45 protein-coding genes, 2 tRNA genes and 5 rRNA genes (2 of these 52 running past the window's edge) are annotated in these 57,671 nt (G+C 42.1%); 17 read left to right on the top strand and 35 right to left on the bottom strand.

Annotated features, from left to right (window positions below):
- A protein-coding gene (locus SJY38_RS00265; protein ID WP_024032427.1) for a YicC/YloC family endoribonuclease crosses the window boundary here: on the top strand, nucleotides 1-322 show its 3' portion. Its footprint begins 539 nt before the window's first position; 322 of the gene's 861 nt are visible here — the last part of the coding sequence; its start codon lies beyond the left edge, outside the window; the stop codon is at nucleotides 320-322.
- 69 nt (nucleotides 323-391) lie between these two features.
- Here SJY38_RS00265 and SJY38_RS00260 read toward each other — a convergent pair whose 3' ends face one another.
- The 7 genes from SJY38_RS00260 to SJY38_RS00230 form a co-directional block, all read right to left on the bottom strand.
- Nucleotides 392-2,854 carry a S8 family serine peptidase gene (locus tag SJY38_RS00260; RefSeq protein WP_286740626.1) on the bottom strand — a complete coding sequence of 821 codons (2,463 nt, stop codon included), beginning with the start codon at nucleotides 2,852-2,854 and terminating at the stop codon, nucleotides 392-394.
- Between the two features lie 101 nt (nucleotides 2,855-2,955).
- Nucleotides 2,956-3,594: a response regulator transcription factor gene (locus SJY38_RS00255; RefSeq protein ID WP_024032425.1), complete on the bottom strand. Its 639-nt coding sequence runs from the start codon at nucleotides 3,592-3,594 to the stop codon at nucleotides 2,956-2,958.
- Nucleotides 3,591-4,319, bottom strand: coding sequence for a sensor histidine kinase (locus SJY38_RS00250; protein ID WP_286740627.1), 729 nt, complete (start codon nucleotides 4,317-4,319; stop codon nucleotides 3,591-3,593). The genes SJY38_RS00255 and SJY38_RS00250 overlap by 4 nt, the downstream gene beginning before the upstream one ends.
- Nucleotides 4,312-7,551 (bottom strand): serine/threonine-protein kinase, encoded by a 3,240-nt coding sequence (locus SJY38_RS00245; RefSeq protein ID WP_286740629.1) that lies wholly within the window; start codon nucleotides 7,549-7,551, stop codon nucleotides 4,312-4,314. Before SJY38_RS00245 ends, SJY38_RS00250 begins: the two co-directional genes overlap by 8 nt.
- Nucleotides 7,552-7,646: 95 nt before the next feature.
- Nucleotides 7,647-8,540 (bottom strand): FHA domain-containing protein, encoded by an 894-nt coding sequence (locus tag SJY38_RS00240; protein WP_286740630.1) that lies wholly within the window; start codon nucleotides 8,538-8,540, stop codon nucleotides 7,647-7,649.
- A 33-nt stretch (nucleotides 8,541-8,573) separates the two neighbouring features.
- Nucleotides 8,574-9,410, bottom strand: coding sequence for a DUF6689 family protein (locus SJY38_RS00235; protein ID WP_024032421.1), 837 nt, complete (start codon nucleotides 9,408-9,410; stop codon nucleotides 8,574-8,576).
- A 147-nt stretch (nucleotides 9,411-9,557) separates the two neighbouring features.
- Nucleotides 9,558-12,026, bottom strand: coding sequence for a S8 family serine peptidase (locus SJY38_RS00230; protein WP_286740631.1), 2,469 nt, complete (start codon nucleotides 12,024-12,026; stop codon nucleotides 9,558-9,560).
- A gap of 262 nt (nucleotides 12,027-12,288) precedes the next feature.
- Here SJY38_RS00230 and gmk point away from each other — a divergent pair, with 262 nt between their 5' ends.
- From gmk to SJY38_RS00205, 5 genes are all read left to right on the top strand, one after another.
- Nucleotides 12,289-12,909 carry a guanylate kinase gene (gene gmk / locus SJY38_RS00225; protein WP_064384893.1) on the top strand — a complete coding sequence of 207 codons (621 nt, stop codon included), beginning with the start codon at nucleotides 12,289-12,291 and terminating at the stop codon, nucleotides 12,907-12,909.
- Between the two features lie 114 nt (nucleotides 12,910-13,023).
- Nucleotides 13,024-13,299, top strand: a complete 276-nt coding sequence (rpoZ, locus tag SJY38_RS00220) for a DNA-directed RNA polymerase subunit omega (protein ID WP_004588253.1) — start codon at nucleotides 13,024-13,026, stop codon at nucleotides 13,297-13,299.
- Nucleotides 13,300-13,426: 127 nt separating this feature from the next.
- Nucleotides 13,427-15,532, top strand: a complete 2,106-nt coding sequence (gene spoT, locus SJY38_RS00215) for a bifunctional GTP diphosphokinase/guanosine-3',5'-bis pyrophosphate 3'-pyrophosphohydrolase (protein WP_004588254.1) — start codon at nucleotides 13,427-13,429, stop codon at nucleotides 15,530-15,532.
- Between the two features lie 12 nt (nucleotides 15,533-15,544).
- Nucleotides 15,545-15,937 (top strand): RidA family protein, encoded by a 393-nt coding sequence (locus SJY38_RS00210; RefSeq protein ID WP_004588255.1) that lies wholly within the window; start codon nucleotides 15,545-15,547, stop codon nucleotides 15,935-15,937.
- A gap of 151 nt (nucleotides 15,938-16,088) precedes the next feature.
- Nucleotides 16,089-17,696 carry a DUF342 domain-containing protein gene (locus SJY38_RS00205; RefSeq protein ID WP_286740634.1) on the top strand — a complete coding sequence of 536 codons (1,608 nt, stop codon included), beginning with the start codon at nucleotides 16,089-16,091 and terminating at the stop codon, nucleotides 17,694-17,696.
- A gap of 24 nt (nucleotides 17,697-17,720) precedes the next feature.
- Here SJY38_RS00205 and asnA read toward each other — a convergent pair whose 3' ends face one another.
- Nucleotides 17,721-18,716, bottom strand: coding sequence for an aspartate--ammonia ligase (asnA, locus tag SJY38_RS00200; protein ID WP_029773162.1), 996 nt, complete (start codon nucleotides 18,714-18,716; stop codon nucleotides 17,721-17,723).
- 196 nt (nucleotides 18,717-18,912) lie between these two features.
- On the opposite strand from asnA, the gene asnC reads away from it, so the two are divergent.
- From asnC to recG, 3 genes are read left to right on the top strand one after another with little or no spacing between them, the layout of a single operon-like run.
- A complete protein-coding gene (gene asnC / locus SJY38_RS00195; protein WP_004588258.1) occupies nucleotides 18,913-19,371 on the top strand; it encodes a transcriptional regulator AsnC in 459 nt (152 codons plus the stop codon).
- A gap of 40 nt (nucleotides 19,372-19,411) precedes the next feature.
- Nucleotides 19,412-20,098 carry a tRNA (guanosine(18)-2'-O)-methyltransferase TrmH gene (gene trmH, locus SJY38_RS00190; RefSeq protein WP_024032415.1) on the top strand — a complete coding sequence of 229 codons (687 nt, stop codon included), beginning with the start codon at nucleotides 19,412-19,414 and terminating at the stop codon, nucleotides 20,096-20,098.
- A gap of 60 nt (nucleotides 20,099-20,158) precedes the next feature.
- Nucleotides 20,159-22,240, top strand: coding sequence for an ATP-dependent DNA helicase RecG (gene recG, locus SJY38_RS00185; RefSeq protein ID WP_286740638.1), 2,082 nt, complete (start codon nucleotides 20,159-20,161; stop codon nucleotides 22,238-22,240).
- Between the two features lie 497 nt (nucleotides 22,241-22,737).
- Here recG and rrf (SJY38_RS00180) read toward each other — a convergent pair.
- From rrf (SJY38_RS00180) to SJY38_RS00160, 5 genes are all read right to left on the bottom strand, one after another.
- Nucleotides 22,738-22,852: ribosomal RNA gene (gene rrf, locus SJY38_RS00180) — 5S ribosomal RNA — on the bottom strand.
- Nucleotides 22,853-23,054: 202 nt separating this feature from the next.
- A 23S ribosomal RNA gene (locus SJY38_RS00175) occupies nucleotides 23,055-25,941 on the bottom strand.
- Nucleotides 25,942-26,238: 297 nt separating this feature from the next.
- Nucleotides 26,239-26,314: transfer RNA gene (locus SJY38_RS00170), tRNA-Ala, on the bottom strand.
- Nucleotides 26,315-26,381: 67 nt separating this feature from the next.
- Nucleotides 26,382-26,458 (bottom strand) — tRNA-Ile (locus SJY38_RS00165).
- Between the two features lie 76 nt (nucleotides 26,459-26,534).
- Nucleotides 26,535-28,070 (bottom strand): 16S ribosomal RNA (locus SJY38_RS00160).
- The 16S, 23S and 5S rRNA genes sit together here with 2 tRNA genes alongside, the layout of an rRNA operon.
- A gap of 622 nt (nucleotides 28,071-28,692) precedes the next feature.
- On the opposite strand from SJY38_RS00160, the gene SJY38_RS00155 reads away from it, so the two are divergent.
- Nucleotides 28,693-29,172: a hypothetical protein gene (locus SJY38_RS00155; protein ID WP_004588429.1), complete on the top strand. Its 480-nt coding sequence runs from the start codon at nucleotides 28,693-28,695 to the stop codon at nucleotides 29,170-29,172.
- Here the strand turns inward: SJY38_RS00155 and murI are convergent.
- Together murI and SJY38_RS00145 are read right to left on the bottom strand one after the other, a co-directional pair.
- Nucleotides 29,135-29,932: a glutamate racemase gene (murI, locus tag SJY38_RS00150; RefSeq protein ID WP_286741423.1), complete on the bottom strand. Its 798-nt coding sequence runs from the start codon at nucleotides 29,930-29,932 to the stop codon at nucleotides 29,135-29,137. The genes SJY38_RS00155 and murI overlap by 38 nt on opposite strands.
- Before the next feature lie 65 nt (nucleotides 29,933-29,997).
- Nucleotides 29,998-31,137 (bottom strand): DUF5610 domain-containing protein, encoded by a 1,140-nt coding sequence (locus SJY38_RS00145; RefSeq protein ID WP_286741422.1) that lies wholly within the window; start codon nucleotides 31,135-31,137, stop codon nucleotides 29,998-30,000.
- A gap of 165 nt (nucleotides 31,138-31,302) precedes the next feature.
- Here SJY38_RS00145 and trmA point away from each other — a divergent pair, with 165 nt between their 5' ends.
- Nucleotides 31,303-32,400 (top strand): tRNA (uridine(54)-C5)-methyltransferase TrmA, encoded by a 1,098-nt coding sequence (gene trmA / locus SJY38_RS00140; RefSeq protein ID WP_286741420.1) that lies wholly within the window; start codon nucleotides 31,303-31,305, stop codon nucleotides 32,398-32,400.
- Between the two features lie 10 nt (nucleotides 32,401-32,410).
- Here trmA and SJY38_RS00135 read toward each other — a convergent pair whose 3' ends face one another.
- The 5 genes from SJY38_RS00135 to ccoG are packed head-to-tail and all read right to left on the bottom strand — an operon-like array spanning nucleotide 32,411 to nucleotide 36,684.
- Nucleotides 32,411-32,863, bottom strand: coding sequence for a DUF523 domain-containing protein (locus SJY38_RS00135; RefSeq protein ID WP_138542501.1), 453 nt, complete (start codon nucleotides 32,861-32,863; stop codon nucleotides 32,411-32,413).
- Between the two features lie 57 nt (nucleotides 32,864-32,920).
- Nucleotides 32,921-33,559, bottom strand: coding sequence for a thiol:disulfide interchange protein DsbA/DsbL (locus tag SJY38_RS00130; RefSeq protein ID WP_004588433.1), 639 nt, complete (start codon nucleotides 33,557-33,559; stop codon nucleotides 32,921-32,923).
- Between the two features lie 18 nt (nucleotides 33,560-33,577).
- Nucleotides 33,578-34,201, bottom strand: a complete 624-nt coding sequence (locus SJY38_RS00125) for a thiol:disulfide interchange protein DsbA/DsbL (RefSeq protein ID WP_024032543.1) — start codon at nucleotides 34,199-34,201, stop codon at nucleotides 33,578-33,580.
- Between the two features lie 30 nt (nucleotides 34,202-34,231).
- Nucleotides 34,232-35,206, bottom strand: coding sequence for a serine/threonine protein kinase (locus SJY38_RS00120; RefSeq protein ID WP_286741417.1), 975 nt, complete (start codon nucleotides 35,204-35,206; stop codon nucleotides 34,232-34,234).
- A gap of 47 nt (nucleotides 35,207-35,253) precedes the next feature.
- Entirely contained in the window at nucleotides 35,254-36,684 is a 1,431-nt protein-coding gene (gene ccoG / locus SJY38_RS00115; RefSeq protein ID WP_029773308.1) for a cytochrome c oxidase accessory protein CcoG, read from the bottom strand.
- 288 nt (nucleotides 36,685-36,972) lie between these two features.
- Here ccoG and SJY38_RS00110 point away from each other — a divergent pair, with 288 nt between their 5' ends.
- Nucleotides 36,973-37,332, top strand: a complete 360-nt coding sequence (locus tag SJY38_RS00110) for a hypothetical protein (RefSeq protein ID WP_004588437.1) — start codon at nucleotides 36,973-36,975, stop codon at nucleotides 37,330-37,332.
- The gene (locus SJY38_RS00105; protein WP_004588438.1) at nucleotides 37,332-37,538 is read left to right on the top strand and encodes a hypothetical protein; all 207 of its coding nucleotides are present in this window, start codon (nucleotides 37,332-37,334) and stop codon (nucleotides 37,536-37,538) included. The genes SJY38_RS00110 and SJY38_RS00105 overlap by 1 nt, the downstream gene beginning before the upstream one ends.
- A 32-nt stretch (nucleotides 37,539-37,570) precedes the next feature.
- Here the strand turns inward: SJY38_RS00105 and SJY38_RS00100 are convergent, their stop codons facing one another.
- The 13 genes from SJY38_RS00100 to gspC form a co-directional block, all read right to left on the bottom strand.
- Nucleotides 37,571-38,158: a UPF0149 family protein gene (locus tag SJY38_RS00100; RefSeq protein WP_286741415.1), complete on the bottom strand. Its 588-nt coding sequence runs from the start codon at nucleotides 38,156-38,158 to the stop codon at nucleotides 37,571-37,573.
- Between the two features lie 18 nt (nucleotides 38,159-38,176).
- Nucleotides 38,177-38,935: a type II secretion system protein N gene (locus SJY38_RS00095; RefSeq protein ID WP_286741413.1), complete on the bottom strand. Its 759-nt coding sequence runs from the start codon at nucleotides 38,933-38,935 to the stop codon at nucleotides 38,177-38,179.
- A gap of 3 nt (nucleotides 38,936-38,938) precedes the next feature.
- Nucleotides 38,939-39,412, bottom strand: a complete 474-nt coding sequence (gspM, locus tag SJY38_RS00090) for a type II secretion system protein GspM (protein ID WP_138578558.1) — start codon at nucleotides 39,410-39,412, stop codon at nucleotides 38,939-38,941.
- Nucleotides 39,409-40,617, bottom strand: coding sequence for a type II secretion system protein GspL (gene gspL / locus SJY38_RS00085; RefSeq protein ID WP_286741411.1), 1,209 nt, complete (start codon nucleotides 40,615-40,617; stop codon nucleotides 39,409-39,411). Before gspL ends, gspM begins: the two co-directional genes overlap by 4 nt.
- Complete coding sequence (gene gspK, locus SJY38_RS00080; protein WP_024032552.1) at nucleotides 40,614-41,600, bottom strand: type II secretion system minor pseudopilin GspK; 987 nt, start codon at nucleotides 41,598-41,600, stop codon at nucleotides 40,614-40,616. Before gspK ends, gspL begins: the two co-directional genes overlap by 4 nt.
- The gene (gspJ, locus tag SJY38_RS00075) at nucleotides 41,600-42,220 is read right to left on the bottom strand and encodes a type II secretion system minor pseudopilin GspJ (protein WP_004588444.1); all 621 of its coding nucleotides are present in this window, start codon (nucleotides 42,218-42,220) and stop codon (nucleotides 41,600-41,602) included. Before gspJ ends, gspK begins: the two co-directional genes overlap by 1 nt.
- Nucleotides 42,221-42,223: 3 nt before the next feature.
- Entirely contained in the window at nucleotides 42,224-42,595 is a 372-nt protein-coding gene (gene gspI, locus SJY38_RS00070) for a type II secretion system minor pseudopilin GspI (RefSeq protein WP_286741409.1), read from the bottom strand.
- A gap of 2 nt (nucleotides 42,596-42,597) precedes the next feature.
- Nucleotides 42,598-43,182: a Tfp pilus assembly protein FimT/FimU gene (locus tag SJY38_RS00065; protein WP_054983937.1), complete on the bottom strand. Its 585-nt coding sequence runs from the start codon at nucleotides 43,180-43,182 to the stop codon at nucleotides 42,598-42,600.
- 50 nt (nucleotides 43,183-43,232) lie between these two features.
- Nucleotides 43,233-43,655, bottom strand: coding sequence for a type II secretion system major pseudopilin GspG (gene gspG, locus SJY38_RS00060; protein ID WP_004588447.1), 423 nt, complete (start codon nucleotides 43,653-43,655; stop codon nucleotides 43,233-43,235).
- A 79-nt stretch (nucleotides 43,656-43,734) separates the two neighbouring features.
- Entirely contained in the window at nucleotides 43,735-44,970 is a 1,236-nt protein-coding gene (gene gspF, locus SJY38_RS00055; RefSeq protein ID WP_004588448.1) for a type II secretion system inner membrane protein GspF, read from the bottom strand.
- Between the two features lie 2 nt (nucleotides 44,971-44,972).
- Nucleotides 44,973-46,541, bottom strand: a complete 1,569-nt coding sequence (gene gspE, locus SJY38_RS00050; protein ID WP_064387296.1) for a type II secretion system ATPase GspE — start codon at nucleotides 46,539-46,541, stop codon at nucleotides 44,973-44,975.
- Nucleotides 46,534-48,603, bottom strand: coding sequence for a type II secretion system secretin GspD (gene gspD, locus SJY38_RS00045; protein ID WP_024032557.1), 2,070 nt, complete (start codon nucleotides 48,601-48,603; stop codon nucleotides 46,534-46,536). The genes gspE and gspD overlap by 8 nt, the downstream gene beginning before the upstream one ends.
- A 23-nt stretch (nucleotides 48,604-48,626) precedes the next feature.
- Nucleotides 48,627-49,568: a type II secretion system protein GspC gene (gene gspC / locus SJY38_RS00040; RefSeq protein WP_377109038.1), complete on the bottom strand. Its 942-nt coding sequence runs from the start codon at nucleotides 49,566-49,568 to the stop codon at nucleotides 48,627-48,629.
- A gap of 213 nt (nucleotides 49,569-49,781) precedes the next feature.
- On the opposite strand from gspC, the gene hslR reads away from it, so the two are divergent.
- The 4 genes from hslR to SJY38_RS00020 all read left to right on the top strand — a co-directional run bounded on the left by hslR (nucleotide 49,782) and on the right by SJY38_RS00020 (nucleotide 54,136).
- Complete coding sequence (hslR, locus tag SJY38_RS00035; protein ID WP_024032559.1) at nucleotides 49,782-50,204, top strand: ribosome-associated heat shock protein Hsp15; 423 nt, start codon at nucleotides 49,782-49,784, stop codon at nucleotides 50,202-50,204.
- Nucleotides 50,205-50,216: 12 nt separating this feature from the next.
- Complete coding sequence (hslO, locus tag SJY38_RS00030; protein WP_377109035.1) at nucleotides 50,217-51,062, top strand: Hsp33 family molecular chaperone HslO; 846 nt, start codon at nucleotides 50,217-50,219, stop codon at nucleotides 51,060-51,062.
- A gap of 261 nt (nucleotides 51,063-51,323) precedes the next feature.
- Nucleotides 51,324-52,862 (top strand): phosphoenolpyruvate carboxykinase, encoded by a 1,539-nt coding sequence (locus SJY38_RS00025; protein WP_004588454.1) that lies wholly within the window; start codon nucleotides 51,324-51,326, stop codon nucleotides 52,860-52,862.
- Between the two features lie 161 nt (nucleotides 52,863-53,023).
- Complete coding sequence (locus tag SJY38_RS00020) at nucleotides 53,024-54,136, top strand: PepSY-associated TM helix domain-containing protein (protein WP_377109033.1); 1,113 nt, start codon at nucleotides 53,024-53,026, stop codon at nucleotides 54,134-54,136.
- A 575-nt stretch (nucleotides 54,137-54,711) separates the two neighbouring features.
- Here the strand turns inward: SJY38_RS00020 and rrf (SJY38_RS00015) are convergent.
- Nucleotides 54,712-54,826, bottom strand: a 5S ribosomal RNA gene (gene rrf, locus SJY38_RS00015).
- Nucleotides 54,827-55,030: 204 nt separating this feature from the next.
- Nucleotides 55,031-57,671: ribosomal RNA gene (locus SJY38_RS00010) — 23S ribosomal RNA — on the bottom strand; it runs 246 nt beyond the window's last position.

The following is a 57,671-nucleotide window of genomic DNA, read 5'->3' as shown; positions in this document are numbered from 1 at the left end:
GCGTGAAAAGCTTAATCAAAAGCTTGAAGACTTAAAAACCGACATTGACGAATCTCGCCTTGAACAAGAGCTTATTTACCTTGCGCAAAAGCAAGATGTTGCCGAAGAACTCGACCGCTTAAAATCGCATGTAAAAGAAACTAAAAAAATTCTTAATAAAGGTGGCGCATGTGGTCGCCGTTTAGATTTTATGATGCAAGAGTTTAACCGCGAAGCAAACACCCTAGCCTCTAAGTCTATTAATAGCGATATTACTAATGCAGCTGTAGAGCTAAAAGTGCTCATTGAGCAGATGCGAGAGCAAATTCAGAATATTGAATAACTATTAGTCCATATAAAAAAGCACCACAATACATGTTGGTAAAGTGGTGCTTAATACTTCATCGGAGGGTTAGTTTTTGTGAAGCCTTGTGATTGCTACCGCGTAATCGGCTCGTGTAATTAACTTATCACCATTAAACGATGCTGATATTGTGGGCTCTAAATCATAAGCATTTTGGCTAATATTGTAATAAGCATTCATTACCCCTAAGTCTAAAGCAAGTTGCACATAACCTTTTAGCTCACTTGGGATTGCCTCTTGGTCTGCTAAAGCTATTCGTTGCTCACCATAAACTACTGTTACATCACCTTCAAAGCTCAGAGCTTGTTTCTCCAATGCCAAAGATTGCATTAGTGAATACGCGAGCTCATTTCGGCTAACTGGCTCAAGAGGGCTAAATAAGCTTGCATCGGATTGCATAACTGCTGCTTGATCTTGCTCTGTATTTCTAAGTGCAGCCCCTTTTTGAGTCACACTATTAATAGCCGCAGTAAAGTCGTTTGATACATCATTGAACTGACTATTTTTAGCTAAGTTCGACTGTCTAATTCCTCCTCCTAACATAAGAAAGTCAGCTAACTCTTGGCGTAAAAGATAGTCATTCGGATGAAAACCTGTTCTTTTAGCATCAACTAGCTGCTCACTAACGGCATATTCAATAAATGACTTTGCAGGATGATCGCTAATATCTCTGAGGCCTTTATACCCATCGGTCTTAACTATTTTAATATTTGCAGTGATTTCACTAGGTAGCCCGTAACCATTTGTAAGGCCAGCGGGGTCTACATCAACACCAGACACTCCCCCAATACCATGCGCTTTTAAGGTCCAATTACCAAATTCAGCCGGAGCAGTAACTGCGATATTTTGTCCTAAAACGGGTAATGCAATACTTGAACTATACGTTTTACCTGAAGGACTAACGAGTGATAAGCCAACCGTATTATCGTCAACATTAGCGTTAACCATTACCATGGAAGCATTCACATTTACGGGAATTAAAATACCGTCGTTTTCACCCACTGGGCTAAAGGGTACTGATTCACTATAGTCTGCTTGTATTGATGTTAACGCGTAAGCATTAAATTCACGTTGTAGTTTAGTCGTTTCACCAAATGCAAGCTGTGTGTTTACAACCGACTGTACTGCTGCGTAAGCATTTACATAACCTGCGCCAACTTCCCACGCTTCTTTGCCAGGCATATTAGTTGCTGTTTTTTGCAAGATACTTTTAACTTCTCGCCAAGTTAAATTTGGATTAGCTTCAAGCATTAATGCAACAACACCTGAAATGTGCGGGGCAGACATCGAGGTACCACTCATAGATGTATAATACGGTACGTGACTGGCTTCCATCACTTCGCTATCATCTGTAATGCTCAGTGCACTTAAACTAGATAAAGAAGCACGTGTAGAAATAACATCAACGCCTGGTGCAGTAATTGTAGGGCGATCTTCCCAAGTAAACGTTTCGCCATCTACACTTACAACGCCTGATTTACCTTTAACGCCGCGAGAACTAAAATCGGCTAACTGCCCATCTTTATCTCCTGCAGCAACCGTTATAACCCAAGGTGCTTTTTTAAAATTACCAGTAATCGTCGATTCACCGCTACCTGAGTTCCCTGCAGAGAACACCACTATTACACCGTTATCTGAAAGCTGCTTTGTTGCCACATTGGTTGGGTGATCTGGGTTGAAGTCGGTGCCTGTATCACTAGTACTACCAAATGAATTAGAGATCACACGAATATTGTAATCGTATTGGTGAGTTAAAGCGTAATCAAAGCCCCCTATCGTATCAAGTATAAATAAACCAGCTCCTGAGCCATAACCAATAATTTTAGCTCCGGGCGCAACCCCTTGATACTTACCACTAGACATGGCGCCATTACCACCAATAATGCCAGCTACGTGCGAACCATGGCCACCAGCAATATCTGTATTTGCCGTGTTTTCTTGATAGGTAATAGGTAGTATTTCAGAAAGAGAGTGCAAATTGGTTTGCGCCAATACGTTTTGTATAACATGGTTTGGATATTTAATATCTGAGTGAGTGCCGTCTACACCTGAGTCGTTAACTACTACCCCAATACCACGGCCCGAAAAAGGCATGCCTTGGTTACGTAGTGATGAATCTTCACGAAGCCTATCTACACCTGTAATTTGTGTTGAGCCGTCATTTTCTAACGTAAGCGGTGAGTTATACCAAACTGAGCGGACCTTATCAGAGGCATAAATTGCATCAATTTGAGCCTTGGTCGCTTTTATTCCCATAATTGGTAGATTATTAAAGGTGATCCCTCCAAGTACACCCGCCGATTCGATAACATTGGTTAGATCGCTTGTTAGCTTTCCTTTACCTTCAAACGTTACGATTACTTCAAAAGCATCTTGATCTGTTGCACTTGTAAGTAGTTGTTGCAGCTGCGGCCCTAATGACTTTGCTGATACGTGCAAGGGCGCTAAGCACATACCCGCACTCATAAGTCCGATCAGTAATTTTTTAGTTTTTAGTGTTGTTTTAAACATGAGCTTACACCTTAATTGTTTTGACCCATTGAGAATGGCAAACAACTAACGTTTAAAACATACGGGAAAACCCCTAGGGTGTATTAGTTAAAACACCCGTTTTATAGCAATAGGTTATTTTTAGCTGCATAGCGTACAAGCTCTGCAGCATTAGCAACACTGAGCTTATCGAGCACCTTTCCTCGATGGTTTTCAGCCGTTTTAACGCTAATATCGAGTGAGCGCGCTATGTCTTTTGTTGTTTTACCTTCAATTATTAAATGAAAAACTTCTCTCTCTCTGCTGGTAAGGTTTTTATATGGGTCTTGCCATTGCTCAGCTGGCTTGCACGATAAAGAGGCTAAAACATTAGCTGCGTACTGACTAAAATACGTTTTACCTTGTGAGAGTGCATTAACGGCATCTAATAACTCATCGCTGGCGCTATCTTTTAATAGGTAGCCTGATGCACCAGCACGAACCATATGAATTACATACTCTTGTTCTTCGTGCATGGTCAAAACCAATACTTTAGATTCAGGGAGTTGTTCGTGCAGCCTTTTAACTGCCTCCATACCGTTTAGTTCAGGCATGCTTATATCAATAACAATAACGCATGGCTTTAATGCTAGTGCCTTAGTAACAGCCTGCATACCATCAGCGGCTTCTGCCACTACACAAATATTCTCATCTTTACTAAGTAAGCTTACTAACCCCTGGCGTAAAATTGTATGATCGTCTGCCACCAGCACGCTGATCATAAAACCTCCTTACCTGTTACTAAAACTTTTATTTCGCTGCCTTCACCTGGGGCTGAATTTATAGTTAATTGCCCGCCATAAGCTGCAACTCTATCGTGCATAGCACCTAACCCAAAGCCCTCTTTGTAATTTTGCGGGCTCACCTGAATTCCTACACCATCGTCTTTTATTTTTATCATTAATAAGCTTTCAGTAGCTATTAAATTAATTGTGATTAAAGAAGCATCTGCATGTTTTATCGCGTTGGTAAGCGCCTCTTGAACAACCCTAAAGGCTAAAGTTTGAATCTCATCTTTGAGCGGCGCATCAATTTTATGATGGAGCTTTACTAAAACCTCACAAGGCTCACCCATAACTCTTACCAACCACTCAAGAGCGGGCACTAATCCTAAGTCATCTAAAATACGAGGGCGCATTAACCGAGAAATCACACGTGTGTCTGACAATGCTTGACGAGCCAGCTCTATACTTTGCGTTAATTCATTAGTTGGTGAGTCATTTTGCACTTGTTGTAATTGGTTTATAAGTGCTGTTAATAACTGCCCTACGCCATCGTGTAGCTCTTGCGCTATTTGCTTACGTTCGTTTTCTTGAACACGCCATACCCGCTTTGCCAAACCACGCATTTGCTCATTATTTGTATTGAGCTGCTGGGTAATTAACTGCTGTTTTTGGTTTAATTGCTCAACAAAATAAGCAATATCCGTATCACTATCTTTAGTCATTCGCGCTAAGTTCTCCAAAGCCGTCATTTAATTCAAAATAACTTAAGGTTGATAAAAATGTGTGTTCAGCGTTTTTAGGTAAATTATTGAGCAGATCTGCCACTTTTTTATCTACTTTAGCTGTATACGCCGAAGAGTCGGCCTCATTTGCTAATGCAAGTTGTGCATGCAGTCGGTCAAATTGAAAACTACGCCAATAGCCTCCCATGTTTCTTTGTAATAGCTCAGCCTCTCTAAGTGTTGCTTGAAGTGCTTGCCATTGCTTATTTAAAAACTGTTGTATGGCCAATAGCTCTAAATAGTCAATGTATTGGTACTTTTGTAATTCGTAATCTGCAGCTTTTAACTTGGCTAAATAAGCACTGATGTCCTTTTTACCGGTACGTAGGTGTTCTCGGGCTGCATAAATAAGCTCACGTATATACACTGATTGATGAGCAAAATCAGGTGCAACTAGCGCTTGGCTTTGTAAGTTGTTTAAGTGAAGTTGATCATTAATATAGCGAGATAAAAAGGCGTGTTTATTGTGGTACTCAACATTACCGTTATTCGCGACAGCCAGTTCCACTTTTTCTAAATAGCTAATAGCGTGTTCTTTTAAGCCAAGTTGCATTGACCAATCCGCAAGCCATAAACCAAACTCGGCAATTGCTCTTACGTCATTAAGCGCTTCAGCTTGCTGATAAACACTTTCAAGCTCACTAAAACTCTGTTTAAAACCACCTTGTAAAAAGCCAAGCTTAGCTAAGTAGCTTTTAGCAACTATGGTTTCTTCTACACTATTTAACGCACTAGCATCTTTAAGCGTGTTATTAAAAAGGTGAAAAGCATTACGCCAATTTCCTTTTGATAATTCAATTTGCGCTAAGTTTTGTTGCACATGAATAATGCCTATTGGAAATTGAATACGTTGAAATAGCTGCTCAGCCTGCTGCCAATAAACTAAAGCATGTTCATGATTGAGTAACATGTAATACATAAAGCCAATGTTATTCATGCTCTCAGCCTGTAGCATTTGGTTACTAAGGTTTATTCTGATTGTTAGCGCATCTTGATAATGCTTTAACGCTTTTTGATAAAGTGCCTGTTCTTCAGCAAGTACACCTAGTTCATTATAAGAATTAGAAAGCCCTTGCTGATCGCCTAGCTGGGTATATATATCTAAGCTTTTTTCTAAATAGTCTTCAGCTTGTTTATACTGCGCCTCAGCAAGGTACAAAGAAGCTAAGTTTGTCATGGTTGTAGCTACACCTGCCGAGTCTCCCATGTTTTGACGTACTGTTAATGCTTGTAAGTAATAATCAAACGCCAGTTCGGTATTTCCTTGTTGACCGTAAACAACACCAAATGCATTTAATGCTTCCCCCTCTTTAAGTGGGTTCTTTAACTTTTTAGCTGTAACCAGTGCTTTTACAAAGTAATCATCCACTGCTTTATTTAAATCACCTTGTAAAAAAGCAGCTCGACCAAGCATAAACCAAGCATTAGGGTGGTATGGATCGAGCTTTACAACATCTAACAACAATTGCTCAGCCTTACTATGCTGCTCTATAAAAAAGTAAAACTCTGCTAAGGCAATTTTTAATTCAATATTGTAAGGGAATGCTTTTATGAGCTCTAAATAATCATTTTTAGCCAGCTCTACTTTACCTGCTAAATCATTAAGCCGCGCACTAGCAAATTTAGCGTTGTAAGTTAGAGGTTTAGCGTGCTGTAGCACTTTTGAATACGCCTGTTCTGCCTCTATTATCAAATTATTTTCTAACAAAAGCTCACCTAATACCAACCAACCTTGCGCTAAGCTAGGGTTTTGAGCCAATAACGATTGCAACTTAGTTTTTGCCTCTTCTACATTACCCAATTCAATCTGCTTTTTTATATTAAACAGTGCTTTTGATGGAGGGCTGCTAAGTAACAGTGATTTACCGGCTTGCTCTTTTAGGTTAAGGGCTTGTTTTAAATTTTTTACGGCCTGACTTGCAACGCTATTCCATTTTTTATCATCAAGCGGGGCGTTTAATAATAGAGATTCGTTTGTATTGAAGCCATCGACCTTTATTAGTTTAATTTGAACATCTTGACTATTACCACCTGTGCGAATAACTGTAGGACTAATTAAAGCATCCACCTTAAGTAAGTCAGACAGTAGCTCTACTTTCGCTTTATCTAATGGCGGATTTAAACCTAATTGCTTTAGCAAATTTGTAACACGCGAAGTATCGATAACTCTTAGATTGCTCACATGCGACAATCTGTAATGTATAAAGTCAGTAAACGCATCATCTTCCGTTTCGCTATTCATGACTGTGGGTAAAATAGCAATAGACGAATAGTTTGCTTTATCTGTGTTTGCCGTATTTTCAATTTTTGCTAGCACCCAAATAAACCCAACAAATGCAAAAGCGGCTGCAAATAGCATAACGGGGCGAGTATTACGCTTAGCATTTTTATTAATAAGCGACTCAAATAAGCGTGAGGCGAGGCTTACACTTTCAGGCCGAGACTGAGTATTTGCAGCAAGCATACTGAGCACTAAAGCTTTTAATGACTTTAATCTTGCCTGATAAGGGTTAAATTTAATATTTCCTGAAAGCTTACTATCAATGATTAATTCAAGACTATTCCCCTTAAAAGGCATTGAATGGCAACAAAGCTGATAAATAATTACCCCGAGGGAGTACAAGTCAGTGCTTTTATTAACTTTACCTTGCAGTAGATACTCAGGTGCCGCGTAGTAAGGTGTGCCAATAATACTTTGGCTGTTATCGTTATTTTTTAAAACTGCTAAGCCAAAGTCGGCAATGTAAACCTTGCCTTCAGTATCAATTAAAATATTATCGGGCTTTAAATCTTTATGAACTATACCAACTTCATCTGCGCACGCTAACCCTGCAAAAAGCTGTTTAACAATATCAATTATTTCTTGAGAGGTGAGTTTTTTTTCTGCGATTTTATCTTCTAATGTAAGCCCCTCAATCCAATCCATTGTTATAAAGTGAAGTTGTTGATCGAAGTAATATTCATGCACACGGATTATGTTTGGGTGACTTAGTTGCCTGACTAAAAGTAGCTCGTTTTTAAATGAACTAATTGCCTGCTCACTGTTGTGAAGTGCGCTATTAAGCACCTTAATAGCAACGTAAGTTTGCAGTTGTGTATCAAGTGCTTTATATACACAACCATATTGCCCGCGCCCTTGGGCTGAGACAATTTCAAAACGCCCAACTAACAAACTTCCTGGTTGTAAATCGCTTTGCGGCGATATAAGTTGTGTTTCGTTTAATGAACTTTGATTACGGTCGTCGGAGTTGATATCGCGTTACTCTTTTAATGACATAATTTAAATAAATTATAGTCATTACCGTCAAAAGAAGAGGAATTTATAAGTTGCGACTGTAATAACTCTATAGACTGTTGAAGTAAAATAGCTTGTACTGTGGTCTCTATTTGCAAACTTATACTGGTTAATATTTCAAGATCTAACTCTGTAAGCACCTTTCCAGACATTTTGCTGTCGGTGTAAATAACCCCAATAATTAAACCTTCATAAGTCAGGGGGATACACGCTAAAGCAGATATTTTTTTAAGCTCAATACTTTGTCGACTACTTAAAAGCTGATGGTGCGTTATATCCATGGCAATAATTGGCTCACCTTTTGAGTAACATTGCGATATTGCACCAATGCTCCCTTCAAAATTATTAAGCTTAAAATCTTTGCTCGATAACCCCTGCGTTATACACACACTTAGGCTTTGTAATGTATTGCCTAAAAATACCCCCCCTCGTTGAGTACCGGTAAGCATAATCAGGTTTTGTAATTGTGATAATAAGTTTTGCTTTAAATTAACTGTAATATTTTTTATGCCTGGCTTACTCGCAGATAACCGCCAATTATTGTGGCTCTGAATAGCTTGAATTTGCTGTGTAGATTTAGACTCAAATAAGCAATCTAATTTACCAATAGATATTATGGCATCATCTTCTAAGGTTGAGCTAGAAATAGCCAGCCCATTAACTCGAGTGCCGTTTCGACTTGATTCATCATTAAGCTGCCACACACGATTTAAGTTAACTACGGTCGCATGTTGGCGCGAAACGGTAGGATGCTCAAGTATTAGCTCACATTCTTTAGAGCGACCAATACGATAGTCGCTCTCCTCATATAAAAAACTTTCAACCGCTGGCTGGTTGGTATAACAAACCGTAATTCGCGCAGGCATAGTTTTACTCTTTAAATAGTCTTTTTGTTGACACTAATTAGCTAAACGTAGACTAAAGCGTAAGGTATTCGCATAAGCCATCAGCTCACCCGCCACATTGCTTATATCTCTGCTAGAGCGCCATACATTAGGCACTTTATCGCCACTGTTATCGCTTATTCTTCGATTAAAGGAATTAAGTTTGTTGCTTGCAGCACTGTAATTTTGCAGCAACATAAGCTGATTTACATCTGCTAAATCTTGTAATAAAGCTGAATAAACAGCGGGGTCAATATCTGCTGAAAAGTTGTTTAAAGCAGTTTGCAAATCATTATATTTAGAGTCTATAACCGTTACTTGAGGACGTAAGTCAGCGACAATTATAAATTGAGAGAAACGGCCGGTAGAGCCACGCGCTCTGTAGCTGCCAGCTCCCATGGTCATAGTAATATCTTTAAACTCACCGTTTAATGGCGCTTTGAAAAAGCGCAGCGGCGTGCCCGCGGTATACTCTAAGTTATGAGTATGTATATCAACGGTTGCCAAACCAGAAAAAGAAAAGCCACTCGTTAACTGCGGCTCTATTGTTATCATCATTGGAAAAGCAGCTGCCGGTGCTATATCAGTAATGCTCGGTAATCGCTGTAACAACGCTTGAGATGTAATATCAACTACTTCAGCACTGATACCTAAATTTTGTGCTGTTAACCCTACTGCATTTTCAAACTCTAAGGTTATATCCGCAGAAACTCCACCAGGTAGCTCGATAATAGCTTCGGCAGAATTGCCATGTATATTAACAGATACTATATCCGTAGCTTCTACTTGCGAGCTCATAAACAGTAAACACCCTGTATATGAAGCAATTAGTAATTTTTTTATGTTTAGCATAGTGATCCCCAGAAAACACAACCAATGAACCAACTACAAAATGGTTACTATTTTTTCACCTGTAATTAAAAACTAGCATGATACATGCATTTATTGCAACAAATAAAAGCCAGACAAATATATGACTGGCTTTTGAGTTGCTAGTATTTATTTACGTAAGTAATTATTGAATAAACGAGAAATTATTACCGCATAGTCGCCACGCTTAACCTTGCTTTGAGGTTTAAAGTAAGCAACAACGGTTGGCGATAAATCATAGGGCCCTTGCTCAACTTGATAGGTAACGTTAATCAGTGACATATCAATAGCAGCTTGAACATAGCCTCTAAACTCAGGTGCAACTTGGTCTGTATCTAATACTGGAATACGCTCTGAGTTATATTCAATTGTGATATCACCTGTAAAGGCACGCACTTGCTCCTCTAAACCAAGTCCTTGAACCAGTGAATAGGCCAGCTCTTCTTTTGTTACATTACCTTGAGGTGAAAATGTCCCTTCGCTTGTGAGCATAACTGGTGCTTGGATTTGAGTGCGATCTTTTAACGCAGAACCAACCTCAGTCACAGCTTCAATGAAAGGTGTGTATTGGCCGTTTACATCTGAAAGGGGCATTTTTTCATTGTTTAAAATATCTCTATGCTGCCTAACAGACATACCCATAACAAGATACTTAGCAAGTTCTTTGCGTTTAAGGTTTGCATCTGGGCGATATAAAAGATTGTTTCTGCTATCAACTAGGCGCTCACTGACAGCAAACTCAATTGCATTTTGCGCTGGATGCCCCTCAATATCGTCTAGCCCTTCGTAGCCACCCGATTTTAAAATTGAAATTTCACCACTAATAAATTCAGGTACGCCTGGGCCGTTAGTTAATCCAGTAGGGTCTGCTTGTACGCCGGATAACGATGTCATTCCATATACAGATAATTTCCATTCGCCTTCTTGCGCAGGTGCAGAAACCCGCATAGTTGTATCAAGTACTGGCAGTGTTAAGTTACCCATATACACAGTGCCATCTGGCGCTTCTAACTTTAACTTAGTGGTTGTAGCAAAAACCTCAGAAGAAACATTTATCCAGCTATCCTCTGCATTTACGTTAAACCTGTGCACTTCAGGCTCCCCAACCGGTGAGTATAAGACTTCAAAAGGCTGCGGATCAGCGTCTGCCAATGTAATGGCGTTAGCATTAAAGTCATTTAAGTTGTTAACTGTTACGCTATTTTGATTATCGTAACCTAATGCACCTGCAACAGCTGCATATGCATTTATATGCCCTGCACCAACCTCCCATGCTTCATAGCCTGGCATATTGGTTGCCGTTTCTTGGATGATTTTTTTCACTTCTAAAGGTGTGAGTTCTGGGTTTGCTTCTAGCATAAGTGCAATCACACCAGCCACATGCGGCGTAGCCATTGATGTGCCCGAAATCATAGTGTAATAAGGAAGGTGCTCAGCAGGCATGGCATCAATATCATCTGCTCCGCCATTAGATACAACATTCGTTTTTGCTCTTGTAGAGATAATATCAACACCGGGGGCGACAATACTTACTTCATTTTTATAAGTCCATTCACTGCCGTCTGGCATAGTAAAGTCGCCTACTTCACCATTTTTGCCTCTCGATGAAAAATCAATCAACTCAGCTTGCTTAGTACTCGCGCCAACCGACATCCCCCACGGGATTTGAGCATACGGATTATGTGTATCTTCGCCCGAACCTGAGTTTCCAGCTGCAAAAACCGAGATCATGCCTAGCTTGTACGCCTTATAAGAAGCCAGTGAAATTGGTCCTAATGGGTCAAACTTACCACTTGAGCCCCATGAATTACTCATTACTCGAATTGGCGAATTGAAATCCCAAATATGACTAATCGCATAGTCATAACCACCCAACGCATCTAAAATCGACAAACCAGCTCCAGAGCCATAGCCAATTAAGTCAGCGCCTGGAGCCGCACCTTTATATTCACCATCAGAATGAGAGCCCCAACCCGCTACAGTGCCAGCACAATGAGTGCCGTGGCCTACATTTAAGTCTGTATTTGGTTGGCCCTCTATCCAAACACCATCTATTCCAGTAAGCGAAATTGCTTGTGCATGTGTAACCCCCTGTACGTTTTCAATAACCTTAGAGCCATACTCTAAGTCATCTAATGTGGCATCAATACCCGAGTCATTCACTATTACGGTCACACCCTTGCCCGTAAATTTGATTCCATTGTGGGCTTCAAAATCATCTGATTGAAGCTTATCTACACCCGTTAATTCGCGTGCTTCTTTATTAAAATAAGTAAGTGATCTATTTGCATAAACAGAACGAACACCTGGCACGTTTACTAACTGAGATATTTGTGAAGGTGTAGCCAACAAGCCTATAATTGGCAAAGACTTAAATTGCACACCTTCAACCAAGCCTAAGCTTAATAAGTTTTGTAATTGAGTATTACTTAGTGCGCCTAGTTGATCATAACTGACCACAACCATGGCACTTTCTGTTGCAGACATTGTTTGTAGTTTTTGTTCTAGTTGATTACCTATAACAGCTGCGGCTGCAGCGTTAAGGCTAAATCCTGCAAGAGAAAGACCAGCCAGTATATTCTTAATTGATGACTTCATAATTTACCCACCTACTTAAAAGAATGTTTGCTTAACATTGTTTGGTTAATATTTTGTTTACAAGTACATTTAATAAGCAAAGCGCTTTCTTGCATATCAGGATCACTCCCTATAAGTCATAGGGGAAAACCCCTACATACAAGCAGAGGGGGTGTTAATAAGAGATGGTTGAGTAAAAAGTGTTAAATAAAGTACAATAGCGCAATTAAAGGCTTGGATTATTGATTTAGTCCAAGCCTGTTTATTTTAAGTAGAGAAAAACATGGCTCAAACTCGCGGAAATTTATTTATTTTATCGGCGCCTTCTGGTGCAGGTAAATCTAGCTTAATCACGGCGTTACTAAAAAAACACGCAGATATGAAAGTATCGGTCTCGCATACCACCCGAAGCCCTCGTCCTGGTGAAGAAAATGCGGTGCATTATCACTTTGTAAGCGCCGATGAATTTAAAGCATTAATTGCCAAAGATGATTTTTTTGAATGGGCGCAAGTATTCGATAATTACTACGGTACCTCAAAGCAGGCTATTGAGTCGCAGCTGAATGCCGGTATTGATGTATTTTTAGATATTGACTGGCAAGGCGCGCAGCAAGTGCGCGAAATTATGCCAAGCGTGCAAACAATTTTTATTTTGCCGCCTTCTAAAGCAGAGCTTGAGCAGCGCTTAAATAACCGAGGCCAAGATTCTGCCGAGGTCATCGCTGGGCGTATGGCCAAAGCGCAATCAGAAACATCGCACTACAATGAATATGATTATGTTGTGGTTAACGATGATTTTGAAACCGCCCTTAGCAATATTGAAACTATCGTGTTAGCGCAGCGCTTAACGTTAAAAGCCCAAGCTAGTCGTCATCACGATTTAATTACAAACTTACTTAAATAAGCCATTTATGCCCTTTACAGGGAAAACTGGTAAAAATTAACCACTGGCTATTGGCGAAACAAGCTGCTTGCAGTAAACTACGCCTTTGCTTTTAAATTATTTTGGAGTGCTGAGATGGCTCGCGTAACAGTTGAAGATGCAGTAGATGCAATTGGTAATCGTTTTGACTTAATTTTAGTTGCGGCTCGTCGTGCCCGCCAAATTGCTGTTGGTGGTAAAGACCCACTAGTAGACGCTGAAAATGACAAACCAACCGTTATCGCTCTACGTGAAATCGAAAAAGGTTTAGTTGATAGTTCATCCATGGACGTTATTGACCGTGAAGAACAACAACACCAAGAAGCAGCTGAATTAGCTGCGGTTGCTGCTATTGTTGGCGGTAATCAATAATCAACCACCCGGTTTGATTTAGTCAACGGCTCAGTATTTCTACTCTAGCCGTTGGCAATCCCCTCTTTTCATCGTATATTCTATTACTTACCGTTACTTATTGCTTCACGAGAACATTGGAGTGTGAATGTATCTTTTTGAAGGTCTTAAAAAGAAAATATCTGAATACTTGCCTGCTGCTGAAGTAGAGCTAGTGCAAAAAGCCTACGTGGTAGCCCGAGAGGCTCACGAGGGGCAAACTCGCTCAAGCGGCGAGCCGTACATTACTCACCCTGTTGAAGTAACCCAAATTCTTGCTGGCATGCACCTTGACCATGAAACACTTATGGCCGCGCTAATGCATGACGTTATTGAAGATACCGATTTTAGCCAACAGGACTTAGCCGAAATATTTGGCGATACGGTTGCCGAACTTGTTGAAGGGGTAAGTAAGCTCGATAAGCTCAGCTTTAAAGACAAAAAAGAATTCCAAGCTGAAAACTACCGAAAAATGATCATGGCTATGACCCAAGACATTCGGGTTATTTTAATTAAACTGGCCGATCGTACTCACAATATGCGTACATTAGGTGCTCTACGCCCTGATAAGCGCCGTCGTATTGCCCGTGAAACACTTGAAATTTACGCACCTATTGCAAACCGTTTAGGTATTCACGATATTAAAAATGAGCTAGAAGATTTAGGTTTTCAGGCTTTATACCCTATGCGTCATCGCGCACTTAAATCTGAAGTGGCAAAAGCGCGAGGCAATCGCAAAGAAGTTATTTCTAACATTCAAACCGAAATAGAAGCACGTCTTGAAGAGTCTGGTATTAAGGCGACGGTTTCTGGGCGCGAAAAACACCTTTATAGCATTTATAAAAAAATGCTTAATAAAGAGCTGCTTTTTAATGAGGTAATGGATATTTACGCCTTTAGAATAAACGTAGATGCAATGGATACCTGTTATCGCGTGTTAGGTGTTGCACATAACCTTTATAAACCTATCGAAACGCGTTTTAAAGATTATATAGCCGTACCTAAAACAAATGGTTATCAGTCTTTGCATACGTCATTAGTAGGCCCACACGGTATTCCGGTAGAAATACAAGTGCGTACGCATGACATGGATCACATGGCCGATAAAGGGGTTGCTGCGCACTGGATGTATAAAAAAGCCGGTGATGGCGCGGGTAATACAGCTCAACAGCGTGCGCGTCAATGGATGCAAAGTTTGCTGGAGCTTCAACAAAGTGCCGGCTCATCATTCGAATTTGTCGAGAACGTTAAAACCGAGCTGTTCCCAGAAGAAATATACGTATTTACCCCCGATGGCCGCATAGTAGAGTTGCCAATGGGCGCCACCGCGGTTGATTTTGCTTACGCGGTGCATACTGATGTAGGTAACACTTGTGTAGGTGCAAGGGTAAACCGTAAACCTTACCCGCTAAGCAAAGCCTTAGATACTGGGCAAAGTGTTGAAATTATTACCAGCTCGGGTGCACACCCTAATGCAACGTGGTTAAACTTTATAGTTACAGGTAAAGCCCGTTTAGGGATAAGAAACTACCTTAAGAGCCAGCACCAAGAAGAAGCATTGTTATTAGGCCGACGCTTACTCGATTCTGCCTTAGGTGAAAATAAGCTCGACAGCATTGCCGATGAAAACATAGCCCGCGTACTCGAAGAGCACGAACTATCTACAGTATTAGAATTACTAGTAGAAATAGGCGCAGGTAACTTAATGAGCGTGTTAATCGCCAAACGCTTATTGCAAGAAGAAAGCGACGACTTGTCAGATATTAGCAAACAAGCCAAAGCAACCATTATTGGTACCGAAGGCATGTTGGTTAATTATTCTAAGTGTTGCCGACCTGTACCAGGGGATGCCATCACTGCACATATTAGCCAAGGTAAAGGGCTTACCGTTCACCGCCAAGAATGTAAAAATATTCGCGGCTGGGAAAACGAACGCTCAAAATACTTGGTTGTAAAATGGGATGACAATCCAGAAAAAGAATATATAGCTGCGCTACGGGTGGAAATAATTAATCACCAAGGGGCTTTGGCTAAACTCACAAATGTTGTTGCTACAACCCAAGCCAACATTGTTGAGATCACTACCGACGAAAAAGAAAGTAATTTATATGTGATAGACTTGGGCGTTACCGTTAAAAACCGCGTCCATGTTGCTAATATTATGCGCCGCATTCGCGTGATGCCTGATGTGCAAAGAGTCTATCGTAAAAAGTAAAATAGGAAACTCATGAATAAAGCATTTATTTCTACCGAAAAAGCACCTGCTGCCATCGGCACTTATAGCCAAGCGGTTAAAGTAGGTACTGCCGTTTATTTATCTGGACAAATTCCACTTGTCCCAGAAACAATGGAAATGGTTTCAGAAGACTTTAGCGAGCAGACACATCAAGTATTTAAAAACATTACAGCGGTGTGCGAAGAAGCAGGCGGTAAAATCCAAGATCTTGTTAAAATTAATATTTACCTAACAGACTTATCAAACTTTGCCACTGTTAATGAAGTAATGAGCCAATATTTCAAGCAGCCTTATCCTGCCCGTGCAGCATTAGGTGTACGTGCTCTACCAAAAGGCGCACAAGTTGAAATTGACGGCATAATGGAACTTCCTTCAACTAATTAATAAATATAGAGCTATAAACCCCCTTTATAGCTCTATTTTTCACTGCTAGCCTTTGTTTAACGCCCTTTCTTGACTCACATGTAAATATCTAGCACTCTGTAATCATGCAATAAAATCAATCTTAACTTAAGTAGTGGAAAAGGATTAACTAGTGTTTAAGCTTGCCAATAATGGGAACGTATTACTTGATGTAAGTAAGCACGCTCCACCTAGCGCCGCTTTTATTATTGATGCACTCGAGAAGTCGACGTTTTGCGAATGCAAAATTGACCACGAGGCTATTGATAATTTTTTTAAAGCGCAAAATAATGAGCCAACCTTGGTTGTAGCAAGTAAGCACGATGCATCGCTTGTGGTAACGTTAAGTGAAGATAAAATGCAAGCCATAGGTGAGCTAACCTTAGCTTATGGTGGTAAAGTACTTTCGTTAGAAGAGAGCAAAAAACAACTCATAAAAGCAGGGGTTGTACGTGGTTACAAACAAGCTTTTTTAGAGCAGCTTTTAGATAAACAATTTAACTTACCCCCAGGTACAGTGGCAAAAGGGATTCTAGCCAAAGGCCGCCGGCCAGCCGAAGGCACAGCAACAAAATTTGTAGCTATGGTAGAAACCCTCAAAGATCGCCTAAAAGCACCAAAAATGAAGGAAGATGGCAGTGTTGATATGCGCGACTTTGGTAAACTGGCAAGCGTAGAGCCCGGCACTGTACTGATCCGCCAACAACCTGCAACTCCCGGTAAAGAAGGATTCACTGTAGTAGGTGACATACTACCGGCTAAACCCGGTGAGAATAAAAAGTTAGTGTCAGGCGAAGGCGCCGAAATATCAAAAACAAATCCGCTCGAGCTTGTTTCTACAACAGCGGGAGTCCCCGTAGAAATACCTAACGGTATGCGAGTTGATGATATTTTTACCATCTCTGATGTAGATGTTAAAAGCGGCCATATTGATTTTGAAGGCAGTGTTATTGTGACTAAAAACATTGACCCAGGAATGCGAGTCACGGCAAAAGGCGACATTACTGTTTTTGGCACGGTCGAATCTGGCGAATTATCAGCCGGCGGAAACATCACTGTAAAGCAAGGCATTATTGGCCATAAAAAGCTCGAAGATAAAACTTTGTCTTGCTCTATTAAAAGTGAAGGTGATGTGCATGTATCTCACGCACAATACTGTTATATGCAAGGCAAAAACATTTTTATAGACCGCCAAGCTAGCCACTGTGCGATTAAAGCAAAACACTTATTACAAGTTGGCCAAACAGAGTTACCCAAAGGGAAAATTTTTGGTGGAGAGATTCTTGATGCAACCGTGTTAATAGCTGGCGAAATAGGCAATGAATCAGGCGCAAAAATGGCTATCAATTTAGCCGCATCCGGCGCTGAAATAACGGCCGACACAGATAACTGCTTTAAAGATTTAGCAAAAACCGATGAGCAGCTAGATACCCTTCAAGCAGCACTAGAAAAAGCAGATAAAGTAAAAGATATAGAAAAAAAGAATCTGCTCATTAAAAAAATTGGCGCAACACAGCAGCATTATTGCCAACAAGCAGAGCAGCTAGAGAAAAAGTTATCTAGCCTAGATCATGAACTCCACGACCTACTAAGCGATGCAAATCTCGTCGTTAATACATCATTACACTCAGGGGTAGAGATCCATATTTTTGATAAAGTATTAAAAACTACCCGCAACTACCCACCTTGCAATATAAACCTACAAAACAATAAAGTAGAAATAAACTTTAAAACACATTAGGGCGCATTTAGCGCCCTTCATAATTTACAGTAAGCCACTTACCGTATCGTGCGTTTGCTTTGGCCATACACCTACTTGCACTTGTCCAATATGCTGCTTTTGCAGTAATAACATTGCTAAGCGCGATTGCCCTATTCCGCCACCAATTGTTTGTGGGAAAGCCTCTTCTAATAATGCTTTATGCCAATCGAATGCTAGGCGTTCTTCATCGCCTGTTATGCTCAATTGCGCTTTTAATACATCAGGGCTTACACGAATACCCATAGATGATATTTCAAAGGCATCTTCTAACACAGGGTTCCACACTAAAATATCGCCATTTAATCCTGTGTATCCGTCAATCGTTTGGGTAGACCAATCGTCGTAATCTGGAGCGCGTACATCATGGATTTTGCCATCACCTAATGCCCCCCCAATACCAATTAAAAACACCGCACCGTACTCTTGTGCAATGGCTTTTTCGCGTTGCTTTGCGCTAAATTCAGGGTACATTTTGCGTAATTGCTCACTGTGTATAAACGTGATTTCACTAGGTAAGAATGGGGCTATACCAAAGCTTTCACTTACAAACTGCTCTGTTTGCTTAATGCCAGTATAAATAGCTTTAACAGTGTCTTGTAATGTAGAGAGCGTACGTTCAGTACGTTGGCAAATTACCTTTTCCCAATCCCATTGATCAACATAAACAGAATGTATTGGGCTTAATGAGTCTTCATCTGGGCGCAACGCTTTCATTTGTGTATAAATACCTTCACCTACAGAAAAGCCGTAAGTCGCTAGCGTTTTACGTTTCCATTTAGCAAGCGAATGAACAACTTCATAGCTGCTATCGGTAATTGCTTTTACGTTAACAGCAACTGCATTCTCGTGGCCGCTCAGGTTATCTTGTGTGCCATCACCTACTTTGGCCAAAATAGGAGCCTGAACTTCAACTAACCCTAGTTGCTGCTCTAATTGCTGTGAAAAAAACTGCTTAACTTTACTTATTTGCTGCTGTTGCTGCACATAGTGTGAACTCATAATAATTGGCCTCATTCCCAGTTATTGTTACTTGCTTATTAATGAGAAAACACCCTGTAGGCGTCTTCAATGAGGTTACTGTAACGATTTAAACTTTTAATTCAATAACCCATAATAAAAATAGCTTTAATATGCAAAATCGATTAATTTACACGGTATAAAAATGTAGATTCACTAATTTAAGTAAGCAAAAATAATGGAAAATTATCAAATCGATAATCTCGATAAACAGATACTTCACGCTCTAATGGCCAATGCCCGTACAGCCTACGCAGAATTAGCTAAACGGTTTGCTGTAAGTGCCGGCACAATTCACGTACGCGTAGAAAAAATGAAACAAGCGGGCATCATTACCGGCACCCAATTAAGCATTAGTACAAAGCAACTAGGTTACGATGTATGTTGCTTTATTGGTATTAACTTAAACAACGCTCGCGACTACCCAGAAACACTGATTAAACTAGAAGCATTAGAAGAGGTAGTTGAAGCTTATTACACCACGGGTAACTACAGCATTTTTATAAAGGTAATGGCCAAGTCTATCGACCATCTGCAAGACGTGCTCATTAATAAAATACAAGCTATAGAAGCGATTCAATCAACCGAGACCCTAATCTCTTTGCAAAATCCAATTAGCCGCACAGTAATGCCTTAATAGATAAAATTACGTATAATTATCAAAAAAGAGGATCACCATGCAGCAAAATCGCTACCAACGAATAAAAGACGTGCTCTCACGTCGCCAAACAGACTTAACGGTCTGCCTAGAAGACGTACATAAACATCATAATCTCTCAGCTATTGTAAGAAGTGCTGATGCAGTAGGTTGCCATCATGTGCATGCTGTATGGCCAGAAAACCAAAAATGGCTGACCAATAATACTTCTGGCGGTAGTAAAAACTGGCTAGAAACACACCTGCATAAAAATATTGATGATGCTGCTGCGATGATGCGAAAGCACAACCCAGATGTACAAATACTAGCAACACACTTGAGCGAAGATGCTGTAGATTTTAGAGAAATCGATTACACAAAACCCACAGCTATAATCGTTGGCCAAGAAAAAACGGGAATTTCTGAGCGCGCGCTAAAACACGCCGATCAAAACATTATTATTCCTATGCAAGGCATGGTGCAGTCACTTAATGTATCAGTAGCTGCTGCGCTTATTTTATTTGAAGCACAGCAACAACGAGAAAAAGCAGGGCTATATAAGCGCGATATGCTAAGTGAAGAGATTAAACACCCTATGTATTTTGAAGGGTATCACCCAGTTATTGCTAAACAATGTAGATTAAAAAACCTACCTTACCCACCACTCGATGAAGAAGGTGAAATAGTCGCTAACGAGCAGTTTTGGCAAGCTTTAAAACATGCTTGATGCTTAGCAAACCTGTGAGTACACTTAACTCATTCACAAATAAACAGATTTGAGCCTACATTGTCTAAACCTAGCTTAAGCCAATACCCTATTACAGAACTTAAAGGGGTAGGACCAAAAATGGCCGAACGCCTACAAAAGCTAGGTATAGCTACCGTGCAAGATATGCTCTTTCATTTGCCTTTACGCTATGAAGATCGTACCCGTATTTATGCTATTAACGATGTTACTTTACACAGCCACTGCACTGTTGAGGCAACAATAGAAACAAGCCAAGTGACCTTTGGTAAACGGCGTATGTTAGTGGTGCAAATAAACGATGGTACAGGTAGGCTTACTTTACGGTTTTTTAATTTTACAGCAGCGCAAAAAAACGCATTTAGCAGTGGCAAAATAATCCGTTGCTTTGGTGAAGTAAGACGCGGGCGCGTTGGTTTTGAAATGAGCCACCCAGAATACAGCATTAGCGATACCCCAAACGAGCAACCAACCGCTGCAACACTAACCCCCGTGTATTCAACCACCGAAGGCTTAAAACAATTATCAATTAGAGCCTTAAGTGAACAAGCCATCGATTTATTACATAAGTATTCTGTTGAAGAGCTTATCCCTGAAAAATGGCAACCCTCACATATGCAATTAAGTGACGCTTTATTACTACTTCATCGCCCTGCGAATGATGTTGATATTATCTCGCTTGAACAAGGCATGCACCCGGCACAACAACGCTTAGTATTTGAAGAGCTACTTGCCCAAAACTTAAGCTTATTAAAAGTACGCGAGCAAGGGCAGCAAGTAAGTGCAGTTTCCCTAAGCCCTACAAATACATTAGAGAGCCAATTTTTAGCGCAACTCCCTTTTGCACCGACTAATGCACAAAATAGAGTTGTAGCCGAAATAAAAGGGGATTTACAGCATGCCTACCCCATGATGCGATTAGTACAAGGTGATGTAGGCTCAGGTAAAACACTGGTTGCAGCATTAAGTGCATTAACAGCAATAGCACAAGGTTTTCAAGTTGCCCTAATGGCACCTACAGAAATCCTTTCTGAACAACACGGAATAAATTTCAAGCAATGGTTTGAAAGTCTTGGGATTAACGTTGCCTGGCTAGGCGGTAAAACTAAAGGAAAAGAGCGTACTAATACACTTGAAAAAATCGCCTCAGGGGAAGCGCAAATGATAGTAGGAACGCACGCGCTATTTCAAGACGAGGTAAAATTTAATAACTTAGTATTGATTATCATCGATGAGCAACATCGCTTTGGTGTTCATCAACGCCTCTCACTGCGTGAGAAAGGCAAATTTGGTAATTGTTATCCTCATCAGTTAGTCATGACCGCAACCCCCATTCCGCGTACATTGGCTATGACGGCCTATGCCGATTTAGAAACCTCAGTAATAGATGAGTTACCACCTGGGCGCACACCTATAACCACTGTTGCCATTCCTGATACACGCCGAGACGATATAATAAACCGTGTTAAGCTTGCCTGTAATGAACAAGGCAGACAGGTTTATTGGGTATGTACCCTTATTGACGAATCAGAAGCCCTACAATGCCAAGCAGCTGAAGACAGCGCATTACAATTAAAAGAGGCGTTGCCAGAGCTTAATGTCGGGCTCGTCCATGGCCGTATGAAAGCCGCTGAAAAACAAGCGATCATGAGCGACTTTAAAGCAGGCAATATTCACGTGCTTGTTGCAACAACTGTAATAGAAGTAGGTGTAGACGTACCTAATGCCAGTTTAATTATCATAGAAAATCCTGAGCGCTTAGGATTAGCACAATTACATCAATTACGCGGGCGCGTAGGACGAGGAGCCACCGCTTCGCATTGCGTACTGTTATATCACGCCCCTCTTTCTCACACCGCTCAAAAACGTTTAGGTGTATTAAGAGACAGTAACGATGGCTTTGTCATCGCAGAGCGAGATTTAGAAATACGTGGGCCAGGTGAAGTGCTCGGCACTAAACAAACTGGCTTAGCAGAATTTAAAATAGCGGATCTTACTCGAGATAAACACACGCTAAATCAAGTCAGGCCCATTGCTCAACAAATGCTAAAGCAAAACCCCGACCTTATAGACCCCTTAATTCATCGCTGGCTAGGTAATAAATCTAACTTCGCACAAGCATAATTACGCTAAAGTACTCGTAAAGCTCACTGCTGAAACGCTATATTTACCATACAAAGATGTGCGGCGAGCCTTATCCGCGGGTTTCGTGATACTCAACCCACGCTACGGTGGGGGTGGATACTTTGTGAGCAATATCTGGTAATCCCACTCATGAAATAAGAATACTATAAATCGATGTTTTTTAGCGTCGGGTGTCGCTCCGCTCACTCGACGAAGTAGATGAGTGTGCATTAATTGTCCGCATTTAACTTTTCTGCGGACGTAAAAAAGCCCGGCTCTTGCGAGTCGGGCTTTCTTGTATTTGGAGCCTGGCAATGTCGTAGTGCCCACAGCGGTAGAGAGTCACATAGCAAATGCTACATTATCATTGTGTCGGGTCGGCCTTTCGTAGGGCTCGCCCTCGAGCTGTTTCGTTTTTCTACTGAGTTCGGCTATTTATTAAATCCCAGGCAGCAAAAAACCCGTTACATCGCTGCAACGGGTTTCTCTTATTTGGAGCCTGGCAATGTCCTACTTTCACATAGCAAATGCTACACTATCATCGGCGCTGTTTCGTTTCACTACTGAGTTCGGCATGGGGTCAGGTGGGTCCAAAACGCTATGGTTACCAAGCAAATTAGGTGCAAAGGAGTAATGATAAGCACGTAGTGCTACTATTTCCTTTGCGCAAGGTGCCTCAATGTTAACGCTACGCGCTAAGAGTCACCTCATAAATCTGGAAAACTCTGATAATATTTTTTAAGTCTAAGTATTTATCTACTTTAGCTATTAACTTCTGTCGCTTGTTTCTGTCACAAAACGCGTTTGGCGTTGTATGGTTAAGCCTCACGGGTAATTAGTACAAGTTAGCTTAATGGCTCACACCACTTCCACATCTTGCCTATCAACGTTGTAGTCTTCAACGGCCCTTCAGAGACTTTAAAAGTCTAGTGAGAAATCATCTCGAGGCCTGCTTCGCGCTTAGATGCTTTCAGCGCTTATCAGTTCCGAACGTAGCTACCGGGCAATGCCATTGGCATGACAACCCGAACACCAGCGGTTCGTTCACTCCGGTCCTCTCGTACTAGGAGCAACTCCTCTCAATTCTCAAACGCCCACGGCAGATAGGGACCGAACTGTCTCACGACGTTCTAAACCCAGCTCGCGTACCACTTTAAATGGCGAACAGCCATACCCTTGGGACCGACTTCAGCCCCAGGATGTGATGAGCCGACATCGAGGTGCCAAACACCGCCGTCGATATGAACTCTTGGGCGGTATCAGCCTGTTATCCCCGGAGTACCTTTTATCCGTTGAGCGATGGCCCTTCCATTCAGAACCACCGGATCACTATGACCTACTTTCGTACCTGCTCGACGTGTCTGTCTCGCAGTTAAGCTGGCTTCTACCATTACACTAACCGTACGATGTCCGACCGTACTTAGCCAACCTTCGTGCTCCTCCGTTACTCTTTGGGAGGAGACCGCCCCAGTCAAACTACCCACCAGGCACTGTCCGTAACCCCGATTCAGGGGCCAACGTTAGAACATCAAAACTACAAGGGTGGTATTTCAAGGACGACTCCACAACAACTAGCGTCGCTGCTTCAAAGTCTCCCACCTATCCTACACATGTAGGTTCAATGTTCAGTGCCAAGCTGTAGTAAAGGTTCACGGGGTCTTTCCGTCTAGCCGCGGGTACACAGCATCTTCACTGCGATTTCAATTTCACTGAGTCTCGGGTGGAGACAGCGTGGCCATGGTTACACCATTCGTGCAGGTCGGAACTTACCCGACAAGGAATTTCGCTACCTTAGGACCGTTATAGTTACGGCCGCCGTTTACCGGGGCTTCGATCAAGAGCTTCGTCCGAAAACTAACCCCATCAATTAACCTTCCGGCACCGGGCAGGTGTCACACCGTATACGTCATCTTGCGATTTTGCACAGTGCTGTGTTTTTAATAAACAGTCCCAGCCACCTGGTCACTGCGGCTCCCGTCCGCTTAGAGAGCAAGTCTCATCACAGATAGGAGCGTACCTTCTCCCGAAGTTACGGTACGATTTTGCCTAGTTCCTTCACCCGAGTTCTCTCAAGCGCCTTAGTATTCTCTACCTGACCACCTGTGTCGGTTTGGGGTACGATTCGGTATAATCTGAAGCTTAGAGGCTTTTCCTGGAAGTATGGCATCAGCAACTTCACACCCTTGGGTGCTCGTCTCGTGTCTCAGCCTAACAGCAACCCGGATTTACCTAAGTCGCTAGCCTACTCACTTTCACATGGACAACCATCGCCATGCTTGCTTAGCCTTCTCCGTCCCCCCATCGCAATTATACCAAGTACGGAAATATTAATCCGTTTCCCATCGACTACGCCTTTCGGCCTCGCCTTAGGGGTCGACTTACCCTACCCTGATTAACATGGGATAGGAACCCTTGGTCTTCCGGCGTGCGGGTTTTTCACCCGCATTATCGTTACTCATGTCAGCATTCGCACTTCTGATACGTCCAGCATACCTCCCGGTACACCTTCAACCGCTTACAGAACGCTCCCCTACCACTCATCTTAAGATGAATCCGCAGCTTCGGTGCATAGTTTAGCCCCGTTACATCTTCCGCGCAGACCGACTCGACCAGTGAGCTATTACGCTTTCTTTAAAGGATGGCTGCTTCTAAGCCAACCTCCTGGCTGTCTGGGCCTTTCCACATCGTTTCCCACTTAACTATGACTTTGGGACCTTAGCTGGCGGTCTGGGTTGTTTCCCTCTTCACGACGGACGTTAGCACCCGCCGTGTGTCTCCCGGATATTACTTTACGGTATTCGGAGTTTGCAAAGGGTTGGTAAGTCGGGATGACCCCCTAGCCTTAACAGTGCTCTACCCCCGTAAGTATTCGTCCGAGGCTCTACCTAAATAGATTTCGGGGAGAACCAGCTATCTCCCGGTTTGATTAGCCTTTCACTCCTAGCCACAGGTCATCCCCTAACTTTTCAACGTTAGTGGGTTCGGTCCTCCAGTTGATGTTACTCAACCTTCAACCTGCCCATGGCTAGATCACCGGGTTTCGGGTCTATACCTTGCAACTATTCGCCCAGTTAAGACTCGGTTTCCCTACGGCTACCCTAATCGGTTAACCTCGCTACAAAATATAAGTCGCTGACCCATTATACAAAAGGTACGCAGTCACCTAACAAGTAGGCTCCTACTGCTTGTACGTACACGGTTTCAGGTTCTATTTCACTCCCCTCACAGGGGTTCTTTTCGCCTTTCCCTCACGGTACTGGTTCACTATCGGTCAGTTGGGAGTATTTAGCCTTAGATGATGGTCCACCTATATTCAGTCAAAGTTTCACGTGCTCCGACCTACTCGATTTCACTTAAAATGCGTTTTCATGTACGGGACTATCACCCTGTATCGTGGCACTTTCCAGAGCCTTCCATTAACACATAATAAGCTTAAGGGCTGTTCCGATTTCGCTCGCCGCTACTATCGGAATCTCGGTTGATTTCTTTTCCTACGGGTACTTAGATGTTTCAGTTCTCCGCGTTCGCCTCGTTAACCTATGTATTCAGTTAACGATACCTGCAAGCAGGTGGGTTTCCCCATTCGGAAATCCTAGTCTCAAGCGCTTTTTACTAGCTTGACTAGGCTTATCGCAAGTTAATACGTCCTTCATCGCCTCCAACTGCCAAGGCATCCACCGTGTACGCTTAGTCACTTAACCATACAACCCAAACGGGTCTTTGTTATGTGACAGTTTAACTTCGCCAGAAGTTAATATTGAATACTAAAGTAGATACCAATTAATCATAAATGATTAAATTGGCACTGAATGATACTGCTATCATTCTTTTTTACTTTTGAAAACTCTTGATAAATACAAAGTATCTATCAGAATTTTATTATCAGCTTTTCCAAATTTTTAAAGAGCAGAGAATCAAAAACTTCTCAAAATTAAACACACTCTATTCTCAGGTGATGTTGCTACCCGATAAAGAATATTTATTTTTAAGAAGTAAAGTGGTGGAGCTAAGCAGGATCGAACTGCTGACCTCCTGCGTGCAAGGCAGGCGCTCTCCCAGCTGAGCTATAGCCCCACATATGCTGGTCTTATTGTTTGTTATCCGACTTCATTTTAATCTCAGTGATAAGATTAATAAGAAGTGGTGGGTCTGGGTGGATTTGAACCACCGACCTCACCCTTATCAGGGGTGCGCTCTAACCAACTGAGCTACAGACCCAAACAATAAGTGTTGTTCTCTTTACAATTAACAATCATCTGTGTGGACACTACGAACAAATAAGTTCTAAATCGTATAAGGAGGTGATCCAGCCCCAGGTTCCCCTAGGGCTACCTTGTTACGACTTCACCCCAGTCATGAATCACTCCGTGGTAAACGTCCTCCCGAGGGTTAGACTATCTACTTCTGGAGCAACCCACTCCCATGGTGTGACGGGCGGTGTGTACAAGGCCCGGGAACGTATTCACCGCGTCATTCTGATACGCGATTACTAGCGATTCCGACTTCATGGAGTCGAGTTGCAGACTCCAATCCGGACTACGACGCACTTTAAGTGATTCGCTTACTCTCGCGAGTTCGCAGCACTCTGTATGCGCCATTGTAGCACGTGTGTAGCCCTACACGTAAGGGCCATGATGACTTGACGTCGTCCCCACCTTCCTCCGGTTTATCACCGGCAGTCTCCTTAGAGTTCTCAGCATTACCTGCTAGCAACTAAGGATAGGGGTTGCGCTCGTTGCGGGACTTAACCCAACATCTCACAACACGAGCTGACGACAGCCATGCAGCACCTGTATCAGAGTTCCCGAAGGCACCAATCTATCTCTAGAAAGTTCTCTGTATGTCAAGTGTAGGTAAGGTTCTTCGCGTTGCATCGAATTAAACCACATGCTCCACCGCTTGTGCGGGCCCCCGTCAATTCATTTGAGTTTTAACCTTGCGGCCGTACTCCCCAGGCGGTCTACTTAATGCGTTAGCTTTGAAAAACAGAGCCGAGGCTCCGAGCTTCTAGTAGACATCGTTTACGGCGTGGACTACCAGGGTATCTAATCCTGTTTGCTCCCCACGCTTTCGTACATGAGCGTCAGTGTTGACCCAGGTGGCTGCCTTCGCCATCGGTATTCCTTCAGATCTCTACGCATTTCACCGCTACACCTGAAATTCTACCACCCTCTATCACACTCTAGTTTGCCAGTTCGAAATGCAGTTCCCAGGTTGAGCCCGGGGCTTTCACATCTCGCTTAACAAACCGCCTGCGTACGCTTTACGCCCAGTAATTCCGATTAACGCTCGCACCCTCCGTATTACCGCGGCTGCTGGCACGGAGTTAGCCGGTGCTTCTTCTGTCAGTAACGTCACAGCTAGCAGGTATTAACTACTAACCTTTCCTCCTGACTGAAAGTGCTTTACAACCCGAAGGCCTTCTTCACACACGCGGCATGGCTGCATCAGGCTTGCGCCCATTGTGCAATATTCCCCACTGCTGCCTCCCGTAGGAGTCTGGGCCGTGTCTCAGTCCCAGTGTGGCTGATCATCCTCTCAAACCAGCTAGGGATCGTTGCCTTGGTGAGCCATTACCTCACCAACTAGCTAATCCCACTTGGGCCAATCTAAAGGCGAGAGCCGAAGCCCCCTTTGGTCCGTAGACATTATGCGGTATTAGCAGTCGTTTCCAACTGTTGTCCCCCACCTCAAGGCATGTTCCCAAGCATTACTCACCCGTCCGCCGCTCGTCAGCAAAGTAGCAAGCTACTTTCTGTTACCGCTCGACTTGCATGTGTTAGGCCTGCCGCCAGCGTTCAATCTGAGCCATGATCAAACTCTTCAATTAAAAAGTTTTGTGTCTTTCGACAGCTCAATGAATTCTGAATTTATTTAATATCTTTTGATATTGAATTGACTGTGCTGAATAACTACCTAAGTAATTATTCTGTTGGTCACTCAGTTTCAATTGAGACTCTAAATTTGTTTGCCTCACTACCTAAGTAGCTTGGCTGTTAGAACTCAATCTGTACGAGTGCCCACACAGATGATTGCTTTATATTGTTAAAGAACGTTGCGACGTTGTCGCTAGGGATGCGTATAATACATCCTTTATTTTTCGAGTCAACACTTAATTTTAAACTTTCTTTTTAGAAGATTTAAAACCGAAGTTTTACTTAACTCTGTGAGCAGCTCTGCCTCGCTATGCGTTGGCGTTCCCCGTCTCAGTGGGGTCGCATTATAGGGAGATCCGAAAACAGATCAACCCTTTTTTTAGATCTTTTTACTGTTCGAACAAAAATAGAGCAAAACAGCATAAAACTAGCTAAATCACTGGCTAAGATGATGCTTTTTTATACTGATTTTTATTATTTAATATAAATTTCATTGCTATGTTCGTTTAAGACGTTAAGATAGCAAGTTCACAATGTTAAATTAATGTTTATTTCCTGTTTATTGGTAGATCTAAAATGAAATTACCCGATCAAAAATCTTTTATCTTCTCTGTTATTCTTGCTGTAGTTGGTTTTGTTATTGTTGAGTTTGCTTTAGGCAGCTTAGCTTTAAGCCCAGCATTGCTATTTGGTGCTGGTTTATTAATTGGTGGGATTGCTATTGCTGCAATATCATCGGAAGGTGGTGAAGAAGCTGAAGTTAAAACAAAAACACTTTATGTTGGTAATCTTCCTTATCGTGCAAATGAAGGTGTTGTTCGCGCTTTGTTTGAAGAACAAGGTAAAGTTTTCAACGTGCGCCTATTAAAGGATAAAAATACTGGCAAACGTCGTGGCTTTGGTTTTGTTGAAATGGCACAGGCAGATGCAGACAATGCAATTGCTAAGTTAAACGATAGTGAGTTCCAACAGCGTACTTTAAAAGTACGTGAGGCAAAACAAAAACAAGAAGATGATTCTAGCTCTTTACGTACTGAGACGGATCAATCAGTGTAACGTGCTTTATAGCTAGCTTATTACTCAAAACATCAGCCGTTGCATAATATTGCAGCGGCTTTTTTTTGTCTGTAAATTTATTTCCAAAGTTATGCTGCTCTAGTAGGTAGTTTACTCTGCTAGCAATGGCCGCGCCTGAATCGAGTAATTGCACTGCGTTATTAAAGTACGCTTGTATAGCATCGCTAAGAATTGGGAAATGTGTGCAACCTAGTACAAGTACATCTATATCTGAGTTAATGCGCAAACGCGTAAGCTCTTTATGCAGTTTGAGTGTATCTAGCTGCTGAGTGAAAAATAACTGCTCTGCCAATGCCACCAGCTCAACACTGCTATATAAACTCACTGTTACGTTGCTGGCATGCTCTTTTATTAATGTATGAGTATAGGGGCTTGCAACTGTGGCGGGGGTTGCCAATAAGCCGATGTGCTTTGTGCTAGTTACTTCAGCAGCAGGCTTTATTGCTGGCACTACGCCTACAATAGGTATTGATGTAATTTTGCGTACTTCACTTAAGGCTGATGTAGAGGCTGTATTGCAGGCTATAACAATAAGGTCGACATTAAGCGCGTTTTGCTCAATAAAATAAATGAGTGAGCATAAACGCCCTATAATAGTTTGCTGGGTTTGCGCGCCATAAGGGAGTAACGCATTATCCATAAAGTAGCTGTACTGTGCATCTGGAATACGCTTTTGAATATGCTCAAGCACGGTGGTGCCACCTATACCTGAATCAAATACCATTATGTGGGCTGACAAACTTTGGTTCCTACTGTTTATTAAGAACGGCAGTTTGCCATGAGGTATTTATAAAAGAAAGTAGTTTAGCTTTGCTCAGACTTTAGCCCGTCGAGTGCATCGCCCGCTGAATTTAATTGGTTTAGGTTTTCAAACATTGCCTGTGTGTAATCAACTAGCTGATCGACCGCTGCTTGATCTTGGTTTAGCCACTCTATAATACCGGCAAGCTGATCTTGTAGGCCTAGTTGCGATGCTTTATCAAATGCATTTTTTAGATCGTCATTAAAAGGTGCGATCGCATCGGCTACCTCTTTTGTTGGGTTTGGCTGATATTGCTCATAACTTTTAACGGTAGCGACTGTTTTTGTTTGACGAAGGTCCATTGAAAATGCAACAAGTTGCTCACTGCCTAAGCTCAGTTCTTGTGCTTTTTCAAATGCTTCATCCAAATCACCGCTAAAGAATGTTTTACTTACACCTTGTAGCTCTTCCATCATGGCGTTAATGGCATCTTGCTCTTGCTCGTTTAAATCACCATTAACTGACATTGAAAAAGACAGCTCTCGAGATTGCGACGACGAGCTGGCAAACGATTCGCTGTTATTGCTTTGTTGATACCCGCTCGCTGTTTGAGACTCATATGCATCAGCAAAGCTAATACTGACCTCATCACCTTCGGCCGTTGTAAACTTATACTCGGCATTGCTGCTCATGCTTACATATTGTGCTTGGCTTACGCTAACACTGGCCGCTTGTGGGTTAAATAGGGTTTGCTCAAACTCATCAAGCCCCTCAAAAATGCCTTCTTTTGACTTGTCGATGCCCTCTTGCATTTCTTCGTTAAATACACCGGTGCCTTTTAGTTCATCAACCGCTTCGTCTATACCGGTTTGAACACCTGAGCGCGCATCATCTAACATATTTTTTAATTTATCGTCATCGGCACCATTGGCTTTGGCTTTATTAACTGCGCCAGATACAAAGTCGAGTACATTTTTTACTATTTCATCAAAATCGAATAAAGGTTTATCGGCTTGTTTTTGCTCAACAGGTAAACCTAGCTGCTCTGCCATTTTGTCGCCAAGCACTTTTGCAGCAAGTTCTCTGCCTCGCTGTAATGAACTTTCTTGCGGAGATTGGATTGTTGGCTGCTGTAGCGCCTCTTTATTATTGAATTTGTTTACGTTGTTGTTTGGCGTATAGCCATAATTACCGATTTTCATGATCCACCTCCGTTACGTACTTAGCTTATTATCGGCTAATAGTGACAAAACTAAAGTGCATGTTTAAAAAAACAGCAACTTTATTATCAGCAAAACTAGACAAATACTGCTCGCTCCCTACAATAGCGCCGATAAATAGATCTCATAAATAAGGTAGTAGCATTAATGGCAGTGATTAAAATAGATACCACACAGTACGATACGCAGCTAAATGAAAAAGAGCAGCGTATTACGTCGCAATTTAAGCGATTTGGTGTGCAAGCGTTAGAGGTGTTTAGCTCAGAGCCAATTAACTACCGCCAACGTGCTGAATTTAGAGTATGGCACGATGGGGACGATCTATTTCATATTATGTTTGATCAGGCCACGAAAGAAAAAATTCGCGTCGACACCTTTGACCCTGCCGCGCCATTAGTTGGTGAGGTTATGCAGGTGATGATTGATAATTTAAAGTCGTGTGAAGTATTACGCCGTAAGCTGTTTCAAATCGATTATTTATCGTCATTAAGTGGCGAGATTTTAGTAAGCTTGCTTTATCACAAACCACTCGATGAGCAGTGGCTAACTGAAATAAAAGCCCTGAAAGAAAAACTGAGCAGCAAATACAACATTGACTTTATCGGTCGTGCGCGCAAACAAAAAGAAGTACTAGGCAATGATTTTGTTACTGAGCGTTTAACCATAAACGGCCAGGAGCTTATTTATCAACAAGTAGAAAATAGCTTTACGCAACCTAATGCTAAAGTGAATATAAAAATGCTGGAGTGGGCACAAGACTTATGTAAACCACTGAGTAATGATCTGCTGGAACTTTACTGTGGTAATGGTAATTTCTCTATTGCATTGGCGGGTTCGTTTAATCGCGTATTGGCTACTGAAATATCTAAGTCTTCTGTGCATTCAGCGCAATACAACATTGCTAAAAATAAGGTAGATAACTTAGATATAATTCGTATGTCGAGTGAAGAGTTTACCCAGGCAATGAATGGCGAACGTACCTTTTCGCGTTTAGAGGGGATAGATTTAAAAAGTTACGATTGCCAAACTATTTTAGTCGACCCTCCACGCGCAGGTATGGATACCCTTACCTGTGACTTAGTAGCCAACTACGAGAACATTATTTATATATCGTGCAACCCAGAAACGCTTGAGCGCGATTTAGATCATTTAACCCGTACTCATAATGTTAAGCGCTTTGCGATATTTGATCAGTTCCCTTATACGCATCACATAGAATCGGGTGTTTTCTTACAAAGAAAATAGTGAGTTAATATTATAATGCCAGCACCTTTATAAGTGCTGGTATTTGATTTTCACTAAACACTTCAATTTGATGCTCCATCAGCAACTTAGCAGTCATACCCATGCCCTGTACTTTTACCCCACTATGGCTACCATCGTAAATTGTATTTCTACCACACGAAGGGCTCGACTCTTTAAGTAAAGCAAAACGAATTGCATGCTCATTACATAAGTCTAGGGCTTTAGCTGCACCTGATTTAAATTCTTTAGTTACATCCTCATAAGTGCTCGTTACTACTCTGCCTTGTTTTATCTCTGCTGATGCTCTAGGTGTTGGCAATCCACCAGCCACCTCAGGACAAAACATAACTAACCTATTTTCTTTACGCCATACATTAATTTGCGGGTGTAATAATGCTTGGCTTTTACCATCGTATCGAACAGGTAAGCCAAATAAACAACTCGATATTAATATTTTTTCCATTACTACATCCCTATAAACAAAAAAGCTCCTTACGGAGCTTTTTTGTTTTAGCAAACCTTACTTGTTCGCTAAATAATTAATTAATTTACTAATATCTTCTGGCGCGGTAATACCAGACTCACGGCCTAGGTTTAATTTGTATTTACCATTTACGATAAAGGTTGGTACGCCACGTAGCGCGCCTTTTTCTTTAAAGTAATTTTGGTCACGCTTCATTTTAGAGCTTAATGTACGTACCGAGAAACTTTTGTATAGTTTATCAAACTTATCGCCATCAACACCCTGCGCTACAAATACATCTTTTACATCTGCAAGCTCGTTAAATTTAGCGCGCTTAGTGTGAATGTGATTAAAAATAGCCGCAACAATTTTATCTTTTTGTGGAAGTACTTCCGCAGTGGCCAGCGCTTGGCTCATCATTTGTTGGTTTTCTGGATCGCGAACACCGACAAAATCAACATGGCTCTTTTTAAATTTAACGTCTTTGTCTAGCTTTGGCTTAAACTCACCAATTAACGCTTCCATGTTATTACAAGCAGGGCAATAAAATGAGAAAAACTCTTTTACTTCTGGCTTTTTAGTCGCGCGCTCAGCAACTACATCGTAATGTACGCCTTCTTCATAAGTGGCGGCTACACTGCTCGCAGCCATAGGCAATAGTAATGCAAGTAAACCTGCTTTAACTAATTTGATCATTGTTATTGTTCTCCGAGATTAAAGTGTTAGTAAAAAAGCAACTAACTCATTCAGTTCTTGCTGGTTATTAATGGTGTTAATGTTTATTTTATATTTATCGTTTACAATAAAGGTAGGCACACCAGTTAGCGCACCTAGTTTTGAATATTTGTTTTGTTTATCTTGCATTGCACGCTCAGCTGAAATAATTGGCATGCTGGCAATGTCTTGATCAAACGTTGCACTATCGATACCGTTAACTTCAAGCAGCTTTTTAACGTCTTTCATTTGCGTTAAAGGTGCGCGCTGTACATGAATACTTTTAAAAATTTGGTCGCTGATACTTTGTGCTTGACCGTGCTTTTTACCGATTAAGTAGGCGTAGCTTAAGTTGCTTTGTGCCTGTGGTGATACACCGCCTAAAAAGTTAACGTGATTTTTTATAAATTCAGTGCCCTCAGGTAGGCTTTTTTCAATTGCCTTTGCAACAGGCTCAAATTTAAAACAATGCGGACAGTAAAACGAGAAAAATTCGGTTACTTGCGGCTCTGCGCTTTTTTCTACATCAATAACAGTATACTGGTTATCGGCTTCAAACTGTGCAGCAAGGGCTGCAAATGGTAAACATAAAAGTAGTAGGCTCAGTTTCAATTTTTTAAGCATTGGTATCTCGTGTACTTTTTAAATAAAATTTTATGGCAATAACTTCAGCGGAGCTTCTTGCAGTGCTGCAAACTGCTCTTTAAGCGCTAAAATTTGTTGCTCCCAGTATTTGTCTTCAGCAAACCATGAAAAGTTCCGTACGAACGCAGGATCACTCCATCGTTTAGCTACCCAACCCATATAGTGAATAATACGCATTGCACGAAGCGGTTCAATTAATTTGAGTTGAGTGTGGTCAAAATCACAAAACTCTTCATACGCATTTACAAGGGTGTCTAACTGTAACAGCTGTGTTTGACGATCGCCACTGAGCATCATCCATAAATCTTGAATGGCCGGCCCCTGACGAGCGTCATCTAAATCAACAAACATAAGTGCTTCGCCTGCCCACAAAATGTTACCTGCGTGGCAATCACCATGTAAGCGGATCCCTTGCACATTTTTATACTGTGCTTGCGCTTGTTCAATAACCAAGTCCAATATGGTGTAAAAAGCCGTGCTGATCCCCATAGGTACCAAATTACTTTTTTGCAGATGAACTTTAGCTGTATGCAAATATTCTTCGCAGCTAAAGGTAGGTCTGTGCTCAAATGCTTTGCTTTTAGCCACCTGATGCATACGGCCAATTAAACGACCCATTACATCAAGCTGATCCAGGTTATCAACTTCAAATTGTCGCCCGCCTACACTTGGAAATAACACAAATACATAACCTTGGTGCTCAAATAAGCTTTCTCCGCTGTGCTTAATAGGTGCAACAACGGGTACTTCGGCCTCGGCTAATTCAAATGCAAAGTCGTGCTCTTCTTGTATTTGCGCTTTGCTCCAGCGCTCTGGTCGGTAAAACTTAACAACGTAGCGCAGGCCATCTTCCGCCTTAAATTGGTAGACTCTGTTTTCGTAGCTGTTAAGTGCTAATAAACCTGACTCTGCATATATACCAACGCTTTCTATCGCATCGAGAATTAAGTCGGGCGTTAAATCTTCAAAACTAAATTTACTCATGGGCTTCTTAATGTAAAAAGCGGGTTACCCCGCTTTTGTTAGTGTGTTTATCGCGCTTTAAAAAAGTTACTCGGTTGCGATATGCTTTCATCGGGGTCATTAACCGGTGAAAGTACAAAGTTAAACTCCGTCATTGGCGCTTTTAAATCATACGGGTCCATCACAAGTGACAGTGGCACATTATGCGATTGCCCTGCTTGCACTGTAAATGTTTGCTTGCCAATGTACTTAAAGTTTTCAAGGCCTTGAACATCAATATTAAAGGTTTGCTCGTACTGCGCCTTGTTGATTACTTTTAATGTATAGGTGTTTTCTACCAAGCCATTAAAGTCAACTCGATACAGTTGGTTACGGTCTCGTATTATGTCAAAGTCCATAGGCTTTCTAAATGCAATGTTAGCCACCAGCGCACTGGTAAGCACCACCAGTATGACCGTGTAACCTATGATTTTAGCTCGCAGTGGGTTGGTTTTATTTTCAGGTGTTTCGAGATTACGCTCAGTAGTATAAGAAATAAGACCCCGCGGGTAATCCATTTTATCCATTACACCATCGCAGGCATCAATACATGCGCCACAGTTTATACACTCGGCTTGCAAACCATTACGAATATCTATCCCTGTAGGGCACACCTGTACACACAAGTTACAGTCTATGCAATCGCCCATATCTAAATCTTCGTGGGCAATTTTACGCGAACGTGGGCCCCGGCTTTCGCCGCGTTTTTCATCGTACGTTACGGTGTAAGTGTCTTTATCAAACATAGCTGATTGAAAACGTGAATAGGGGCAAATGTGTAAACACATAATTTCACGCATCCACCCTGCATTAGCGTAAGTACACGCTGCAAAGAAAATAATACTTACCAGCGCGTAACCACCTACATTAAAGGTAACAAAGTCAGGGAGTAATTCACGGATAGGCGTAAAGTATCCGACAAACGAAATAGCCGTATATAAGGCAAATAAAACCCAACTGGTGTGCTTTGCTGTTTTTCGCCAAAACTTATCAAAGTCCATCGGGCGTTGATCTAGCTTTTTACGCTGATTCGCTGTGCCTTCAAACTTTTCTTCAAACCAAATAAATATAAAGGTCCATACAGTTTGCGGGCAGGTATAGCCACACCATACTCGGCCATAAAAGGTAGTAACCAAAAAGAGTGCAAACGCGGCCAACATAAATATAAAGGCTAATATAGTGAAATCTTGCGGCCACAGCGTTAGCCCAAAAATATTGTACTTTTGGCCAACTAAATCAAATAACACAGCTTGCTGGCCATTAAAATTTATCCAAGGCAAAAGCATAAAGGCAAGCATGCCTAAAAAGCCTATACGCTGTCTAAGTAACTGATGAAGCCCTTTTACTGCGCGAACATAAATTCGGTTACGTGGGTTAAACCTGTCGTCTTGACGGCTTAAATCCGGTTGTTGGATTTTAACCTCTGCAGGTATATTCTTTACTTTAATTTGCTTGTCCATCGAAGTTCCTCAACGCCGCTTGGAAATAAAAACGTAGCAATATGTGCGTATTCTATACTGTAACTGTAGTTCGTTAATGGTAAGTGTGATTAGTTTAAATAATCAGCTGTTTGAATACTTTCAGATATTTCAGAAATATCTAACTGCTGTTGGCTATTATAACAATACTGGCTAAAATTACAGGTATAGATTGCTAATAATTTATTCATCTCAGTTACTTGCTTTTAAAGTGCAGTTTATTACACTGCTTGCTAAATTTACCCCATTAAGATCAAGGTTTACGCATTCATGAAAAAGTTTATTATATTGGTCATTCTGATCCTTGCGTTTTTTACTATTGATCACCCATTAGTTAAAGAGCCCCGCGAAAAGCTATTAGGTGAAGGTGTGGGTTTTTTAAGTGATGCGAGCAAAATAAACCGTAGCCCAGCAGCCAATATGGCTAAAAACCGCATTAGCAGTGCGTTAAAGCTCTCTGAGTCTGAACACGAATATATTGAAAAAACCTTTACCACTGATGATTCAGTGCAGTTATTTCATTTACGTTATTGCCGCGAGCGCGACCTAAATTTATATTTTTACGAAGAGCGTTTAAATACAGTGTGTAAAATTGTATCGGATGCATTAGAACAAAAGAGAGCTAAGTAGTGGATTTTTCGCAGTTAAACAAAAAAGCGAGTGACTCTTTTCATAAACAGCGCACAATACTTAAAAAGCTATCGCAAGGAAAAACCTTGCATTGTGAGCAGTGCGGCGAGGTGTTAACACTCGATTTAGCCACCAGCGAGCCGGGTAAAGGCGTTGTTAAGTGTAAAAAAGGCTGCACTGATATTATTTTAGAACTTGGCGCTTAATTATTCTAAGCGCCGTTTAATATACCTAAAGGCTACTCTTCCCACCCTTCATCTGTAATCAGCCCACTGTTTATGGCTACCACCTCAATAAGCTCGGCAAAACCTAATGCAAAGTCGCCCATTGATTCGTACTGATACTGATATAAGGCTTCGAGTGTCATACTATTTTGCTGCGCAATTTGCACTCTTGTTTGCTCATCCACAGCAAAAAAGCTAAGCGTACTTAGCGCACTCTCTAGTGCTTCTTTGTACTGAGGCTCTAAAGCGGGAGCTGTTAATAGAGGTTGTGCGTACTCATGAGTAGCACGTAAAAAACCTTCACTCCACGCTTGGGTATAGTCTAGGTCAAAATTGGCGGGTAACTTGTAACCGGTTTCAAATACTTGCTCACTAATTTGATGGTACAACGCCATAAATAAAAACAGTATTTCTTCGTCTAAATCGTTAGCCGTATTAGGCACTATATGCGCTAACCACTGGTGAACTTCTAATGGGCTTGGCGAACAAATAACCCCAAATAGATAGCCTTGGCTTTGTGTTAATGACATAGCCTGAGGTTGAGTACTTAAAAATGCACTTAATTGCTGTGCGTGTTGTTCGTTAAACTGTGGTAATTGCATTAAATCTCTTTTATTACATTAAAAATTTAGTGGGTAGCGGCCCTGTGTATCGGGGCGGCCTAAAAACTTAACCGCGTCGTGTACATCTTTTGGTAAGCTGGCATCAGGTTTAACATAGCCTGCAACTTTAAAGTCAAAGTTAGCTTTAAGTGTTGCGTCGGCTTCAAGGCCTAACGTGTTATCTGGGTCGACCAAAATAGCTATATCGCCCGACTTACAGCTTAACATGCCACTCAGTGGCCCTATATTAAACCAGCCATTAAAGCCTTTAACATCTATATTTGGGCTAGCAATCTCGCCTTTTAATGACTCACAATAAGGTACACCTGAGGTGTACTCGTTAAGCTCTAAAATGACTCGGCCTTTAGCCGTAGCTGGTATAGGTAGTGCAATACGTTGCATGGCACGCTCTACGGTCGAGCGAATTAAACCATCGGTAACTTTAACCACATTGTTAAATAATCCGTAATTCACATCAGCATAGCCCGAAATATCGCTACGCTCACGCGGATTACCAAATTTTAAGTTAGCATTTAAATTACCCGTAAATAACTGCCAGCCAGCAATATCCCAGCGTACATTATTTAGCTGCTCGTCTTGATAGCGCACTTGCATCATTTGACCTTGCCATACACTTCCTACGGTTTGCCCTATTTCAAGCTGTTTTGGTAAGTACGGCTTAGCTAGGTCTAACGCAATGGCCGCTGGTAATTTCATTATGCAAAACACAATAAAACTAATAAAAAATACCACTGATAATATTATTATTTTTTTCATTAATTACTTCTCTAGTACTAAGCGGCTTACACGTACAAACCCTGATTTATCATCTTTGCTTAAATCAAGGTTCTCTACTGTTAAGCCATGCTGATTAACCAGTTCGTCTAACCATTCTATTAATTGATTAAACTCTACCGAATCAAGCGTTAAACGTAACGAGTTATCGTTAGGCTGCATTTTACTAATAGTAATACGGTAACGACTACGCGTTGAATTAACCACTTGGCTAATATTTTGATTGCTAATTGCCTGCGTGTTACCCGCCGCTTTTAACTTTACTATGCTTTCATCAACCCATACGAGCAGCTCTTGCTGAGTGACGTACGACTTTTTAGCTTTATCTATGGCGTTATTTAGAGGTCTAAAAATCCCCATTACTAAAACAAAAACAACAAATATACCACCAGCAACCATAATCAATTGCTGCTCTTGCTCTTTTAAAGAGCGCCAGTATTGCATTATTTGCTTTTTCATACTGCACCTCGCAGTTTAATTTCGCCTACGACAAAATCGCCATCGTTATTTAACGACCCTTGTTCAACCGTTAACCCTTGTTGCTCAAGTATACTTTTTACTTTACCAAACGTTTGAAAGTCTTTTGCGCGTGCGCGTATTCGCAGCTCATTACGGCGTTTATCGTAACGTAGGGTTTCTGGCGTAAATTCGCTTACTTGCGAAAAAACGCCAACCAATTGGCTGGTCAAATCTAAAAATCCAGCTTCACTTTCGCCATTAATGGTTTTAAGCGCGCCCCTGATTTGGCTTTTAATTAAGTTAGGACGTACTTTAGTTCCGGGGAATGCTTTTTGGTATCTATCCACTACCTGGGCTTTAGCAAGCTCAACACGCGAGTTAAGTTGATTTAGTTCAACAAGCTTTATAGCAATGGTAGCAAATAAAGCAACACCGGTAATAATGGCTGCGCCTTTCCAATAACCCCACCACAGTGCACTTTTCTTTTTAAGCTGGTGCATACCTTGGCGTAAATTAAATTTAACGCTGGTAAGTTGTTTAGCAAATAAAGCCAATGGTAAATCGTAGTCGCTTGCTTGCGAAATTAGGTTAATACATTCAGGAAACTGATTAGCTGGGCTATAGTGCTTTACGCTCGGCTCGCCAAGTGCACTTAAGTAATCCCTTAGCCAGCTATTCTCAACGGCACTAATATGCCAATCGCCTCTTTTAAATAACCACTGATTATTAAGCTCTATGGCGGTTAATGTATCATCATCGGCTGTAGGCAGTAGCAGGGCATCAGGTAAAATGGTGTATACCGCCAAGTTATGCTCTGAAAATAAAGCAAGCCAAGCCTCAAACCACTCGCGGTCAGTTAAGGCAACTTTAATTGCATGCTGCTCATTAATCATAGTGGGCTCGCCAATTGCGACAAATAGCTCGTCTATATCGCACGCAATGTCTTCTTCAAGCATGTATGGCAACGCTTGCTCTAACTTACGATTCCACTTAGTCGGCAACGCCACTGTTTTAAGCTGCACCTGATCGCTAGGCAGTAATACCACTACCTCGCGGGTTTGCGCTTTTTCACTTAGCTCACTTAAACGGCTTGCATCGGTTAATTCCCCACTGGCAATTATTTCTTGTTCTTGTGGTGAATAAATTAACCAATTTAATTTATCTTGCTCTGTTTGACCCGTGCGGATCAGCAGTATTTCTGTCACTGTACGCCTCCAAATTTTCGCGCCAGTATCGTTACTTCGCCATTTTTGGCATGAAGTAATGTGGTCATCGAAAAACGCAAATCGACAAATGTCGCCTGCGTTTGTAATTTAAAATATTCGCTGTTAATACTAAATAGTTCTTTAACCGAATCTAAATTTGTACCGCCTTGCTGCTGTACCTCGGAAAAAAATTCATCCACGCTATCAAATCCGGTTTCAGGGCGAGCTGCTATAACGGCCTCTGCGCCCGATAACGATAATTCGTCAATCATGGCACTTAAAATAAGTGCCTGTTCGGGAAGTAACGTATTGACGTTAATCGATAATAAGGGAGACCCGGGAATAACACACACAAAAGGTAATACCTTTTCCATTACTAGCGGATTAAAACCTTTTACCAAACGCAACTCAGAAGGTGATGCAAATAAACTATTTGCGCTCATATAAGGGTAATCACGCGATAAATACTCGTCTTCTTCAGCGCCTGAACGATAGGTAATGCTGTTTTCATCAAGCCAGTCAAATACACTGTCTGCCATTGCTTCTTCGCTTTCCTCGGCAGGTAAATCTTCAATGTTTTCTAATAATGCAAATAGTGCTTTATGAGCAGGGTTGGTTTTGCTGGTAGAGTTTGGGTCTGGTGCTTCCCCTAATGCATTTAAATTTAAACACGCCTGTAAGTCAGTAATTTTACCGCTTAGAGTACCGTTATCTACAGGGTATTGGGTGTCGCCTTGCGTGGCCCAAACCTGATCTAACGAGGTTTTGTCAGGATCATCGTCTTTACTTAACTTTAGTGCCTTTATTGCCAGCTCTTCACCGCCGTAGGCATACCACTTTGCTTGTTGGTGACCTTGCAGGTTAGTGCTTTTTTGAACCTGCACCATTAAATTAGCACTCATTTCTACGGCTAATATCGCGGCTAGTGCAACAATAAACAGCACAATAACTAATGCGGCACCGCGTGATTCGCGCTTATTCATTAATTACTCTCCCCGCTGTTTTTGCCCTGCCCGGGTACTAAAAAAACACGACGAATAGGCTCTGCCTCAATTTGTTGTAAAGTAACCGCAACCGCTTTAGGTAAGGCTTTTATTTGCCATTGCTCTTGCCATTCGTTGTTGGCATCTAAAAATTCAAATTTAAGCTCTTCGATACCTTTTAAAACAACTTGTACCCGCGGCTCCATATTATCAAGCTGATCTACATACACTCTGTATACACGCTCTAAATTGTCATCAAGCACTCTATACCCTACGGCTTGTAATTCAGAACGAGGCAGCAAATTAATTGGGTTTACCCAGCCATCACGTACAAACGCAATACCATCGTATTGGCTTTCTAATATATAACGCCCTGCTAGTAAGTATTGCTCTTGCGCATCACCGGCTTCGTTACGTACAGTGCGCTGAGTCATTTGGCTAAAGTCTTGATCCATTAACCTAAATGCGGTTTGTAGGCCGTTAAGCTCCGCTATTTTTTCATCAGACGCTTCTTTTGCTTTGGTGGTTGAGTCTAAAATTTGGTGAGTAGCCATAATCACCACCGCTAAAATAGCCATAGCAACTAATACTTCGATTAATGTAAATCCGCGCTGCTTCACTTATTAGCTGCCTTTATTTAAATAAGTTGAAAGCTCGTACACCGATTGCTCGTATTTTTCGTCGCTAAAAACATTTATGGTCACTTTTACAAAGCTTTTGTCTGCAGTTTTTGCTATTTCTTGCTTCCAAAACCACTCAACGCCCGCCATTACTTCGCTGCCGCGCGCGCCATTTTTAGCCTGCCAGTCTTTACCTTTACTACGCTGCACCACAAGCACATTTTCTGCCACCCACGATGCATATGTTTGCTCTTCAAGTGCTGTTAAATGATTTATATGCTCGCCGGTTGCTTGCATAGCTGCAATCCCAGCCATAGCACAAATACTTAACGCCACAAGCACTTCGAGTAAGGTAAAGCCTTTATTTAGCCTCATTATTATGGCTCTTTTCGCAAATTAACAGGGGCTGTAAATTCCCCTTCAATGTAATACACAGGCTCGCTTTGCTCTTTTAATTCAACAATAAGCTGAAAGGCGCTGACCTCGCCAGATGATAAAATAAGGACTTGCGGTATTTTTAGTTTTTCAAGCTCTAATAAGCTATCGTCATCGCCGCCGCTCATTAGCTCACGCCAATTAGCTTGCTCAAGTAAGTTCTCTTGTGACCAAGCTAAATCTTCTAAATTGAGCGTGAGCTTTAACCGTTCATCCAGCTCAATGGGCTTGTAAAGGTCTTCTCGGTCAAAGGTAATCCATTTTTCGCCATCAAATACTAAAAACTCAAGGGTGTTTTCTTCAACCATCAAGCCAAGTTCTATTTGATTTAAAATAGCAAATTCAGAGGCCATGTTAATGGTGGTATGCAGCCTAAGCGCTTGTGTATCAAGCTCATCTTCGGCACCGCCTTCTAAGCTGTATACCACCATTTTGGTCGCAAATGCGATAATAGTAAGTACCACTAAAATTTCTATTAAGCTAAACCCAAGGTGGTGGGCGCGCATACGATTAAGGCTTACTTGCATAGTAAGCCTCGTGCAATCGTATTTAACCATACTGCTGGGTTAAGTCGCATTTATTGCTCGTCTTCGTTCCAGTTGCCAATATCATCATCGGTACCGGCTTCGCCATCAGGTCCCATTGAAAAAATATCAAACTTGCCAATTTCACCTGGGCTAATTAGCTGGTACGGGTTGCCCCATGGATCTTCTGGTAATTCATTTACAAAACCACCATCAGGGAAACGCTTTGGAATTGGCTCAATGCTGGTTTTATTGACCAATGCTTCTAAGCCTTGCTCTGTGCTTGGGTAGCTTTTATTTTTAAGCTTGTATAAGCTCATTGCATCTTCAAGCTGTTGAATATCTAGATGTGCTTTATCGATAGCAGCTTCTTCTTGTTGGCCCATAATATTAGGCGCCACAATTGACATAATCATCCCGATAATAACCAATACCACCATTACTTCGAGTAAAGAAAAACCTGATTGTTTATTCACGTAAATACCTCATTTTCCAAAAACATAATTTAATTTGGCGTCATCTAAGTAAATACTAACTTAGCTAACCCCTTAAAGCTTAAAGTCCTACCGCTTTATTCATTGCCATTATTGGCTGTAAAATAGCCATTACTATAAACAAAACAATCACCGCCATTGAGGCAATCATTGCTGGCTCTAATAATTTTAATGATACGTTTACCATGCTTTCAAACTCACGGTCTTGGTTATTAGCCGCGCGCTCTAACATTTGTTCTAACTCACCTGATTTTTCACCGCTGGCGATCATGTGCAGCATCATCGGTGGAAACAATTTGGTTTGCTGTAAAGCCGCTCTTAGGCTTGCACCTTCACTGACTCTATCGGCAGCATCTGCCACTGATTTTTTCATTTTTTTATTCGCTAATACACCACCCGATATGCGCATGCCTTCAAGTAGTGGTACTGAGCTTGACGATAAAATACTGAGCGTACGTGCAAAACGCGCGGTATTAATACCCCGCGCTACTTTACCAAAACCAGGCATGTGCAGTACGCGGTCGTCCCACCAAAAGCGTATTTTAGGTTGTTTAAGTGCATGTTTAATGCCTACTGCCAGCGCAGTAATGACTAACAAACTTATAAACCAATAATTTTGTACAAAGTGGCTGCCTGCCATAACCCATTCGGTTGTCCAAGGCAGTACTTGCTTAGTTTTTTCGAAGGTTTTTAAAATTTTAGGCACTACGGTACCGAGTAAAACCGAAACAATACCAATAGCAAAAATAACCAAAATGGTAGGATAAACCATGGCTTGAGTAATTTGGCTGCGCATGTGTTGGCGCTGTTCGGTGTAATCGGCAAGGCGATTTAATACTTGGTCAAGGTGCCCTGATTTTTCACCTGCGGCTACCATTGCTCGGTATAAATCGTCAAATACATGTGGAAATTCACTCATGCCATCGGCCAGTGTATAACCCTCTACTACCTTTGAACGTACCGACATAAGCATACGTTTTAAGCGCGGCTTTTCGCATTGCTCTGCCACCGCCATGACAGCCCCTTCAACTGGCAATGCCGATTGAATGAGCGTAGCAAGCTGGCGTGTAATAAGGGCTAAATCGGAGGTTGATACGCTGGGTTTAAAAAAACGACTTAATAACGGCGTTTTTGCGCCACTAACTTGCTTTTCCCCTTCTGCTGCAGGGACAACTTCAAGCGGCGTAAGTTTTTTTTCGCGCAGCGCTTGGCGAATTTGCTTAGCTGTATCGGCTTCTAAAATGCCTTTTTGCTCTTTCCCTCGGCCATCAAGGGCACGGTATTCAAACGCCGCCATGGTTAGGCTTCCTCACGGGTAACGCGTAGAATTTCTTCAAGGGTTGTTTTGCCTGCCAGTACGCGGCTACAGCCATCTTGGCGTATGCTTGGGCTTTTTTGGCGAATGTATTTTTCAACACTTTGCTCGCCTTTACCGCTGTGGATCATTTCGCGTATTTCTTCATCAACCACGAGTAATTCATGAATACCAGTACGGCCGCGGTAACCATTAAAGTTACACTCTTCACAGCCTACTGCGCGGTAAATTGTAGGTGCGCTATCAAAAGGTACTCCTAGCAGCTCACACTCACGTTCATCAGCAGTGTGACCTTCTTTACAGCTATTACATAAAGTACGTACTAAGCGCTGCGACAGCACGCCTAACAATGACGATGACAGCAAGAATGGCTCTACACCCATGTCTTCCATACGGGTAATTGCGCCCGAGGCGGTATTGGTGTGTAGCGTAGACATAACTAAGTGACCTGTAAGCGATGCTTGCACGCCAATTTGCGCGGTTTCAAGGTCACGTATTTCACCGACCATTACTACATCGGGATCTTGACGTAATATTGCACGAAGCCCACGGGCAAAGGTCATATCTACTTTGGTGTTTACTTGTGTTTGGCCAATCCCCGGAATTTCGTACTCTATTGGGTCTTCTACCGTTAAAATATTACGATCGCGAGAATTTATTTGGCTCATACCGGCGTACAAGGTGGTACTTTTACCAGAACCCGTTGGGCCAGTAACCAAAATAATACCGTGTGGTTTACTAATTAAATCAGCAAACAACTCTCGGTTTTGCGGCGTCATACCTAAATCTTCAAGGTTTAAGCGGGCATTGTTTTTATCAAGTAAACGCAGTACTACACGCTCACCAAAGCTAGATGGCATGGTAGATACACGTACATCTACTGCACGCCCTGCAATACGCAGGCTAATACGACCATCTTGCGGAATACGTTTTTCTGCTATATCTAGTTTCGCCATTACCTTAATACGCGATACTAATAACGAAGCAAGCTTACGATTAGGTTTAAGCACTTCTTTTAATACGCCATCAACCCTAAAGCGAATCACGAGCTCTTGCTCAAAGGTTTCGATATGTATATCGGATGCACCTTCTTTAATTGCTTCGCTTAACATGGCGTTGATTAGTTTGATGATAGGCGCATCATCATCGCCGGCTAATAAATCTTCGGTTTGTGGGAGCTCATCGGCAAGGGAGAATAAATCGACCTCATTACCAATATCTTCCATCATTTGTTGTGTTTCAGAGCTGTCGCGCTGATACGCAGCCTCTAATAGTAACTCAAATTTATCGTCAGCTAATTGCTCGAGGGTAAAGCCTTTACCTGCAATGCGACGTACTTCTAGCAATACTTCAACATCTAGCTCGCCGCGGTAATACACAATTTGCTGTTCATTATTTTTACTAAGCAGTACACCCGCTCTGCGCGCATACGAAAAAGGTAAACGTTTTGGAGGCAACTCAACTAAATCGTTACTTGTAAGTAACTCCTCAGAGCGTGTTTCATCACTACGATGAACCACGTCTTCGTTTATTTGTTCTATTGCGCTAGTCATCTTCACGCTCTGCACGTTCTTTAGAGCTCAATGCTTTTAAGTGCTCTTCATAAGTTGGTGGCAGAATAAGCTCATCATCCCAAGATGGAAGTAAAGGAACATCTGAATTTGGCATAAGCTCTATGCCATCTTCTTTCTCTTTCATTTGCTCGCCACGGATAAAGTTATACTTATTAAAGCTTAACTTATTCATATTAACGCCATCGCGAATAATTGTTGGGCGAATAAATACAATAAGATTACGCTTACGTTTGGTCGTATTGGTTGACTTAAATAAGTGACCTAAAATTGGAATATCACCTAAAATTGGTACCTTAGATACACTCTCTTGTACGTCTTCATCAATTAAGCCGCCTAATACAACCATACCGCCATCATCAGCCATAACGGTTGTGGTAATGGCGCGCTTATTAACAGAAATATCAACAGCGGTTGCACCACTTACACTCGATACTTCTTGTTCAATTAATAATTGTACTGCTGAGCCATCGTTAATTTGTGGGGTTACTTTTAGCTTTACACCCACTTCTTGGCGTTCAATGGTTTGAAATGGATTATCGTTATTACTGCCTGTTTGCGAACCAGTAATAATGGGCACTTCTTGACCCACTATCATCGACGCTTCTTCGTTATCCATGGTGGTAATAGAAGGTGTAGCCAGTATGTTTGAGTTAGTGTCAGTTGAAACGGCCTGAATAATTGCACCCCAGTCGTTTTTAACTAAACCAAACGCTAAGCCATTAACACCACTTAGTAGCGAGGCAAGTGCCGAATAATCACCCTCAGTTGTTTCATCGTAGCTGGTTACGTTACCTGATTCTGTGCCTATTATTGTTTGTGTGGTTGTGGTGTCTTGCGCTTGAATACCTGCAACCGCTAATGAGCCTACAGGCACAGTTGAGCCATTATTAAACTGCAACATACCGCCATCTTCCGAAATCCATTGCGTACCTAAGTTAACGCCATCCGATTCCATTACTTCAACAATAATCGCTTCTACAAGTACTTGCGCACGGCGAATATCGAGCCTATCAATCACGGTTTCTAATGAGCGCATGGTATCGGGCTGTGCCGTAATAACTAATGAGTTTGAGTCAGGGTGGGCTTCTATACTGGCATCGTTTTTATTGTTTGTGCGAGTTTTACTTGTGCCTTGGCCATCTTCTGCAAGCGTTTTACTTACGCCTTGCAGTACTTTTACTAAATCCTCTGCTTTGGCGTAGTTTAAGTAAAATACTTTGGTATTACCTTGGCTTTCAAGTTCGCCATCTAGGCGCTTAATTAGTTCTATAGCACGGGTACGGGCTTGCCCTTCACCGCTTACTATTACGCTATTAGTACGGCCATCGGCAACCACCTTAGGGATCAAAAATTCAGGAACGCTGCCTTTACCGCTGTCTTTGTAAATATTTTCAACAACCGATACTACATCATCTGCTGTTGCATATTTAAGCTTAACAATATCTACACGCTTATCACCGGCTTGATCCACCGAGCGAATAATTTCTACTAAGCGATTAACGGACGCTGCATGACCAGTAAGCATCATGACATTGGCAGCATTAAAGTTTGCTACATGGCCACCGTCTTTTTGGTCGCTAAATTGACGTACTAATGGGCCAAGCTCTTGAACACTTACATTTTTAACGCGTACCACACGGGTGATCATCATATCGCCCGATGCAGCGCTGTTTTCTGTAATTAGCGGCACATTTGATTTTTTAGCGTCAGAGCTTTTTTCAATCTTGATAATACCGTTGTCCATTTCTACTGCTGAGTAGCCATACACTTCGAGTACATTTAAGAAAAATTGGTAGTACAGCGCTTCATCCATTAACTCATAACTGCGTACGTTTACTTTACCGCGCACATTTGGGTCAATGATCACTGTTTTATTAAGGTTTTTACCAACAATGTTTATAAACTCGTTGATATCTGTGCCTTTAAAGTTTGCAGCATATTCAACAGCTGAAACCGACAACGAAATACTGGCTGCTAAAAAAAGCGCTGCGTACTTAGCTAACCCTTTTTTAATTTTTTTGAGGTGTAGCACCTGAACCATTATGTTAAAACTCCAAAGCTAAGTTATTGCAGGCTAAATTGCACATCGATTTGCTCACCATCACGTTCTATCGTAATTGTGGCATCGCTGGTATTACGCAGCTCATTAATAGCTGCCATTGCCTGTTGTAAATCTGTTAATTGGTAGCCGTTAATAGCCACGGCTAAATCATTATTCTGTAGGCCCATTTGTTTAAACAGAGCAGGCTCTTTACCTGGGCTCAAGCGATAGCCGATTAACTCGCCATCGCTCATTGCTTGTGAAACACGAATATAATCAAATAACTTACCAGGTTCACTTAATAGCTCTTCTCGTGTTTCTATTATTGCTTCTTTTACATCTGGGTCAGCGGTTGCGTTAATTTGCAACTCGCTTTGTTCTATTTTTTGCGGCCCCATGTCTTGTGCTTCGCGAGCGGCAAGCACAGGCATAGACACTTTTTTACTAAAGTCGAGACCATCTAGCATTAGCGTTTCAAATCGGCCGTTTACACTTAAAATAACGCGATCGGGAAGTATTTGCGCAACCTCTGCACGGGTGCCTTGTACAACCTCTTCAACTAAGTAACTTATTTGTCGCCCCTGTGACTCAATAATAGCAATACCTGCCTTATCGTCGTTACTTACAGCAACAATACCGGTTAGATTAATACTTAAGCGTGTTTCTGGCGCATTATTAATTACTTCGTTTTGCTGCGCAGTATTAGTTTTATTTGTTACAGTTTTTTTACCAAATAAAAATTGCTCTATAATATTTTGTACTGAGGTAGTACTAGAAGCCTTCGATCCGGCTGAATAGTGAGATGGAGTAAGCGGTGTAGAGACCGGTTGTGGCCATACCAGCCAAACTAATTTTGAGAGTAAATAAGCAAGATAAACAACGACTAACAGCGTAACTACTGCGCTTAATTTAGCATGGGGTAGCCGTGTTAAAAATTGTTTAAGCTGTTGAATTTGCTGTTCCATAATAATGTTCTTATTTTAATTTACTGCATAAGCGCGTACCCATAGTACCCTTTCATTTTTCATTCAACAAGCACACTAATATTAAACTTTGTAAACAGATTAATATAACAATGTAATGTTGACTAAAAAACCAGCACGCGCCGTAATACCTTCATCCTACGATGATTTCATGATAAATTTTACGATATATAAATAGTCGATTGAAGAAGCCTAATGAGTAAAAAAAATAATACTAATGCCGACTCAGACCACAACAGTGAGCCAAAAGTTCGATTAGATAAATGGTTATGGGCTGCGCGCTTTTATAAAACCCGTGCGCTTGCACGCGAAATGGTGCAAGGCGGCAAAGTACATTATAATGGGCAACGTACTAAAGCGAGTAAAATTGTGGAGGTTGGCGCAACCATAAAACTTGCCCAAGGCGTTGATGAAAAGCTTATCAAGGTACTTAAAGTGCTTGAAAAACGCCAAAGCGCCCCCATTGCACAGACCTTGTATCAAGAAACTGATGCAAGTATTGCAAAACGCGAAGAAAACGCCATCGCACGCAAAAATAACAGCTTCTTTGCTCCACATCCGGATAAAAAGCCCGATAAAAAGCAACGACGCGAACTTTTAAAAATGAAATCAAGTTAGGTATAGCCGCTCATGCAACAAGATTTACTTCACCGTTATTTATTCGACAAACTCGATGTTCGTGGCGAACTCGTTCAAATTGAGCACGCCTACAACGAGATGATAGCTAATCACAATTACCCTGAGCCAGTTAAAGCATTATTAGGTGAATTACTCGCTGCAACGTGTTTATTAACTGCTACTTTAAAGTTTGAGGGTGAAATAGCCGTTCAGCTACAAGGCGATGGCCCTGTTAAATACGCTGTTATTAACGGCGATGATAAACAAAATATGCGTGGTATTGCGCGCATGCAAAGCGAGGTTAGCGGCTCAACGGTAAAAGAGCTTGTAGGTAAAGGTTATATGGTTATTACCATTACTCCAACCAAAGGCGAACGTTATCAAGGCATAGTGCCTCTTGAGCACGATACATTAAGTAAATGTATTGAAAGCTACTTTGAGCAATCAGAACAGCTAAAAACACGCCTTTGGTTTGCAACCGACACAACAGAAGGGAAAGCCAAAGCCTGTGGGTTGTTTTTACAAGTACTGCCTGTTGATAAGCAAAAATCAATTAATGACTTTACTCACTTAGAAGCCTTAAGCGATACAATTAAACGCGAAGAGCTATTAGAGCTTGATGCCAATACCGTATTAACGCGCTTATATCACGAAGATAACCCGCGCGTATTTGACCCGCAAGCTATTACATTTAAATGTGGCTGTAGTAGAGAGAAAACCATTACTGCTTTAGTTAATGTAGGCCAACAAGCATTACTTGATGATGTTGCTGAAAATGGCGCTGTTAACATTAGCTGCCATTATTGCCTAAAAGAATATGTTTTTGACGAGCAAGATGTTAAAAACATTTTTAATTAACCTCCCACCTCATAATCAAATATAAAGCCGCAAAATATGCGGTTTTATATTATAAAATGATGATACCGGTGTCATGAATTTTGTTAATTTACTGACACCGGTATCATTGAAATTATTCATGTTTTTTAGCAAATATATGTGTTTTTAGGGCCTTTACAGGCTCGAATATCTCAAATCCTTCTGTTACTATAATTTCAGCTTAAGGGAACTAAGAACCCAGAGCTATCCCGTTCAAACTCTCACACATAGTTAGGTATAAACATGACTACAAGCGCAACACGTTTTGTCGATTTAACCGCAGCTGAACTTGTCGAGCATGCGATTCGTCGTGGCGAAGGGACACTAGCCGCAAATGGAGCCTTTGTTGCAATTACAGGCAAGCGCACTGGTCGCTCTCCTAAAGATCGCTTCATTGTAAAAGAAGCAACAACGCAAGATGATATCCAATGGGGCAATGTAAACCGCCCATTCGATGCTGACAAATTTGACGCTTTATGGGCTCGCGTAGAAGCACATGTGCAAAGTAATGACCACTTCACCTCTCACCTAGAAGTTGGCGCAGACCCTGAGCACTATCTACCTGTAGTTGTTACTACAGAAACAGCGTGGCACCATATTTTTGCTAAAAACATGTTTATTGAGCCTAAAAACTATAATGCATCTGATTTACCCCAATGGCAGGTAATGAATGTACCTTCGTTTGTTTGTGACCCACAGCGTGATGGCACCAACAGCGACGGCACTGTTATTATTAACTTTGCTCAACGCAAAGTGTTACTTGCTGGTATGCGTTATGCCGGTGAAATGAAAAAATCGATGTTCTCCGTTCAAAACTTTCTTCTTCCAGCAAAAGGTGTATTACCAATGCACTGCTCTGCTAACGTAGGAGAAGCGGGTGATACAGCACTATTCTTTGGTTTATCGGGTACTGGTAAAACAACTTTATCGGCCGACCCAACACGCTTTTTAATTGGTGACGACGAACACGGTTGGGCACCAGGAAGCGTATTTAATATCGAAGGTGGCTGTTACGCAAAATGTATCGACCTCTCACAAAAAAATGAGCCAGTAATTTGGAATGCTATTCGCTTTGGTACAATTTTAGAAAACGTTGTACTTGATGAAACACGCACACCTGACTTTAACGATACAAGCTTAACGCAAAATAGCCGTGCTGCTTACCCGCTAGAGCACGTAGAAAAGCGCAAAGTTGAAAACCGTGCTGGCGAGCCAAAAGCTGTTGTATTTTTAACCTGCGATGTGAGCGGTGTTTTACCGCCGGTTTCTGTACTTAGCGAAGAAGCCGCTGCTTTTCACTTTTTAAGTGGTTACACGGCTAAAGTGGGCTCTACAGAGATTGGCTCAACTAGCGATATAGAATCTACATTCTCAACGTGTTTTGGCGCCCCTTTCTTCCCTCGCCCTGCAGGTGTTTACGCTGAGCTGCTTATGAAGCGTGTACGCGAATTTGGGGCAAAGGTTTACCTTGTTAATACAGGGTGGACAGGCGGCCCATACGGTACCGGTGAGCGTTTTGATATTCCAACTACCCGCGCTGTAATAGATGCAATCGTATCTGGTAAATTAGCCAATGTAGAGACCCAGCATATCGATGTATTAAATCTAGACGTACCAGTGGAAGTACCTGGTGTGGATAGCAAGCTACTTAACCCAATTAATACATGGGAAGATAAAGCAAAATATAATGAATATGCAGCAAAACTTGCCGCCGACTTCACTGAAAACTTCGCTAAATACGATGTATCAGATGATATTAAAAATGCAGGCCCAAAAGCATAATTAATTACCAAGCCTGATGTAAACGCCAGCCTATAAAGCTGGCGTTTTTGTTAGCTAAGCTAATTATTTTATTGCTGCGACATTTTGTCGCAGTTCTTTTCTATTAAACAAAGATACAATGCGCCTTCCCTATACTGCATATTTTTAATGGTCACTCTTTTATGCGTTTTAATGGTTCATGGCGAAAAATAGCAAGACGTGTACATTTATACCTAGGATTATCTATTGGAGGTGTACTCGCACTCATTGCTCTAACAGGTTCTATACTCGTTTATTACCCCGAACTAGATGAAAATATAAGTAATTTAAGTACAGAAACAGCGAGGCCTATAAATTGGGATACCGCATATCAAACACTAAAAACTCACTACCCAGATAAACAAGGCTCGTGGCGTTTAGAAAGCACTAAAAATAAACATTATATTCCCGCAAGATATTACAACCCAAACGAAACAGTGGATCACGATTTCGCACCACTTATGGTTTGGCTAAGCCCTGATGGCAGGCTTATATTACGTGAGGATGTATGGGGTAACTACTTTGTTACCTGGATTTATAACGTACACTTCTCGTTACTTGCAGGTAGCGCTGGTACAATCGTTATAGGTTATATAGGAATAGGTAGCCTTATACTCCTCATATCAGGCCTATGCGCTTGGTGGCCAAAAAAAGGGCTATGGGCTAAGTCATTAAAGTTTAAAGCGCGCAGCTCTTTTCTGGGCTTGTTATATGACTGGCACAAGTTTCTTGGTTTAATTTTTGCTCTGCCTTTAATCCTATTAACAGCAACCGGTATAATGTTAGCAATACCAAAGCAAACCGATCCTTTGATAACAGCCCTGCTTGGAAATATAGATAAACCTAACAGCGCAATAATAAAACCCCAGCGCAGTATTTCCTTATCAGCAGCACTTAGTACAGCACAAGAGGCCATGCCAAATACACGGCTAGCATGGGTAGAAACCCCGTCAAATCACAATGCGGTATATCGGTTTAGGTTCAAAACCAAAAGCGATCCCTCTTATCGCTTTCCTCACAGTTATGTGCAAGTAAATGCAAGCACAGGAGAGCTCATAAGTATTTTTAATATAGATAAGATGAGCGTTGCCAGTAAATTTAAAAACTGGTTGCATCCGCTTCACAATGGCAGCATTGGCGATCAGCCATTACGAATTTTATGGGTTTTATCAGGTGTAGCCACCGCTTTATTATTTGCCCTGGGGCTTTTTAGGTGGCTCATTAAAACGAAACGATTTAAATACACTATAAGCTAATTACAAAGCTTATTTAAAATATCAAACGAGCCCTTCACAACCTAAACCTGCTTGTATAGCTAGCTACGACCTAAATTACGAGCTGCTTATGCAGCGTAAATCAAAGCAAAAGCTATATAGATAGTCAAACTGCCTTATACAAACTTAAGGTGCTACGCTTGATAATAAGCTAAGCCCTATGAACTGTTTAAAATTAATTCATTACTTTAAGTTATATTGCGTGCTTTAATCGCGAGTTTCGTGATCCTCAATCCACGCTACAAAGGAGTGGCGGAACTATATAAAGGCAGGTATTTCACTTTTCTAGAGACGTAGAAAAAATGCTTCATTTCTTAAGCAGCGATCTGCTATTAGGAGTCGGTGTGCTACGCTGTCAAATGTCGTGCGGACTAAGGTACGCATATATAAAAACACTATATTTACCATACAAAGATGTGTGGTGAGCCTTATCCGCGGGTTTCGTGATACTCAACCCACGCTACGGAGGTGGTGATATTACGTAAAGACATGTATTTAACTTGTCTGCAGACGTAAAAAAGCCCGGCTCTTTCGAGTCGGGCTTTCTTGTATTTGGAGCCTGGCAATGTCCTACTTTCACATAGCAAATGCTACACTATCATCGGCGCTGTTTCGTTTCACTACTGAGTTCGGCATGGGGTCAGGTGGGTCCAAAACGCTATGGTTACCAAGCAAATTAGGTGCAAAGGAGTAATGATAAGCACGTAGTGCTACTATTTCCTTTGCTCAAGGTGCCTCAATGTTAACGCTACGCGCTAAGAGTCACCTCATAAATTTGGAAAATATCTGATAATATTTTTTAAGTCTCAAGTATTTATCTACTCTAGCTATTAACTTCTGTCGCTTGTTTCTGTCACAAAACGCGTTTGGCGTTGTATGGTTAAGCCTCACGGGTAATTAGTACAAGTTAGCTTAATGGCTCACACCACTTCCACATCTTGCCTATCAACGTTGTAGTCTTCAACGGCCCTTCAGAGACTTTAAAAGTCTAGTGAGAAATCATCTCGAGGCCTGCTTCGCGCTTAGATGCTTTCAGCGCTTATCAGTTCCGAACGTAGCTACCGGGCAATGCCATTGGCATGACAACCCGAACACCAGCGGTTCGTTCACTCCGGTCCTCTCGTACTAGGAGCAACCCCTCTCAATTCTCAAACGCCCACGGCAGATAGGGACCGAACTGTCTCACGACGTTCTAAACCCAGCTCGCGTACCACTTTAAATGGCGAACAGCCATACCCTTGGGACCGACTTCAGCCCCAGGATGTGATGAGCCGACATCGAGGTGCCAAACACCGCCGTCGATATGAACTCTTGGGCGGTATCAGCCTGTTATCCCCGGAGTACCTTTTATCCGTTGAGCGATGGCCCTTCCATTCAGAACCACCGGATCACTATGACCTACTTTCGTACCTGCTCGACGTGTCTGTCTCGCAGTTAAGCTGGCTTCTACCATTACACTAACCGTACGATGTCCGACCGTACTTAGCCAACCTTCGTGCTCCTCCGTTACTCTTTGGGAGGAGACCGCCCCAGTCAAACTACCCACCAGGCACTGTCCGTAACCCCGATTCAGGGGCCAACGTTAGAACATCAAAACTACAAGGGTGGTATTTCAAGGACGACTCCACAACAACTAGCGTCGCTGCTTCAAAGTCTCCCACCTATCCTACACATGTAGGTTCAATGTTCAGTGCCAAGCTGTAGTAAAGGTTCACGGGGTCTTTCCGTCTAGCCGCGGGTACACAGCATCTTCACTGCGATTTCAATTTCACTGAGTCTCGGGTGGAGACAGCGTGGCCATGGTTACACCATTCGTGCAGGTCGGAACTTACCCGACAAGGAATTTCGCTACCTTAGGACCGTTATAGTTACGGCCGCCGTTTACCGGGGCTTCGATCAAGAGCTTCGTCCGAAAACTAACCCCATCAATTAACCTTCCGGCACCGGGCAGGTGTCACACCGTATACGTCATCTTGCGATTTTGCACAGTGCTGTGTTTTTAATAAACAGTCCCAGCCACCTGGTCACTGCGGCTCCCGTCCGCTTAGAGAGCAAGTCTCATCACAGATAGGAGCGTACCTTCTCCCGAAGTTACGGTACGATTTTGCCTAGTTCCTTCACCCGAGTTCTCTCAAGCGCCTTAGTATTCTCTACCTGACCACCTGTGTCGGTTTGGGGTACGATTCGGTATAATCTGAAGCTTAGAGGCTTTTCCTGGAAGTATGGCATCAGCAACTTCACACCCTTGGGTGCTCGTCTCGTGTCTCAGCCTAACAGCAACCCGGATTTACCTAAGTCGCTAGCCTACTCACTTTCACATGGACAACCATCGCCATGCTTGCTTAGCCTTCTCCGTCCCCCCATCGCAATTATACCAAGTACGGAAATATTAATCCGTTTCCCATCGACTACGCCTTTCGGCCTCGCCTTAGGGGTCGACTTACCCTACCCTGATTAACATGGGATAGGAACCCTTGGTCTTCCGGCGTGCGGGTTTTTCACCCGCATTATCGTTACTCATGTCAGCATTCGCACTTCTGATACGTCCAGCATACCTCCCGGTACACCTTCAACCGCTTACAGAACGCTCCCCTACCACTCATCTTAAGATGAATCCGCAGCTTCGGTGCATAGTTTAGCCCCGTTACATCTTCCGCGCAGACCGACTCGACCAGTGAGCTATTACGCTTTCTTTAAAGGATGGCTGCTTCTAAGCCAACCTCCTGGCTGTCTGGGCCTTTCCACATCGTTTCCCACTTAACTATGACTTTGGGACCTTAGCTGGCGGTCTGGGTTGTTTCCCTCTTCACGACGGACGTTAGCACCCGCCGTGTGTCTCCCGGATATTACTTTACGGTATTCGGAGTTTGCAAAGGGTTGGTAAGTCGGGATGACCCCCTAGCCTTAACAGTGCTCTACCCCCGTAAGTATTCGTCCGAGGCTCTACCTAAATAGATTTCGGGGAGAACCAGCTATCTCCCGGTTTGATTAGCCTTTCACTCCTAGCCACAGGTCATCCCCTAACTTTTCAACGTTAGTGGGTTCGGTCCTCCAGTTGATGTTACTCAACCTTCAACCTGCCCATGGCTAGATCACCGGGTTTCGGGTCTATACCTTGCAACTATTCGCCCAGTTAAGACTCGGTTTCCCTACGGCTACCCTAATCGGTTAACCTCGCTACAAAATATAAGTCGCTGACCCATTATACAAAAGGTACGCAGTCACCTAACAAGTAGGCTCCTACTGCTTGTACGTACACGGTTTCAGGTTCTATTTCACTCCCCTCACAGGGGTTCTTTTCGCCTTTCCCTCACGGTACTGGTTCACTATCGGTCAGTTGGGAGTATTTAGCCTTAGATGATGGTCCACCTATATTCAGTCAAAGTTTCACGTGCTCCGACCTACTCGATTTCACTTAAAATGTCTTTTCATGTACGGGACTATCACCCTGTATCGTGGCACTTTCCAGAGCCTTCCATTAACACATAATAAGCTTAAGGGCTGTTCCGATTTCGCT

This window comes from Pseudoalteromonas sp. R86517, from assembly GCF_042466295.1.
In the GTDB taxonomy this organism is placed as follows: Bacteria; Pseudomonadota; Gammaproteobacteria; order Enterobacterales; family Alteromonadaceae; genus Pseudoalteromonas; species Pseudoalteromonas atlantica.
Note: the sequence above shows the minus strand (reverse complement) of the source record. Positions and strands in the feature narration are given on the sequence as shown.

What these genes read in the sequence shown, in the direction of transcription:
- SJY38_RS00230 (WP_286740631.1), bottom strand. Translation starts at nt 12,026, where the DNA reads ATGAAGTCATCAATTAAGAATATACTGGCTGGTCTTTCTCTTGCAGGA.
- SJY38_RS00210 (WP_004588255.1), top strand. Translation starts at nt 15,545, where the DNA reads ATGAATAAAGCATTTATTTCTACCGAAAAAGCACCTGCTGCCATCGGC.
- SJY38_RS00155 (WP_004588429.1), top strand. Translation starts at nt 28,693, where the DNA reads ATGAAATTACCCGATCAAAAATCTTTTATCTTCTCTGTTATTCTTGCT.
- SJY38_RS00240 (WP_286740630.1), bottom strand. Translation starts at nt 8,540, where the DNA reads ATGCCTGCGCGAATTACGGTTTGTTATACCAACCAGCCAGCGGTTGAA.
- SJY38_RS00025 (WP_004588454.1), top strand. Translation starts at nt 51,324, where the DNA reads ATGACTACAAGCGCAACACGTTTTGTCGATTTAACCGCAGCTGAACTT.
- spoT (WP_004588254.1), top strand. Translation starts at nt 13,427, where the DNA reads ATGTATCTTTTTGAAGGTCTTAAAAAGAAAATATCTGAATACTTGCCT.
- rpoZ (WP_004588253.1), top strand. Translation starts at nt 13,024, where the DNA reads ATGGCTCGCGTAACAGTTGAAGATGCAGTAGATGCAATTGGTAATCGT.
- ccoG (WP_029773308.1), bottom strand. Translation starts at nt 36,684, where the DNA reads ATGGACAAGCAAATTAAAGTAAAGAATATACCTGCAGAGGTTAAAATC.
- asnA (WP_029773162.1), bottom strand. Translation starts at nt 18,716, where the DNA reads ATGAGTTCACACTATGTGCAGCAACAGCAGCAAATAAGTAAAGTTAAG.
- SJY38_RS00135 (WP_138542501.1), bottom strand. Translation starts at nt 32,863, where the DNA reads ATGGAAAAAATATTAATATCGAGTTGTTTATTTGGCTTACCTGTTCGA.
- gspE (WP_064387296.1), bottom strand. Translation starts at nt 46,541, where the DNA reads ATGACTAGCGCAATAGAACAAATAAACGAAGACGTGGTTCATCGTAGT.
- asnC (WP_004588258.1), top strand. Translation starts at nt 18,913, where the DNA reads ATGGAAAATTATCAAATCGATAATCTCGATAAACAGATACTTCACGCT.
- SJY38_RS00235 (WP_024032421.1), bottom strand. Translation starts at nt 9,410, where the DNA reads ATGCTAAACATAAAAAAATTACTAATTGCTTCATATACAGGGTGTTTA.
- gmk (WP_064384893.1), top strand. Translation starts at nt 12,289, where the DNA reads ATGGCTCAAACTCGCGGAAATTTATTTATTTTATCGGCGCCTTCTGGT.
- trmA (WP_286741420.1), top strand. Translation starts at nt 31,303, where the DNA reads ATGGCAGTGATTAAAATAGATACCACACAGTACGATACGCAGCTAAAT.
- SJY38_RS00260 (WP_286740626.1), bottom strand. Translation starts at nt 2,854, where the DNA reads ATGTTTAAAACAACACTAAAAACTAAAAAATTACTGATCGGACTTATG.
- gspI (WP_286741409.1), bottom strand. Translation starts at nt 42,595, where the DNA reads ATGAGGCTAAATAAAGGCTTTACCTTACTCGAAGTGCTTGTGGCGTTA.
- SJY38_RS00020 (WP_377109033.1), top strand. Translation starts at nt 53,024, where the DNA reads ATGCGTTTTAATGGTTCATGGCGAAAAATAGCAAGACGTGTACATTTA.
- SJY38_RS00095 (WP_286741413.1), bottom strand. Translation starts at nt 38,935, where the DNA reads ATGAAAAAAATAATAATATTATCAGTGGTATTTTTTATTAGTTTTATT.
- SJY38_RS00130 (WP_004588433.1), bottom strand. Translation starts at nt 33,559, where the DNA reads ATGATCAAATTAGTTAAAGCAGGTTTACTTGCATTACTATTGCCTATG.
- gspM (WP_138578558.1), bottom strand. Translation starts at nt 39,412, where the DNA reads ATGAAAAAGCAAATAATGCAATACTGGCGCTCTTTAAAAGAGCAAGAG.
- SJY38_RS00065 (WP_054983937.1), bottom strand. Translation starts at nt 43,182, where the DNA reads ATGCAAGTAAGCCTTAATCGTATGCGCGCCCACCACCTTGGGTTTAGC.
- gspD (WP_024032557.1), bottom strand. Translation starts at nt 48,603, where the DNA reads ATGGTTCAGGTGCTACACCTCAAAAAAATTAAAAAAGGGTTAGCTAAG.
- hslR (WP_024032559.1), top strand. Translation starts at nt 49,782, where the DNA reads ATGAGTAAAAAAAATAATACTAATGCCGACTCAGACCACAACAGTGAG.
- hslO (WP_377109035.1), top strand. Translation starts at nt 50,217, where the DNA reads ATGCAACAAGATTTACTTCACCGTTATTTATTCGACAAACTCGATGTT.
- SJY38_RS00125 (WP_024032543.1), bottom strand. Translation starts at nt 34,201, where the DNA reads ATGCTTAAAAAATTGAAACTGAGCCTACTACTTTTATGTTTACCATTT.
- SJY38_RS00255 (WP_024032425.1), bottom strand. Translation starts at nt 3,594, where the DNA reads ATGATCAGCGTGCTGGTGGCAGACGATCATACAATTTTACGCCAGGGG.
- SJY38_RS00250 (WP_286740627.1), bottom strand. Translation starts at nt 4,319, where the DNA reads ATGACTAAAGATAGTGATACGGATATTGCTTATTTTGTTGAGCAATTA.
- SJY38_RS00100 (WP_286741415.1), bottom strand. Translation starts at nt 38,158, where the DNA reads ATGCAATTACCACAGTTTAACGAACAACACGCACAGCAATTAAGTGCA.
- SJY38_RS00110 (WP_004588437.1), top strand. Translation starts at nt 36,973, where the DNA reads ATGAAAAAGTTTATTATATTGGTCATTCTGATCCTTGCGTTTTTTACT.
- trmH (WP_024032415.1), top strand. Translation starts at nt 19,412, where the DNA reads ATGCAGCAAAATCGCTACCAACGAATAAAAGACGTGCTCTCACGTCGC.
- SJY38_RS00145 (WP_286741422.1), bottom strand. Translation starts at nt 31,137, where the DNA reads ATGAAAATCGGTAATTATGGCTATACGCCAAACAACAACGTAAACAAA.
- gspC (WP_377109038.1), bottom strand. Translation starts at nt 49,568, where the DNA reads ATGGAACAGCAAATTCAACAGCTTAAACAATTTTTAACACGGCTACCC.
- SJY38_RS00120 (WP_286741417.1), bottom strand. Translation starts at nt 35,206, where the DNA reads ATGAGTAAATTTAGTTTTGAAGATTTAACGCCCGACTTAATTCTCGAT.
- gspK (WP_024032552.1), bottom strand. Translation starts at nt 41,600, where the DNA reads ATGAATAAGCGCGAATCACGCGGTGCCGCATTAGTTATTGTGCTGTTT.
- gspF (WP_004588448.1), bottom strand. Translation starts at nt 44,970, where the DNA reads ATGGCGGCGTTTGAATACCGTGCCCTTGATGGCCGAGGGAAAGAGCAA.